At 74.4% G+C, this 54,265-nt stretch carries 59 protein-coding genes and 1 riboswitch (2 of these 60 only partly in view); of the genes, 27 read left to right on the top strand and 32 right to left on the bottom strand.

Features of this window, described 5'->3' with window-relative positions; genetic code table 11:
* Positions 1-1,841 carry the 3' portion of an MMPL family transporter gene (locus tag ABIE39_RS14305; protein WP_354052274.1) on the top strand. It extends 355 nt beyond the left edge of the window, so the window shows 1,841 of its 2,196 coding nt (coding positions 356-2,196); its start codon lies off the left edge, out of view; it ends in the stop codon at positions 1,839-1,841.
* Here the strand turns inward: ABIE39_RS14305 and ABIE39_RS14300 are convergent.
* Together ABIE39_RS14300 and ABIE39_RS14295 are read right to left on the bottom strand one after the other, a co-directional pair.
* On the bottom strand, positions 1,825-2,331 hold the full coding sequence (locus ABIE39_RS14300; RefSeq protein ID WP_175009888.1) for an FBP domain-containing protein: 507 nt from the start codon (positions 2,329-2,331) through the stop codon (positions 1,825-1,827). The two genes, ABIE39_RS14305 and ABIE39_RS14300, sit on opposite strands and share 17 nt — an antisense overlap.
* 488 nt (positions 2,332-2,819) lie before the next feature.
* Complete coding sequence (locus tag ABIE39_RS14295; protein WP_175009889.1) at positions 2,820-3,200, bottom strand: VOC family protein; 381 nt, start codon at positions 3,198-3,200, stop codon at positions 2,820-2,822.
* A gap of 177 nt (positions 3,201-3,377) precedes the next feature.
* Here ABIE39_RS14295 and atpC point away from each other — a divergent pair, with 177 nt between their 5' ends.
* On the top strand, positions 3,378-3,695 hold the full coding sequence (atpC, locus tag ABIE39_RS14290; RefSeq protein WP_255437368.1) for an ATP synthase F1 subunit epsilon: 318 nt from the start codon (positions 3,378-3,380) through the stop codon (positions 3,693-3,695).
* Positions 3,696-3,699: 4 nt separating this feature from the next.
* Here atpC and ABIE39_RS14285 read toward each other — a convergent pair whose 3' ends face one another.
* The gene (locus tag ABIE39_RS14285; RefSeq protein WP_085387028.1) at positions 3,700-4,098 is read right to left on the bottom strand and encodes a VOC family protein; all 399 of its coding nucleotides are present in this window, start codon (positions 4,096-4,098) and stop codon (positions 3,700-3,702) included.
* A gap of 264 nt (positions 4,099-4,362) precedes the next feature.
* Between ABIE39_RS14285 and ABIE39_RS14280 the strand changes: the two genes are divergently transcribed.
* The 3 genes from ABIE39_RS14280 (at position 4,363) to ABIE39_RS14270 (ending at position 7,222) form a co-directional block, all read left to right on the top strand.
* Complete coding sequence (locus ABIE39_RS14280) at positions 4,363-5,376, top strand: peptidoglycan-binding protein (protein WP_354052271.1); 1,014 nt, start codon at positions 4,363-4,365, stop codon at positions 5,374-5,376.
* Positions 5,376-6,026, top strand: a complete 651-nt coding sequence (locus ABIE39_RS14275) for an ABC transporter ATP-binding protein (protein ID WP_061269092.1) — start codon at positions 5,376-5,378, stop codon at positions 6,024-6,026. The genes ABIE39_RS14280 and ABIE39_RS14275 overlap by 1 nt, the downstream gene beginning before the upstream one ends.
* A gap of 119 nt (positions 6,027-6,145) precedes the next feature.
* On the top strand, positions 6,146-7,222 hold the full coding sequence (locus tag ABIE39_RS14270; RefSeq protein WP_354052269.1) for an FtsX-like permease family protein: 1,077 nt from the start codon (positions 6,146-6,148) through the stop codon (positions 7,220-7,222).
* Positions 7,223-7,339: 117 nt separating this feature from the next.
* On the opposite strand, the gene ABIE39_RS14265 is transcribed toward ABIE39_RS14270, so the two are convergent.
* The 3 genes from ABIE39_RS14265 to ABIE39_RS14255 are packed head-to-tail and all read right to left on the bottom strand — an operon-like array spanning position 7,340 to position 8,629.
* The gene (locus tag ABIE39_RS14265) at positions 7,340-7,996 is read right to left on the bottom strand and encodes a hypothetical protein (protein ID WP_354052267.1); all 657 of its coding nucleotides are present in this window, start codon (positions 7,994-7,996) and stop codon (positions 7,340-7,342) included.
* Positions 7,981-8,307, bottom strand: coding sequence for a hypothetical protein (locus ABIE39_RS14260; RefSeq protein ID WP_175009893.1), 327 nt, complete (start codon positions 8,305-8,307; stop codon positions 7,981-7,983). The genes ABIE39_RS14265 and ABIE39_RS14260 overlap by 16 nt, the downstream gene beginning before the upstream one ends.
* 40 nt (positions 8,308-8,347) lie before the next feature.
* Positions 8,348-8,629: a hypothetical protein gene (locus tag ABIE39_RS14255; RefSeq protein WP_175009894.1), complete on the bottom strand. Its 282-nt coding sequence runs from the start codon at positions 8,627-8,629 to the stop codon at positions 8,348-8,350.
* A gap of 380 nt (positions 8,630-9,009) precedes the next feature.
* On the opposite strand from ABIE39_RS14255, the gene ABIE39_RS14250 reads away from it, so the two are divergent.
* Both ABIE39_RS14250 and ABIE39_RS14245 read left to right on the top strand, forming a co-directional pair.
* The gene (locus ABIE39_RS14250; protein ID WP_031316756.1) at positions 9,010-9,258 is read left to right on the top strand and encodes a DUF2630 family protein; all 249 of its coding nucleotides are present in this window, start codon (positions 9,010-9,012) and stop codon (positions 9,256-9,258) included.
* A 50-nt stretch (positions 9,259-9,308) separates the two neighbouring features.
* Positions 9,309-9,560: a hypothetical protein gene (locus ABIE39_RS14245; protein WP_021483231.1), complete on the top strand. Its 252-nt coding sequence runs from the start codon at positions 9,309-9,311 to the stop codon at positions 9,558-9,560.
* A 57-nt stretch (positions 9,561-9,617) separates the two neighbouring features.
* On the opposite strand, the gene metE is transcribed toward ABIE39_RS14245, so the two are convergent.
* The 6 genes from metE to ABIE39_RS14215 all read right to left on the bottom strand — a co-directional run bounded on the left by metE (position 9,618) and on the right by ABIE39_RS14215 (position 17,388).
* Complete coding sequence (gene metE / locus ABIE39_RS14240) at positions 9,618-12,098, bottom strand: 5-methyltetrahydropteroyltriglutamate--homocysteine S-methyltransferase (RefSeq protein WP_354052264.1); 2,481 nt, start codon at positions 12,096-12,098, stop codon at positions 9,618-9,620.
* 32 nt (positions 12,099-12,130) lie between these two features.
* Positions 12,131-13,192, bottom strand: a complete 1,062-nt coding sequence (locus ABIE39_RS14235; RefSeq protein ID WP_175009896.1) for a methylenetetrahydrofolate reductase — start codon at positions 13,190-13,192, stop codon at positions 12,131-12,133.
* Positions 13,193-13,197: 5 nt separating this feature from the next.
* A riboswitch (SAM riboswitch) is annotated at positions 13,198-13,300 on the bottom strand.
* 89 nt (positions 13,301-13,389) lie between these two features.
* Positions 13,390-14,913, bottom strand: a complete 1,524-nt coding sequence (locus ABIE39_RS14230) for a sodium:solute symporter family transporter (protein ID WP_175009897.1) — start codon at positions 14,911-14,913, stop codon at positions 13,390-13,392.
* A complete protein-coding gene (locus ABIE39_RS14225) occupies positions 14,910-15,359 on the bottom strand; it encodes a heavy metal transporter (RefSeq protein ID WP_354052261.1) in 450 nt (149 codons plus the stop codon). Before ABIE39_RS14225 ends, ABIE39_RS14230 begins: the two co-directional genes overlap by 4 nt.
* Positions 15,356-16,219, bottom strand: coding sequence for a LytR/AlgR family response regulator transcription factor (locus ABIE39_RS14220; RefSeq protein ID WP_255437369.1), 864 nt, complete (start codon positions 16,217-16,219; stop codon positions 15,356-15,358). Before ABIE39_RS14220 ends, ABIE39_RS14225 begins: the two co-directional genes overlap by 4 nt.
* A complete protein-coding gene (locus tag ABIE39_RS14215) occupies positions 16,216-17,388 on the bottom strand; it encodes a histidine kinase (RefSeq protein ID WP_175009899.1) in 1,173 nt (390 codons plus the stop codon). The genes ABIE39_RS14220 and ABIE39_RS14215 overlap by 4 nt, the downstream gene beginning before the upstream one ends.
* Before the next feature lie 86 nt (positions 17,389-17,474).
* On the opposite strand from ABIE39_RS14215, the gene ABIE39_RS14210 reads away from it, so the two are divergent.
* Both ABIE39_RS14210 and ABIE39_RS14205 read left to right on the top strand, forming a co-directional pair.
* Positions 17,475-18,440 (top strand): ABC transporter substrate-binding protein, encoded by a 966-nt coding sequence (locus ABIE39_RS14210; RefSeq protein ID WP_255437370.1) that lies wholly within the window; start codon positions 17,475-17,477, stop codon positions 18,438-18,440.
* A gap of 67 nt (positions 18,441-18,507) precedes the next feature.
* Positions 18,508-19,341 carry a siderophore-interacting protein gene (locus ABIE39_RS14205; protein ID WP_222592430.1) on the top strand — a complete coding sequence of 278 codons (834 nt, stop codon included), beginning with the start codon at positions 18,508-18,510 and terminating at the stop codon, positions 19,339-19,341.
* On the opposite strand, the gene ABIE39_RS14200 is transcribed toward ABIE39_RS14205, so the two are convergent.
* Positions 19,331-19,951, bottom strand: a complete 621-nt coding sequence (locus tag ABIE39_RS14200; protein WP_137281297.1) for a hypothetical protein — start codon at positions 19,949-19,951, stop codon at positions 19,331-19,333. The genes ABIE39_RS14205 and ABIE39_RS14200 overlap by 11 nt on opposite strands.
* Positions 19,952-20,045: 94 nt before the next feature.
* Here ABIE39_RS14200 and ABIE39_RS14195 point away from each other — a divergent pair, with 94 nt between their 5' ends.
* Entirely contained in the window at positions 20,046-20,525 is a 480-nt protein-coding gene (locus ABIE39_RS14195) for an META domain-containing protein (RefSeq protein WP_354052258.1), read from the top strand.
* A gap of 22 nt (positions 20,526-20,547) precedes the next feature.
* Here ABIE39_RS14195 and ABIE39_RS14190 read toward each other — a convergent pair whose 3' ends face one another.
* From ABIE39_RS14190 to ABIE39_RS14165, 6 genes are all read right to left on the bottom strand, one after another.
* Positions 20,548-20,826, bottom strand: a complete 279-nt coding sequence (locus ABIE39_RS14190; RefSeq protein ID WP_034653831.1) for a type II toxin-antitoxin system RelE family toxin — start codon at positions 20,824-20,826, stop codon at positions 20,548-20,550.
* Entirely contained in the window at positions 20,823-21,095 is a 273-nt protein-coding gene (locus ABIE39_RS14185) for a type II toxin-antitoxin system Phd/YefM family antitoxin (protein ID WP_034653834.1), read from the bottom strand. Before ABIE39_RS14185 ends, ABIE39_RS14190 begins: the two co-directional genes overlap by 4 nt.
* Before the next feature lie 85 nt (positions 21,096-21,180).
* Positions 21,181-21,699 carry a hypothetical protein gene (locus ABIE39_RS14180; RefSeq protein ID WP_354052256.1) on the bottom strand — a complete coding sequence of 173 codons (519 nt, stop codon included), beginning with the start codon at positions 21,697-21,699 and terminating at the stop codon, positions 21,181-21,183.
* Between the two features lie 5 nt (positions 21,700-21,704).
* Positions 21,705-22,166, bottom strand: a complete 462-nt coding sequence (locus tag ABIE39_RS14175; protein ID WP_354052254.1) for a hypothetical protein — start codon at positions 22,164-22,166, stop codon at positions 21,705-21,707.
* A gap of 18 nt (positions 22,167-22,184) precedes the next feature.
* On the bottom strand, positions 22,185-22,451 hold the full coding sequence (locus tag ABIE39_RS14170) for a YbdD/YjiX family protein (RefSeq protein WP_354052252.1): 267 nt from the start codon (positions 22,449-22,451) through the stop codon (positions 22,185-22,187).
* Entirely contained in the window at positions 22,448-24,745 is a 2,298-nt protein-coding gene (locus ABIE39_RS14165) for a carbon starvation CstA family protein (RefSeq protein ID WP_175009904.1), read from the bottom strand. The genes ABIE39_RS14170 and ABIE39_RS14165 overlap by 4 nt, the downstream gene beginning before the upstream one ends.
* Before the next feature lie 169 nt (positions 24,746-24,914).
* Here ABIE39_RS14165 and ABIE39_RS14160 point away from each other — a divergent pair, with 169 nt between their 5' ends.
* A complete protein-coding gene (locus tag ABIE39_RS14160) occupies positions 24,915-25,496 on the top strand; it encodes a GNAT family N-acetyltransferase (protein WP_255179940.1) in 582 nt (193 codons plus the stop codon).
* Here ABIE39_RS14160 and ABIE39_RS14155 read toward each other — a convergent pair.
* From ABIE39_RS14155 to ABIE39_RS14140, 4 genes are read right to left on the bottom strand one after another with little or no spacing between them, the layout of a single operon-like run.
* Entirely contained in the window at positions 25,456-26,058 is a 603-nt protein-coding gene (locus ABIE39_RS14155) for a TetR/AcrR family transcriptional regulator (protein WP_255437371.1), read from the bottom strand. The two genes, ABIE39_RS14160 and ABIE39_RS14155, sit on opposite strands and share 41 nt — an antisense overlap.
* A gap of 3 nt (positions 26,059-26,061) precedes the next feature.
* The gene (locus ABIE39_RS14150) at positions 26,062-26,649 is read right to left on the bottom strand and encodes a sugar O-acetyltransferase (RefSeq protein ID WP_354052250.1); all 588 of its coding nucleotides are present in this window, start codon (positions 26,647-26,649) and stop codon (positions 26,062-26,064) included.
* Positions 26,646-27,959, bottom strand: coding sequence for an MFS transporter (locus ABIE39_RS14145; protein ID WP_354052248.1), 1,314 nt, complete (start codon positions 27,957-27,959; stop codon positions 26,646-26,648). Before ABIE39_RS14145 ends, ABIE39_RS14150 begins: the two co-directional genes overlap by 4 nt.
* Positions 27,960-27,998: 39 nt before the next feature.
* A complete protein-coding gene (locus ABIE39_RS14140) occupies positions 27,999-28,820 on the bottom strand; it encodes an alpha/beta fold hydrolase (RefSeq protein ID WP_354052246.1) in 822 nt (273 codons plus the stop codon).
* Positions 28,821-28,960: 140 nt separating this feature from the next.
* Here ABIE39_RS14140 and ABIE39_RS14135 point away from each other — a divergent pair, with 140 nt between their 5' ends.
* Positions 28,961-30,232: an NYN domain-containing protein gene (locus ABIE39_RS14135; RefSeq protein ID WP_175009909.1), complete on the top strand. Its 1,272-nt coding sequence runs from the start codon at positions 28,961-28,963 to the stop codon at positions 30,230-30,232.
* 72 nt (positions 30,233-30,304) lie between these two features.
* Here ABIE39_RS14135 and ABIE39_RS14130 read toward each other — a convergent pair whose 3' ends face one another.
* On the bottom strand, positions 30,305-31,147 hold the full coding sequence (locus tag ABIE39_RS14130) for an alpha/beta fold hydrolase (RefSeq protein ID WP_043654451.1): 843 nt from the start codon (positions 31,145-31,147) through the stop codon (positions 30,305-30,307).
* Positions 31,148-31,257: 110 nt separating this feature from the next.
* Between ABIE39_RS14130 and ABIE39_RS14125 the strand changes: the two genes are divergently transcribed.
* Positions 31,258-31,827, top strand: coding sequence for a TetR/AcrR family transcriptional regulator (locus ABIE39_RS14125; RefSeq protein ID WP_354052244.1), 570 nt, complete (start codon positions 31,258-31,260; stop codon positions 31,825-31,827).
* A 238-nt stretch (positions 31,828-32,065) separates the two neighbouring features.
* Positions 32,066-33,382 (top strand): family 16 glycosylhydrolase, encoded by a 1,317-nt coding sequence (locus tag ABIE39_RS14120; protein ID WP_175009911.1) that lies wholly within the window; start codon positions 32,066-32,068, stop codon positions 33,380-33,382.
* A 61-nt stretch (positions 33,383-33,443) separates the two neighbouring features.
* Here the strand turns inward: ABIE39_RS14120 and ABIE39_RS14115 are convergent, their stop codons facing one another.
* Positions 33,444-34,685: a cation:proton antiporter gene (locus ABIE39_RS14115; protein ID WP_354052242.1), complete on the bottom strand. Its 1,242-nt coding sequence runs from the start codon at positions 34,683-34,685 to the stop codon at positions 33,444-33,446.
* A 233-nt stretch (positions 34,686-34,918) separates the two neighbouring features.
* Between ABIE39_RS14115 and ABIE39_RS14110 the strand changes: the two genes are divergently transcribed.
* From ABIE39_RS14110 to ABIE39_RS14095, 4 genes are all read left to right on the top strand, one after another.
* A complete protein-coding gene (locus tag ABIE39_RS14110; RefSeq protein ID WP_175009912.1) occupies positions 34,919-36,295 on the top strand; it encodes an 8-oxoguanine deaminase in 1,377 nt (458 codons plus the stop codon).
* 120 nt (positions 36,296-36,415) lie between these two features.
* Positions 36,416-38,050 carry a nucleobase:cation symporter-2 family protein gene (locus ABIE39_RS14105; protein ID WP_354052240.1) on the top strand — a complete coding sequence of 545 codons (1,635 nt, stop codon included), beginning with the start codon at positions 36,416-36,418 and terminating at the stop codon, positions 38,048-38,050.
* Between the two features lie 143 nt (positions 38,051-38,193).
* Positions 38,194-39,714: an amino acid permease gene (locus tag ABIE39_RS14100; RefSeq protein WP_354052238.1), complete on the top strand. Its 1,521-nt coding sequence runs from the start codon at positions 38,194-38,196 to the stop codon at positions 39,712-39,714.
* Between the two features lie 54 nt (positions 39,715-39,768).
* Positions 39,769-40,413, top strand: a complete 645-nt coding sequence (locus tag ABIE39_RS14095) for a lysophospholipid acyltransferase family protein (protein ID WP_061268954.1) — start codon at positions 39,769-39,771, stop codon at positions 40,411-40,413.
* Between the two features lie 12 nt (positions 40,414-40,425).
* On the opposite strand, the gene ABIE39_RS14090 is transcribed toward ABIE39_RS14095, so the two are convergent.
* Positions 40,426-41,175 carry a ZIP family metal transporter gene (locus tag ABIE39_RS14090; protein ID WP_108047733.1) on the bottom strand — a complete coding sequence of 250 codons (750 nt, stop codon included), beginning with the start codon at positions 41,173-41,175 and terminating at the stop codon, positions 40,426-40,428.
* A 105-nt stretch (positions 41,176-41,280) separates the two neighbouring features.
* On the opposite strand from ABIE39_RS14090, the gene ABIE39_RS14085 reads away from it, so the two are divergent.
* From ABIE39_RS14085 to ABIE39_RS14060, 6 genes are all read left to right on the top strand, one after another.
* Positions 41,281-42,576, top strand: a complete 1,296-nt coding sequence (locus tag ABIE39_RS14085; RefSeq protein WP_209829048.1) for a sensor histidine kinase — start codon at positions 41,281-41,283, stop codon at positions 42,574-42,576.
* Positions 42,577-42,602: 26 nt separating this feature from the next.
* A complete protein-coding gene (locus tag ABIE39_RS14080; RefSeq protein WP_175009915.1) occupies positions 42,603-43,250 on the top strand; it encodes a response regulator in 648 nt (215 codons plus the stop codon).
* A gap of 36 nt (positions 43,251-43,286) precedes the next feature.
* Entirely contained in the window at positions 43,287-43,733 is a 447-nt protein-coding gene (locus ABIE39_RS14075; RefSeq protein ID WP_009864071.1) for a DoxX family protein, read from the top strand.
* 125 nt (positions 43,734-43,858) lie between these two features.
* Positions 43,859-45,046 (top strand): hypothetical protein, encoded by a 1,188-nt coding sequence (locus ABIE39_RS14070; protein ID WP_354052236.1) that lies wholly within the window; start codon positions 43,859-43,861, stop codon positions 45,044-45,046.
* A gap of 64 nt (positions 45,047-45,110) precedes the next feature.
* Positions 45,111-45,512 carry a MerR family transcriptional regulator gene (locus tag ABIE39_RS14065; RefSeq protein WP_175009916.1) on the top strand — a complete coding sequence of 134 codons (402 nt, stop codon included), beginning with the start codon at positions 45,111-45,113 and terminating at the stop codon, positions 45,510-45,512.
* A gap of 59 nt (positions 45,513-45,571) precedes the next feature.
* Entirely contained in the window at positions 45,572-46,516 is a 945-nt protein-coding gene (locus tag ABIE39_RS14060; protein ID WP_216608015.1) for an aldo/keto reductase, read from the top strand.
* Positions 46,517-46,621: 105 nt separating this feature from the next.
* On the opposite strand, the gene ABIE39_RS14055 is transcribed toward ABIE39_RS14060, so the two are convergent.
* Both ABIE39_RS14055 and ABIE39_RS14050 read right to left on the bottom strand, forming a co-directional pair.
* Positions 46,622-47,479, bottom strand: a complete 858-nt coding sequence (locus tag ABIE39_RS14055; protein ID WP_354052233.1) for a hypothetical protein — start codon at positions 47,477-47,479, stop codon at positions 46,622-46,624.
* 69 nt (positions 47,480-47,548) lie between these two features.
* Entirely contained in the window at positions 47,549-48,619 is a 1,071-nt protein-coding gene (locus tag ABIE39_RS14050; RefSeq protein WP_175009918.1) for an App1 family protein phosphatidate phosphatase, read from the bottom strand.
* Between the two features lie 137 nt (positions 48,620-48,756).
* On the opposite strand from ABIE39_RS14050, the gene ABIE39_RS14045 reads away from it, so the two are divergent.
* The 3 genes from ABIE39_RS14045 (at position 48,757) to ABIE39_RS14035 (ending at position 50,741) form a co-directional block, all read left to right on the top strand.
* Positions 48,757-49,215, top strand: a complete 459-nt coding sequence (locus tag ABIE39_RS14045) for a hypothetical protein (RefSeq protein ID WP_354052231.1) — start codon at positions 48,757-48,759, stop codon at positions 49,213-49,215.
* A gap of 80 nt (positions 49,216-49,295) precedes the next feature.
* Complete coding sequence (locus ABIE39_RS14040) at positions 49,296-50,111, top strand: CPBP family glutamic-type intramembrane protease (RefSeq protein WP_175009919.1); 816 nt, start codon at positions 49,296-49,298, stop codon at positions 50,109-50,111.
* A gap of 51 nt (positions 50,112-50,162) precedes the next feature.
* Positions 50,163-50,741 carry a pyridoxamine 5'-phosphate oxidase family protein gene (locus ABIE39_RS14035; protein WP_175009920.1) on the top strand — a complete coding sequence of 193 codons (579 nt, stop codon included), beginning with the start codon at positions 50,163-50,165 and terminating at the stop codon, positions 50,739-50,741.
* Here the strand turns inward: ABIE39_RS14035 and ABIE39_RS14030 are convergent.
* The 4 genes from ABIE39_RS14030 to ABIE39_RS14015 all read right to left on the bottom strand — a co-directional run.
* A complete protein-coding gene (locus ABIE39_RS14030) occupies positions 50,722-52,050 on the bottom strand; it encodes a serpin family protein (protein WP_209829043.1) in 1,329 nt (442 codons plus the stop codon). The two genes, ABIE39_RS14035 and ABIE39_RS14030, sit on opposite strands and share 20 nt — an antisense overlap.
* Before the next feature lie 145 nt (positions 52,051-52,195).
* The gene (locus ABIE39_RS14025) at positions 52,196-53,056 is read right to left on the bottom strand and encodes a ferredoxin reductase (protein WP_354052229.1); all 861 of its coding nucleotides are present in this window, start codon (positions 53,054-53,056) and stop codon (positions 52,196-52,198) included.
* Positions 53,049-53,648 carry a sulfite oxidase-like oxidoreductase gene (locus tag ABIE39_RS14020; protein ID WP_074803744.1) on the bottom strand — a complete coding sequence of 200 codons (600 nt, stop codon included), beginning with the start codon at positions 53,646-53,648 and terminating at the stop codon, positions 53,049-53,051. Before ABIE39_RS14020 ends, ABIE39_RS14025 begins: the two co-directional genes overlap by 8 nt.
* A 39-nt stretch (positions 53,649-53,687) precedes the next feature.
* Positions 53,688-54,265 carry the 3' portion of a TetR/AcrR family transcriptional regulator gene (locus ABIE39_RS14015; RefSeq protein WP_255437375.1) on the bottom strand. Its footprint extends 73 nt past the window's final position, so the window shows 578 of its 651 coding nt (coding positions 74-651); the start codon falls outside the window, past its right edge — the gene reads right to left on this strand; its stop codon occupies positions 53,688-53,690.

Below are 54,265 nucleotides of genomic sequence, written 5' to 3'. Positions count from 1 at the left end.
ACGCGCAGGGCTCGCTCGTCGTCGTCGAGCTCGACCCCGCGCTGTCCGACGACGAGGCCCTCGCCCTCGCGCACCGCGTCGCCGACGCGCTGCACACCGTCGACACCCCTGAGGTGCTCGTGGGCGGCGCGCTGCTCGCGGAGGAGGCGTTCGTCGAGCAGGCGATCACCGACGCCGCGGTCGGCGAGGGGATCGCGATCGCGGTGCTCCTCGTCGTGCTCGTCGTCGTCCTCGGCGGCCTGCGGGCCGGCCTGGTCCCGCTGCTCTCCGCGCTCGCCGCGATCGCGGTCGCGCTGCTCGTGCTCAGCGGGCTGCTCGGCGTCGTGCCCGTCAACGAGTTCGCCGTGAACGTCGTGACGCTCCTCGGCCTCGGCCTCACGGTCGACTACTCGCTGCTCGTGCTCGCGCGCTTCCGCGAGGAGCGCGCCGCGTCCCCGGGCCTCCCGCTCGACGAGCTCGTCGGACGCACCCTCGCGACCGCCGGCCGGGCCGTGCTCGCCTCCGGCCTCGCCGTCGCCATCTCGCTCGCGGGGCTCCTCCTGCTCGGCGACTCCCTGCTCTCCGGCATGGCGGTGGGCGGCGCGATCGTCGTGCTCGTCGCGACCGCCGCCGGGCTCACGCTCGTCCCCGCGCTCGTCGCCACGTGGCACCGCGCGATCCCCGCGCCGGGTGCCCGCACCTGGTCCCACCCGTGGACCGGCCGCGGCGGCGCCGGCACGCTCGGCCGGCTCGCGCGCACCGCGCAGCGCCACGCCGTGCTCGTCACGCTCGGCGCGACGGCGCTCCTGCTCGCGCTCGCCGCACCTCTCGGGTCGCTCACGCTCGGCAGCTCGGAGGTCCGCTCGCTGCCCGCCGACGCCGAGGCGCGCCTCGCCGCCGACGCCACCACCTCCCGCTTCGCCGACCTCGGCGTCGCGCCCGTCACCGTCCTCGTCGAGGGCCCGGTCGACGACCCGGCGGTGACCGACCTCCTCGACCGTGCCGCCGCCCTGCCCGGCGTCGAGGACGCCATGCAGGACACCGGCTACCCGCCCGAGGTCACCGTCGTCGACCTCACGCCCGACGTCGGCCCGGACGGCGACGCGACGGCCCAGGCGGCGCAGGACCTCGTGCACGCCGTGCGCGCCCTCGACACCGACCTGGAGGTGCGGGTCGCCGGACCGGCCGCCGAGGTCGTCGACACCCAGGAGCACCTCGCGCAGCGGCTCCCGCTCGCCGCCGGGGTCGTGGTGCTCGCGACCTTCGTGCTGCTCTTCCTGCTCACCGGCTCGCTCGTCGTGCCGCTCAAGGCCCTCGTGCTCAACCTCCTCACGCTCGCCGCGACGCTGGGCGTCCTCGTCTCCGTGTTCCAGCACGGCGTGGGCGCCTCGCTCCTCGGGTTCGAGCCGTGGGGCGCGCTCGACGTCACCACGCCCCTGCTGGTCGGCATGCTCGTGTTCGGCCTGTCGACCGACTACGAGGTCTTCCTGCTGTCCCGCACCGCGGAGGAGTGGCGCGCCCGCACGCCCGGCGAGGACCCGCGCGTCGCGAACGACCGGGCCGTGCTCCGCGGCATCACCGCGTCCGGCCCGGTCGTCACGACGGCGGCCGTCGCCATCGGCATCGTGTTCCTCGGGTTCGCGGCGGGCGAGCTCGTCGCGATGAAGGAGGTCGGCGTCGGCATGGCCGTCGCCGTGCTCCTCGACGTCACCGTCGTGCGCGGGCTGCTGCTGCCCGCGACGATGACGCTCCTGGGCCGGTGGAACTGGTGGCCCTCCTGGCGTGGGGGAGAGCCCGCGCCCGCCGAGGGAGAGCCCGGGTCGGCCGAGGTGGAGCCGCGGTCGGTCACACGTCCCGCATGACCTCGGCGACGAAGCGCGCGGAGCGCTCGCGGAGGCCGTCGACGCGGAGCTCGACGAACAGCTCGCGCATCGACTCGTCGTCGCCCATCTCGGTGCGGGTGGGGGCCCGGCGGACGTTCTGCGAGCAGAGGAACTGCGTGCAGATGAGGGTGCCGACGGTGTTGCCGCGGCGCCCGGCGGCCCCGGCGCGGCGCGCCACGTAGAGGCTGACGTCGTCCGTCACGACGACGTCCTCGCACCACGCGCACACCGCGCGCTTGCGCCGTCCGCCCGTCTTGGCGTCGGTCGAGCGCAGCAGGACGCCGCGCGGCTCGCCGTCGACCTCCACGACGGCGTAGGCGAGGAGCGGGGCCTTGCGGTCGCGCCACCCGAGGTAGTCGAGGCGGCCCCAGTCGAGCGTGTCGAGGTCGGGGAGGGTCGCCTGCGCGGCCTCGCGCTTGGACGCGTTGACGAACGACGCGCGGATCTGCTTCTCGGTCAGGGGGTTCATGGGTTCGCTGCTTCCGTGTCAGGACGGTCCGCAGCCCGGCGGGCGTGCACGACGACGCGTGCGCGCCCGGGCGCGCGACGGCGCCTCCGGGGGCGGGGAGGACGGCGTGCCCGCAGCCGTCGCGTCATGACCGGCGCGGCCGGCGACGACGGGGTCGTCGGACGGCGGTGCGCCCCGGAGGGAGGCGGGCGTCGGGGACGACGGCCCGCGGCCCGGTGGTCTCAGCGGGTGACGGTGCGGGGGGAGAGGGCGCCCGAGCAGGCCGCCATGGCCACCTCGCAGCCTGCGGTGCCGTGCATCCGCGTCTCCTCGTCCCGTGCGGCGCGCCGTCGGCGCGATCCTGAACCGTGGTCGTGCCCGTCCGGCACGACGGACGGCTGCCCACGGCAACCGTCACCCTCGATGGTGCGCCTCGGCACCCGTCGTCGTCAACGTGATTGCCGCCCGGGTCGCGGCGCACCGCTGGCTCGACCGGCCGACGCCGTCCCTCAGGACGTCGCCCAGACGCCCAGCTCGTTGCCGCTCGGGTCGAGGAAGTGGAACCGACGGCCGCCGGGGAACTCGTACGGGCCCTCGACCACCTCGCCGCCCGCGCTCCGGACGGCGGCGAGCGTCTCGTCGAGGTCTGCCGAGAACAGCAGGACGAACGGACCGCCGCGGGTCACGTCGCCGGACTCGGCCAGGCGCAGACCGCCGGCCTCGTCCGCGCCGGACTCCGCCGCCGTGCGGATCCCGGCGTACCCGGGGCCGTAGGGGACGAACTCCCAGCCGAAGGCCGCGCCGTAGAACGCCTGCGCGGCGGCGAGGTCGGTCACGGGGAGCTCGACGTAGTCGATCGAGTGGTGGATGCCGTGCGCGTGCGTGCTCATGCACCCATCGTGACGTGGGCCACCCACGGCTGACGCGCGGGTGTACCGCAGGCACCACCTCGGCGGGTGGTTCCCGGTGACCTTCGGCCTCGCCCGGGTGACGAAGTGCCGGGCCCGGCGAGCGGGTCGCCCGGCCAGACTCGGAGGTTCCGCCGTCCACCGTCCGGGAGGAACTCCGTGCCCGTCGCCCTGCCGTCCCCGTCCGAGACCGCCGCACCCGCCGGGGAGCGGCTGGTGTCCGTGGAGGTGGTGGTGCCGTCCGGGGTGTTCTGGACGGGGGAGGCGCGCAGCGTGACGGTCCCGGCGGCGTCGGGCACGCTGGGCATCCTGCCGCGGCACCAGCCGGTCGCGGCGTCGCTCACGGCGGGCCGGGTGCGTCTGCGCACCCCGGACCGTCCGACGGCCGAGCTGCGGATCGGGGGCGGGTTCCTCGTCGTCGACCAGGACGAGGTGACGATCCTCGCGGACGACGCGACGTGGGTACGGGCTCGCTAGCCCGCTACGCGGGGTCGGTCGTCGTCCCGAGCTGCACGACGACGACCCGGTGCCCGTCCGGGTCGTGGACGTGCGCGAACCGGTCGCCGGTCTCGGCGTCGGCGTCGGGCCCGACGAACGGCTCGACCCCGGCCGCGGCGAGGCGTGCGAGGGTCGCGTCGAGGTCGTCGACGTAGAGCACGAGGTTGGGCAGGCCGTGCCGCACGAGCGGGGCGCCGCCCTCGGGGAGCGGCACGAGCCACAGACCGGGCTCGTCGACGCGTCCGGGGCCGACGTGGAGCAGGGGGAACCCCTCGGTCTCTCCCTGGAACAACGTGCGGAAGCCGAACCCGTCGGCCCAGAACGCGGCGCTCGCGTCCAGGTCGTGGCACAGCAGGACGGTGCGGCCGATCGTCGTCGTCATGGGCCCGAGCCTAGGACCTGGTCCGACGCCGGACGCGGGCGGTGCTCGGATGCGGCCGCGCCAACCGACGCGAACGTCAGCCGGGCCATCCGTTCGCGCCGAGCGCGACCACCGCCGGAAGCGATCGTCGCATTCCTGAGCGTCCGATACCCTTCACCTGCTGCCGCGGCACCAGGGGGGGTCATGCGACGCCGAGCACGAGCGATCACGGGGTGGATCAGCCTCGCCGTCGTGGCCTGCGGCCTCACCTTCTGGGCCGGCCGCGTGACGCTCACGACTCCCGAGGTCGAGACTGGGCCGACGTCTGAGCCGACGTACCGGGTGATCAACGAGTCGATCGGTCGAACGCTGTCCCTTCCCGTCACGGCGACGTGGGAATCTGTCCCCCTCGCCACTGGCGCGGGCTCCGGGACGGTCACCTCGATCGACGTGGCGTCCGGCGACGTCGTTCAGCCGGGGGACGCTCTGTACAGCGTCGATCTCCGCCCCGTCACCGTGCTCCACGGTGATGTGCCCGCTTTCCGTCAGATGAGCGTGGGTGTGAAGGGCGCGGACGTCCGCCAGCTTCAGGAGTTCCTTCGGGACTCCGGCTACCTGCGCGTACGGAGCGTCGGTGGCAGCTTCGGAGACGCGACGGCGAGAGCCGTGGCGGCATGGCAGCGGGACCTGGGCATCGAGGACGACGGGATCGTGCGTTCGGGGGATGTGCTCTTCGCGCGGGAGATACCGAGCCGCGTGACTCTCGCGGAGGAGATGCTCCCCGGGGCGCAGGTGGCTCCAGGGCAGGTGGTGGCTCGTGCGCTGGCGGCCGAACCCGTCTTCACCATGAAGCTCACGTCCGATCAGGTGTCGATGATCCCTGTCGATGCCACCGTGGCGATCCGGAGCAGTGACGGAGAATGGCGTGCCACGATCGGGTCGCAGACGATCTCGGACGACGGCTCTGTGGTGGCGCAGCTCGTGCCCGCCGAGGGTGACTCGATCTGCGGGAGCGGGTGCTCCGGAGTCCCGTACGGTCCCGATCCCGCAATCTTCGACAGCGAGGTCGCGATCGTCGCTCCAGCAGAAGGTCCGGCCGTGCCGCTCTCAGCGATCCAGACCCACGCAGACGGGACGGCCTTCGTGGTCCGGGCCGACGGTGAGCAGGTAGCCGTGACGATACGGACGGAGGGCGACGGACGCGCTGTGGTGGATGGCGTCGCGATCGGGGACGAGATCCTCCTGTTCGGTGTCGACGAGTCCGGGAATCAGGCGCCGGAGAGTGAGAAGGACACCTGATGGACGGCCCTGTGCTCGCGGTCGAGCACCTCACGTTCGCCTATCGGAAGAGGTCCGAGCCGATCATCGAGGATCTCTCGGCCGGTTTCCCGGCCGGGTCCGTGACGACGGTGACCGGACCCTCAGGCTCGGGGAAGTCGACCCTCCTGTACATCCTCGCCCTCATGCTCCGGATACGAGAAGGACGAGTCGTCTGGGACGGGCGCTCGGTGGCGCAGCTCGCTGACGACCAGCGCTCGCGGATACGCGCATCGAAGGTCGGGTTCGTCTTTCAGGATGCGATGCTCGATCCTGCACGGAGCATCCTCGACAACGTGTGCGAGGCGGCACTCTTTGCCGGGATGCCGATGTCTGCGGCTCGGTCCCACGCTCGCGAGCTTCTCGAGAGGTTCGGCGTCGAGCATCGTTCTGCGCATCGACCGGGGGAGATCTCCGGTGGTCAGGCGCAGCGAGTGGCACTCTGCCGCGCTCTGCTCACCTCTCCGAGCGTCGTGTTCGGTGATGAACCGACCGGAAACCTCGACGCCCGTTCCGCAGCGGTGGTGTGGGACGCGCTCGTCGCGCATGCCCGGAGCGGAGCGACCGTGATCGTCGCCACCCACGACGAGGCCTTGGCGGAGCGGGCCGATCACCGGCTCGTCCTGGGCTAGGCGGACACGTGGCGACCGGATCCTCGCTCGACCCCGCACCGAGCGACGTCAGAACCCCCGTACGGCTGCCGACCCCGCTGCCGGGTGCGCCCGCTCCCCGAGCGATCCTTCGGGACGGCTTGCGCACGGTCATCGCCCAGCCACTGCCGTCGGCGGTCGCGGCACTCGTCGTAGCCATCTCCTGCTTCGTCGTTCTCGCCACCACCGGGCAGTCCGTCGCGGCCGAGCAGGCGGTGCTCTCCCGCTTCGACGGTGCGGGAGCAAAGCTCGTCACTGCCTTCGACGCGTCAGGCGAGGCGCGCGTCCACGCGTCGAGCGTCCCTGCGTTGAGTACTCGTCCGGAGGTGGACTGGGTGATCGGACTGGGCCCTGTACGTGATGTCCGGAACGCTGACGCTCCTGCCCATGGAGGTGCTGGCGTCGCCTTGAGGACGCTCGTCGGCACCCTTCCGACGGGCATCCCGATCGTCGCAGGGAGGGCTCCGCGGGCCGGCGAGGTGCTTGTCGGGGTCGAGGCGGCGCGCTCCCTGGGGCTCGCGGACGGCGTCGGCAACGTCACCGATGGCGTGCAAGCCTGGCCCGTCGTCGGGGTGTTCGAGTCACGGGGTCCACTCGACACCCTGGACTCCGCAGCGCTGGTGACGCCAGAGGCTGGCGAGACGAGGGCCGGAGACCTGCGCTACGTCTACGCCATGGCGTCGTCCGTCAGCCACGTCAAGGATCTGGAGCGAGTGATCCCGGCGCTGATCCATGCCGAGGACGCTGCGGCGGTCACGATCGAGAGCCCCACCGGCGCCATCGCCCTTCGGCGGGTGGTCGAGGGCGAGATGGGTGATTCCGCCCGACGGATCATGGTGGTGGTGCTGGCCGTGGGGCTGGTGACCATTTCGGCCACGATGTTCGGTGCCGTGTCTTCTCGCCGAAGAGATTTCGGACGGCGACGCGCGCTGGGCGCGACACGGTCGGCGATCGTCGTACTCGTCATCGTCCAGTCGTTCACAGCAGCAGCCCTTGGTGTGCTCGTCGGTATCGGGGCAGCGAGGCTCTTTGCGCGACTGACGGCATCCGACCTGCCGGACGTGTCTTTCACGCTCGGGCTTGCTGGTCTGGCCATGACCACTGCGCTGGTGGGTGCGATTCCGCCCGCGATCGTCGCGTCGCGTCGCGATCCGGTCCGCGTCCTGCGGGTCCCGTAGCCGACCCCACGAAGCCGCGTGCGGCGCTCCGACGGGGAGAAGCGGCTGGTCAGGCCGCCCTCGCCCGTGCTGGACACCGCACGCGGCTTCCGGAACCGACGGGAAGCGACGTTCCACCTACTGGGGCGGGAACCAGGGTTCGGGGCAGTCCCTCCTCAGGGCGTTGTACTCCTCCTCACCGATCCCGCTGGCGAGGATCACGTCGTAAGGCGACCACCCGGCCGTCGACTCCGGATCATTCGCGGTCTCGACGTAGAGATCTCTGGTCGGAGGATCGCTCACCTCTTCGCCCTTGCTCTTCAGGCACGCCGCGACATCGAGCTGACGGTCGTAGAGGGTTCCGAGGAACTCCGGTGAGAGGGTGGTGGTGGGCGTTACCGGGTAGCCCATCTGGGTGTAGCACTCGTGCAGGTTCTCCCGGAACCGGTCGTACTCCGCACCCGTGAAGGGCTCCTTGATACCACCGTCGGGGGTGACGGTCTTGTCCCAGCCCGCTCCATCCAGACACGACTGCAGTGCCGCCTGAAACTCCTCCTGCTGACGAGCCTGTTCGGCCATCCACCCAGGGGGCTCCCACGGCGACGCATCGACCGATTGCCCCTGGCCGTCGACGCCACCGGAGCAGGCGCTGAGGACGAGCATCATCGCGGCAGTCAGGCCGGTCTGTACCCAGCGGTTCTGCGGCGTGCGGCGAGTTGCTGTCGCATCGCCCTCCAGAGTCCTTGTCGTCGCTCGTTCGTCAGCCGACGTCTCCACGATCAGCCGGTGACGCACGAGGACACGTTGCTCGAGACCAGGCGGGTCGCCAGGATACGGGCGGTCCCGTCCTGCACGTGGGTGTAGGTCGTGGAGGTGATGTTGTTCTTGTATCCCTTGTACCAGAGGTAGTAGCCGCTGCCCAGGACCAGTTTGTGATCCGTCTCGCCGGTCGTGCGCCCCTGGATGCGGACCTGGTCGCCGAGCCGGCAGTTCAGCTCCTTGTCCATGTACTGGTAGGTGACGGCGCTAGCCTGCCCGACGCCGACGAGCACGGTAGCGCCGACGACCGCGGCCGCGAGGGCCGCTCTCCATGAATTCTTTTGCATCGCGAATACTCTGCCAATCTCAGCGGGACGGCCTTGACGGTCAACGAAGGGAGCAGTTGGCATTGGTGCGCGGACCGTCGACCTCCCGCGCCTTCACGTGCCAGCTGAAGGTTCCCGTGGCGGTCGAGTACGTCGTCGACGTGACCCAGTTCTTCCAGCCCTTGTGCCAGATCGCGCTGTTGACCTCATGGGTCGTGTCGCCGAGCGTCCGGCTCTGAACCATCACGCGATAGTTCGTGTTGCAGTAATCGCCGACCCCGCCCTTCGACGCGGCGTTCGCACCCGCCGGCACGAGCGCGAGCGCACATGCCATCCCGATCACCAACACGACACGTATTGCTCTGGAATTCACTCCGGCCCCCTGGAAGAAGTGGAACTTTTTCGCGGAGCATAGCGCATCCCGAATCGGGCGACCAGCACCCAGGTCCGGCCGTGGTCGATCAGCATTCGTCTCGACATCGAAGACGTTTTCGGCATGCGGGCCTCAGGATGGTATGGCACTGAATTGCGGTGAGGCATAAGTGCTGAATCGTTGAACTAATCCTCCGTGCTCGGGGGCGCGACTCCTTCCTCGAGAAGTCAGGCGCGTGCTGAGTCGTGTCAGGGCGGGCCGTGGGGGATCGCCATCCATCGTGGGTCTGAATCCGCTTCGTCGGTGTACCGCACGGGCGCGCCCGCGCCGTCGGGCATACCGTGGACGGCATGACGACCGACGGCGGCATCCGCAGCACGATCAGCGAGCTCGTGGCGCAGGAGCACCGGCTCCGGGAGCAGCTCGCCCGGGGCGAGATCTCGGGCCCGCAGGAGCAGGAGCGGCTCCGCGCGATCGAGGTCGAGCTCGACCAGTGCTGGGACCTGCTGCGCCAGCGCGGCGCCGCGCGCGAGTTCGGTGGCGACCCCGATGCGGCGACGGTGCGAGACCCCGGTACGGTGGAGAACTACCTGGACTGATCGCCGACGGCGACGTCCGGCTCCCGTTCCGACCTCAGAAGGAGAACCCCATGACCACGTCCAGCGAGCAGGCGGCGCACAGCCCCCTCCCCACCGGGACCGAAGGGCGCGACATCCCCGGTCACGCGGGCGCGGTCGCACGGTTCGTCGTGGCGTTCGCGCTGTTCGTCGGCGGGCTCGTGCTCATGGGGTCGGGCATGTCCGGCGTCGACGGCGGCGTGTGGCTCTTCGTGGGCGGCCTCGCCGCGGCGACGCTCGCGTTCGCCCTCCCGATGGCGGGCACGGGCACGACCGAGCGCTGACACCCTCGACACGGAGGCCGGGTCCCGACGGAACCCGGCCTCCGGCGTCTCCGGGGGTCAGCCGAGCGTGGCCCGGACGGCCTTCGCCGCGGTGACGAGGTGCTCGAGCGACGGCACGGTCTCCTCGTAGCGGCGGGTCTTCAGGCCGCAGTCGGGGTTGACCCAGACGACGCGCGGGTCGATCGACTTCACGGCGAGCTCCAGCAGCTCGGTGACCTCCTCCGTCGAGGGCACGCGCGGGCTGTGGATGTCGTAGACGCCCGGCCCGATGCCGCGCGAGTACCCGGCGTCGCGCAGCTCCGGCACGATCTCCATGCGCGAGCGCGCCGCCTCGACCGACGTCACGTCGGCGTCGAGGCCGTCGATCGCGCCGATGACCTCGCCGAACTCCGAGTAGCACAGGTGCGTGTGGATCTGCGTCGCCGCCGCCACGCCCGAGGTCGCGAGCCGGAACGACCCGACGGACCAGTCGAGGTACGCCGGCTGGTCCGCGCGGCGCAGCGGCAGGAGCTCGCGCAGCGCGGGCTCGTCGACCTGGACGATCCCGACGCCGGCGGCCTCGAGGTCCGCGATCTCGTCGCGCAGCGCGAGGCCCACCTGGTTCGCGGTGTCGCCGAGCGGCTGGTCGTCGCGCACGAACGACCACGCGAGGATCGTCACGGGCCCGGTGAGCATGCCCTTGACGGGCTTCTCGGTGAGCGACGCCGTGTACGCGGACCACTCGACCGTGATCGGCGCGGGCCGCGTGACGTCACCCCACAGGATCGGCGGGCGGACGCAGCGCGACCCGTACGACTGGACCCAGCCGTTCGCCGTGACGGCGAACCCGTCGAGGTGCTCCGCGAAGTACTGCACCATGTCGTTGCGCTCGGGCTCGCCGTGCACGAGCACGTCGAGGCCCAGCTCCTCCTGGATCGCGACGACGCGCGCGATCTCCTCGCGCATCGCGGTCGTGTAGTCCGCGTCCGACAGCTCGCCCTTCGTCCACAGCGCGCGGGCGCGGCGGATCTCCGGCGTCTGCGGGAACGAGCCGATCGTCGTCGTGGGCAGCGGCGGCAGGTTCAGGCGCTCCTGCTGCGCGGCCGCACGCTCGGCGTAGTCGCCGCGCGCGAAGTCCGCGTCGGTCAGCGCGGCCGCGCGCTCCCGCACCGCGGGCACGACGACGCCGCTCGCCTCCGCGCGCGACGCCACCGCCGCACGGGACGCCTCGATCTCCTCCGCGACGGCGTCGCGACCCTCCGTGAGGGCCCGGGCGAGCGTCGCGACCTCGCCGACCTTCTGGTCCGCGAACGCGAGCCAGTCGCGCAGGCGCGGGTCGAGCGTCGTGCCCGACGCGGTGCCGGGCTCGGCGAACGTCTCGTCCTCCACGTCGTGCGGCACGTGCAGCAGCGACGTCGACGTGCCGACGGCGACCGCGCCCAGGTGCGCTCCGGTCGGGTACTGCTCGATCAGATCGAGCTTCGCGGCGAGGTCCGCCCGCCACACGTTGTGCCCGTCGATCACGCCGAGGACGAGGGTCTTCGTCCCGAGCCCCTGGGGCAGGCCGTCGGGAAGGTCGGCTGCGACGCCGTCGAGCGCGATCGCCTCGATGTCCGTGTCCGACAGGACGGCCAGGAAGTCGTGATACCGGCCGTCGGGTCCAGGCGAGGTCTCCAGCCGACCGTACGGCGCCGCGACGAGGATGGCGGGCCGCACGTCCTCTGCCGAGCCGGGGATCTCTCCCGACCCGGAGGTCTCCGTGGGGAGCGGGCCCGGGTTCGGCACCGGGCGGAGGTCGGTCGCGAGCGCGCGGTATGCCCTCTCGACCGCTTCGGTGAGCTCCTCGGCGTTCGCCGGGTCGGTGACGAGGATCGGCTCGTCGAGCTGCACCCACGGCGCGCCGGTCGCGGCGAGCGCACGCAGCAGGTCGGCGTAGGCGGCGACGACGTCGTCCAGACGATCGAGCGGCGAGTACCCGGCGGGCGCGTCGTCCGCGGCCTTGGACAGCGCGAGGAACGTCACCGGCCCGACGACGACGGGCCGCGTCACCACACCGGCCTCCTTCGCCTCGACGAACTCGCGCACGACGCGGTCGTCGACGAACCGGATCGGGGTGTCCGGGCCGATCTCGGGCACGAGGTAGTGGTAGTTCGTGTCGAACCACTTGGTCATCTCGAGCGGGGCGTCGTCCCCCTGGCCGCGCGCCACGGTGAAGTAGCCCGCGAGGTCGAGGCGGCCCGCGTCGTCGACCAGCGACGCGAACCGCGACGGCACGGCACCGAGGGACGCGGCGACGTCGAGCACCTGGTCGTAGTAGGAGAACGTGCCGGGGACGGACGCGTCGTCGGCGCCGAGGCCGAGCTCGACGAGGCGGCGCACGGTCGCGAGGCGCAGCCCGCGGGCCGTGGCCTCGAGCTCCTCGGCCGACGTCTTGCCGGCCCAGAACGCCTCGACGGCCTTCTTCAGCTCGCGGCGGCGCCCGATGCGCGGGTAGCCGAGCACGGTCCCGGCGGGGAATCCGACCGGGTTCTGGGTAGGGGAGGGTACGGAAGTGGCCATGATCGAAACCTCTTGCTGGTCCGGAGGACCGGTCAGACGGGCGCGCCGTGCGTGGCGGCGCTCGTCGGGGGCAGGGAGGTGCCGGTGACCCACGGCCCGCTGGCCAGGTCCGGGACGAGCGGGGCGGCGGCGGCGCTGGCGCCGCCCCCGGTCCCGCCCGACCCGCCGCCGAGGTGGACACCCTCGAGCAGGTCAAGAGCGGCGCGGTGCTTGTTGAACGTGTACACGTGCAGACCGGGCGTGCCCGCGTCGAGGACGCGCTGCGCGAGGTCGACCGAGTACGCGATCCCGTAGGCGTGCTGCGCCTCCGGGTCGGGCAGGGCGTCGAGCGCGTCCAGCAGGTGCTGGGGCGCGCGCACGCCCGTGAGCTCCTCGACGCGACGGAGCCGCGCGGGCTCCGTCGTGGGCAGCAGCCCGGCGAGGATGGGGATCGTCACGCCGGCCGCACGGGCCTCGGCGACGAAGTCGGTGTACGACGACGCGTCGTAGAAGAGCTGCGTGATCGCGAAGCTCGCGCCGGCCTGCTGCTTCTGCCACAGGCGGCGCACCTCCTGGGTGCGGGTCGTGCCGGCGGCGGGATTGCCGTCGCAGAACGTCGCGACGGCGATCGTCAGCGGCCGGGCCGCGCCGCGCAGCGCGACGGCCGGGTCGGACGCGCAGCGCGACGCCTCGACCTCGCGCAGCAGGGCGACGAGCTCGGTCGACGACCGGACGCCGTCGGGCGCGGGCTGCCAGTCCGGCTGGTCGCGCGGCGGGTCGCCCCGCAGCGCGAGGAAGCTCCGCACGCCCTCGTCGAGGAAGTCGGTGATGACCGACTCCACGTCCTCGCGCGACGCCCCGACGCACGTGAGGTGCGCGATCGGCAGCACGGGCGTGCCCTGGAGCAGACGTCCGACGACCTGGCGCGCGGTCGCGCGGTCGGTGCCCGCGGCGCCGTACGTCACGGACACGAAGTCGGGGTGCGTCGCGACGAGACGGCGTGCCGTCTCCCAGAACTTCGGGGCCGCGTCCGGTCGGCGCGGGGGCATGAGCTCGAACGACACCGTCGGCCGCGGACGGCCCGGACGGTGCGCGAAGGATGCCTCTGAGGTCATGCGTCACTCCATCGACCCTGGCGTTAGCACCTTTGTCCTCGGGAGGCTTCCGTCGGCGGGTTGCTGCGGTGTCGTCGAGCCAGGACTCTCGACCGCTCTGGATGGTTGCCACGATCCTACGACCCATCCGACATGCGGTCGAGAGCGCCCGCCAGGTGAGATGCGGAGGGTCGTCGGCGCTCCCGGTGCGACGAGTCTCAGGCCCTCCGGCGTTCGGGCACGTGCAGACGGCGGAGGAACCGGTCGGTGCGCAGCGGCGGGCCGCGCCGGTCGAGGAGCGACACGACGACGACGGTCGCCGTCGCGAGCGGGATGGTCCACGCGGCGGGCTGGGCGAGCAGGGCGCGCACGACGCCGGGGACGCCGTCGGCCGTGTCGCCGGACGGGCTCCCGTACCCCGCGGCGACGAGCGCGGACGACGCGAGCAGCGCCGTCGCGCACAGGACGGCGCCCACGACCATGCCCGCCACCGCGCCGCGCGCGGTGAGGCCGCGCCACCACACGCCGAGCAGGATCACGGGGGACAGGGCCGACGCCGCGAAGACGAACACCGTCCCGACGCTCGTCACGAGGCCCTGCGGGATGGTGACGAGCGCGAACGCGAGCGGGATGAGCGTGCACGCGACCGCCGACCAGCGGAAGGACCGCACGGTGCCGCCGAACAGGTCCTGGCTCACGACGCCCGCCAGCGCGACCACGAGCCCCGACGACGTCCCGAGGAACGCGGCGAACGCCCCGGCGACGACGAGCGCGGCGAGGAGCTCGCCGCCGAGCCCGGGCACGAGGCGGGTCGGCAGCGCGAGGACGACGGTGTCCGCCACCCCGGGCGCCGCGAGGTCGGGCGCGACGACCCGCGCCACGAGCCCGAGCGTGCTCGACACCATGTAGAACACGCTGATCATGACGAGCACGACGACGGTCGTGCGGCGGGCCGAGCCGCCGTCGGGCGAGGTGTAGAAGCGCACGAGGACGTGCGGCAGGCCGGTCGTGCCGAGCAGGAGGGCGAGCAGGAGCGAGACGGTGGCGTACGCGTCGAGGCCGCCCGGCCCGGCCTCGTGGGGGAACACGGCGGCGGGGTCGAACGTGACGACGGCGCCGCCGGGCTCGAACGCCCCGCCGAGCGCCATGAGCACGACGACGAGCGGCACCGCGAGGGCGGTGAGCTTGACCCAGAACTGGAACGCCTGGACGAACGTGATGGAGCGCATCCCGCCCGCGGCGACGACGGCGCTCACCACGACCGCGATCCCCACCGAGCCGACCCACGGCGGCACCGGGGCCACGCTCGTGATGACGAGCGCCGCCCCGTGGAGCTGCGGGACCACGTAGAGCCACCCGATGACGAGCACGAGCACGCTCGTCACGCGGCGCGCGACCACGGAGTCGAGCCGGGCGTGCACGAAGTCGGGGATCGTGTACGCGCCGCTGCGCCGCAGGGGGCCCGCGACGAACAGCAGGACGAGCAGGTAGCCCGCCGCGTACCCGACGGGGAACCAGAACGCCTCCGCGCCGGACAGCAGCACGAGGCCCGAGAGCCCGAGGAACGTGCCCGCGGACAGGTACTCGCCGCTGATCGCCGACGCGTTCCAGACCGGCCGCACGGTGCGCGACGCGACGAAGAAGTCGCTCGTGGTGCGCGAGATCCGCAGGCCGTAGAACCCGATGAGCCCGGTCGCGAGCAGGAGCAGCGCGATCGCGACGAGGGGCAGCGCGCTGGTCACGGCGCACCGCCGTCGTCGGGGCCGGGCTCGTCGGGCGTCACTCCCTCGGCGAGCGCGCGGTACCGGCGCTCGTTGCGCGCCGCCGCGACCGCGAAGACGACCGCGAACGCGACGATCACGGGGTAGAAGCCGTACGCGTGCACGAGCCACGGCAGCGGCACGCCGAGCACCACGACGTCGTCCAGCGCGGGCACGCCGCTCATCGTCACCGTGAGCAGCGTGACGACGGCGAGGAACGACGCCACGCACGCCAGCCCGAGCCGGAGCTGGGCCCGGACGAGCCCGCGCGTGTACGCGGTCGCGGCGTCGTCGGGCTCGCCGGCCCGCGCCGTGCCCGACGCCGCGCCGCCCCGCGGGGCGGTGCCCTCGCCGGGGCTCGGGCCCGCGGGGACGTCCGTGGACCGGACGCGCACGCGCGCGTCGCGGCGCGGGTCGGTGCCCGTCACGGCGCACCCCGGTGCGGCCCGAGGAGCGCCTCGCGGACCGCGGGCACCATGCGGCGGCTCACCGGGACCTCGTGCCCGGCGACGACGAGCGCGGGCTGCGCCCCGCCGAACCGCGCCGCGGTCACGGCCGCGCGGTCCACGAGGTACGACCGGTGCACGCGCAGGAACCCCGCGGGCGCCCACCGCTCCTCGAGGTCGGAGAGCGGCTCGCGCACGAGGAACTGCTCGGTGTCCGTCACGAGCCGGGAGTAGTCGCCCTGCGCCTGCACCCACCGCACCGCGCTGCGCCGGACGAGCCGCGTCGTCGTGCCGACCGTCACGACGAGCGTCTCGTCGGCCGGTGCGGCGCCTCCCGCCGGGCCACCGGCCGCGGGCGAGGGAGCGGCGGCGCTGGCGGGCGCCGCCGCGTCGGTCGCGGGGGCGCGCCCCGCCGCGGTGCGCTCCGCGACCCGCTCGACGACGCGGTCGACGGCCCGCGCGAGCCGCTCGCGCCGCACGGGCTTGAGGACGTAGTCGACGGCCTCGACGTCGAACGCCTCCAGCGCGCGCGCCTCGTCGGCGGTGACGAACACGACCGCCGGGCGGTCGGCGAACCGGGAGAGCGCGCGGGCGAGGTCGAGGCCGGTCAGCCCCGGCATGTGGATGTCGAGGAACGCCGCGTCCACCGTGCGCGACGAGAGCTCGCGCAGCGCCTCCGAGCCGCTCGCGACCCCGCGCACGGTGCGCACGCGCGGGTCGCGGCGGAGCAGGCCCACGAGCTCGTCGAGCACGGGCCGCTCGTCGTCGGCGACGAGCACGTCCAGCCCGACGGCGTCCCTCGCCCCGTCCGGGACGCCGCCGGCCGGGTCCGGGGCGGTCACGGCACGCTCACCTCCGTCTCGTGCAGCGGCTGCGACCGCGGGACGCGCAGGCGCACGAGCGTGCCCGAGCCGGGCGCGGTCTCGATGTCGAGCGCGTGGTCGTCGCCGTAGAGCTGGCGCACGCGGGTGTCGACGTTGCGCAGGCCCACGTGCGTCGTGTCGCGCGACGTGAGGAGCTCGCGCACGACGGCCGGGTCCATGCCGACGCCGTCGTCCTCGACCGTGATCTCCGTCTGGGTGCCCTCGTCGCGCGCGGTGATGACGATCGTCCCGCCGTGCTCGCGCGGCTCCAGGCCGTGGCGCACCGCGTTCTCGACAAGGGGCTGCACGGAGAGGAAGGGGATGACGGCCGTCAACGACTCCGGCGCGATCTGCAGGGTGACGGCGAGGCGCTCGCCGAACCGGGCGCGCTCGAGCTCGACGTAGGAGTGGATCGAGCGCAGCTCGTCGGCGAGGGTCGTGAAGTCGCCGCGCCCGCGGAACGAGTAGCGCGTGAAGTCGGCGAAGTCGAGCACGAGGTCGCGCGCCCGCTCGGGGTCGGTGCTGATGAACGACGCGATGGCGCCGAGCGCGTTGTAGACGAAGTGCGGGCTGATCTGGGCGCGCAGCGCGCGGAGCTCGGCCTGGGCGAGCGCCGTGCGCGACGCCTCCAGCTCGGCGAGCTCGAGCTGCGCCGCGCACCACTGCGCCACCTCGCCCGTCGCGCGCACGAGCGGCGGCCGCACGGTGTCGGCGAACGCGACGACGACCCCGGCGACGCGCCCGCCTGCGACGACGGGCGCCCCGACGGCGTCCTCGACGTCGCCGCTCTCGACGTGCCGCCGCCCCGTCGCGAGGACGCGCCCGGCGACGCGCCGCGCGTCGGGCTCGAGCGTCGAGCTCCCGTCGAGGGCGACCGCGCCGTCCGCCGTGACGAGGGCGAGCGCGTCCGCGCCGAGGAGCTGGCGCAGGGAGCGGGCCGCGCGGCCGACGTCGTCGCCGTCGAGGCCGTCGCGCAGGTGCGTCGCGGCGCGCGACGCGAGGTGGAGGGTGCGGAACGTCGCCCGGTCGGAGTCGCTCCCGAGCTCGCGCGATCCGCGCGCGAGCCGCCAGGCGAGCACGAGCCCGAGGGTGAGCAGGACGCCCACGACGAGACCGGCGGCGGCGCCGGCGAACACGGGCCCGGACATGCAGTGATCGTATCCAGCGCGGCGTCACCCACCCCGGTCAGCCGGGTAAGGTAAGGCAGTCCTATCCCACGACGAAGGAACCTCCTGTGCCGATCTCCCGGACCACGTCGAGCCCGCGCGTGCGCCGCAGCGTCACCACCACCGCCCTCGTGCTCGCCGCTACCCTCCTCACGGCGTGCTCGTCCGACCCCGAGCCCGCGGCGACCGGTGCGCCGGCGCCGGCCGACACCGCGGCGGGGTACGCCGTCGAGCACGCGCGGGGGACCGTCGAGCTCGACGCGGCGCCGCAGCGCGTCGTGACGCTCGAGCCCGTCGAGACGGACACCGCCGTCGCGCTCGGCGTCGTCCCCGTGGGTGCCGCCGTGCTGAGCGTCGAGGCGGGCGTGCCCGCGTACCTCGGCGAGGAGGCGCAGGCGATCGAGGTCGTCGGGACCGTCCCCGAGCCGAACCTCGAGGCCATCGCGGCGCTCGAGCCGGACCTCATCCTCGGCACGGAGTCGCGCCACTCCGACCTGTACGACCAGCTCGCGAGCGTCGCGCCGACCGTCTTCATGGCGACCCAGACCGACCCGTGGCAGGAGAACGTGCTGCTCGTCGGCCGCGCGCTCGGCCGCGAGGCGGACGCCCAGGCCCTGCTCGACGCCTACGACGCGCGGTGCGCCCAGCTCCAGGAGGACCACGACGTCTCCGGGACGGCGCAGCTCCTGCGCCCGCGCGACGGCATCGTGTCCGCGTACGGGCCGCGGTCGTTCGCGGGCAGCACGCTCGAGTGCGTCGGGTTCACGACGCCGGCGCAGGAGTGGGGCGAGGACATCTCCGTGGACCTGTCCCCGGAGCGCGTGACCGAGGCCGCCGCCGACCTCGTGCTCGTCTCGGCCGCCGACCCCGACGACGCGTCCGCGATCCCCGCGGAGATCCCGCTCAACGCCGCGTCGTTCCCCGACGTGCGCGTCGTGGACCAGTCGTACTGGATCAGCGGCGTGGGGCCGCTCGGCGGGCAGGCCGTGCTCGACGACGTCGAGCGCTTCCTGCAGGACCGTGCCGGCTCCTGACGGGGCGGCCGCGCCCCCGGCGACGGCCGGGGGCCCGGCCGGGTGCCGGTTCCACCGGTCGCCCAACGTGCTCTTCCCGACGACGGTCGCCCGCGTGCACGAGGTCGGCCCGCGCCTCGTGCGCGTGACGCTCGCCGGGCGGGACCTGGCCGGGTGCGCCGACGTCGGGCTCGACCAGCGCGTGAAGATCCTGCTCCCGGGGCCGGGAGCGGACCGCCTCGCGCGCCGGGCGCGCCTCGCGGACGAGAGCACGTGGCGCCGCGAGTGGTCCGCGCTCGACGACGACGTGCGCCCCGTCATGCGCTCGTACACGCCCGTGGCCGTGCGTCCGGAGGCCGCCGAGGTCGACCTCGACCTGTACCTGCACGAGCCCGCGGGCCCGGCGAGCGCCTGGGCGCGGCGGGCGGCGGGCGGGGACCGCGTCCTGCTGTCCGCGCCGCACGCGCGGTTCGGCGTGACCGACCACGGCACGCAGTGGGATCCGGGCCCCGCCGTCGGGCACGTGCTCCTCGTCGCCGACGAGACCTCCGCGCCCGCGGTGCGCGGGATCCTCGCGAGCCTCGGCCCCGACGTCCGGGCGCACGTGCTCGTCGAGGCCGACGACCCCGCGGACGCCCCGCTCGGGGACGTGCCCGCCACCGTGCGCGTCGAGCACGTGCCCCGCGCGCGACGCCGCGGCGCCGAGCGGGCGGTGCTGGGCGCCGTCCGCGACTGGGTCGCGGAGCGCGGCCGGTCCGCGGCCTCTGCGGGCGACGGGTTCTACGCGTGGTGCGCGACGGAGAGCGCCACGGTCGCGCGCGTGCGGGCCGAGCTCGTGGCGGCGGGCGTGGCGCGGTCGCGCGTGCACGCGCAGGGCTACTGGCACGACCGCGCTCGGCCGGACGCGGCGGTCAGACGATGAGCGCGACCATGACGACGAACGCGACCAGGAAGAACAGCAGCACCCCGAGCCCGACGAACAGGCCCAGCGCGACCGGGTGCGCCTGACGCCACGGCACGAGCCGGGGGTCCATCGCCCGCAGCTGCACGGGCGTGATCGGCTGGTGGATCGGGTTGAGCGGGACGCCGCGGTGCGCGAGGTCGAGCGCGAGGGCCGAGAGCTGGTCGCGGTCCCACATCTGCCCGACGAGCAGGGCCAGGCGCTTCGTCGGCCCCACGACGATGAGGTGGTGCGTCGGCGTCGTGCCCCCGAACCCCATGCTGTCGACCGTGACGACGCGCTCGATCTCGGCGACCGTGAACCGCCGCGGCCGGCCCCACCCCTGGACCGTCACGGACCCGTCGCCGAACGTGACGCGGGAGCGGTCGGTGAAGTGGCGCGCGAGCACGTACGTCAGCGGGATCATCGCGAGCACGACGCACGCGTACCCGACCGCGAGGGCGACGTTGCGCGTGCTGATCCCCAGGGAGACCGCCGTCAGCCCGAGGATCGGCACGAGGATCGCGACGTAGGTGAGGTTGGCGCGCAGCACACGGCGCTTGGCGTCGTCGTCCAGGGTCAGCTCCGTCACGGGCGGCATCGTCCCACGGCACCCCACCCCCGCGCCGGGCGGCCCGCCCGGACGGTCGCTGCAAGGTTCGACCGCCGGGCGACACGATCGAGACATGACCCGACGACGTCCCCCGTGCAGGACGACGGCCCTCCCGGTGCTCGCCGTGGCGCTCCTCGCCTCGTGCGCCGGGCCGGGCGCCGACGCGCCCGCCCGCCCCGGGGAGGCGTCCGGGCCCGTGCACACGACGGCCGCCGAGCCCGTCCCTCTGCCCGACGGCGCAGTGCCCGCCACCGCGGGGGCCCTGGTCGGCCGCTGGCAGCCCGGGACCGACTACGCGACGGACCCGCACGTCGTGCTCGCGGAGGAAGGCACGTGGACCGGGACCGACGGGTGCAACGTCGCGGACGGCACCTGGCGCGTCGGCGCCGAGGGGCGCCTGGTCGTCACCTCGGGCGGGCACACCGAGATCGGCTGCGAGGGCGAGCCGGTGCCGTACCTCCTGGCCCTCTCCTCCCGCGCCGGGCTCGACGGTGACGTGCTCGTGCTCGTCGACCACGACGGCGTCGAGCTCGCGCGGCTGGAACGGGGCTGACTCTCGTGCCGCCCGTCCTGGGCTACCGGTAGGCGTCGGCGCGGTAGGCCATCCGCATCACGGTGACCAGTCGCTGGTCGTCGTCGATGCGGACCAGGACGCGGAACCCGATCCCGACGTACCCGGCGCGCTGGCCGGCGAGCTCGGCCCCGAGCGCTTTCGTCACCCGGTAGGGGTTCGACGCAAGTGGTTCGTCGCAGAAGCGGATCACGGCGTCGGCCAGGCGTGGTGGGAGCTGGTAGAGCATGCGCGCGGCCGGTGGGCTCAGGCGCACCTCCCACCCACCGTCGACGTCGGTCACCGTCGCGAGGCCAGCTGCTCGCGCACCTCAGCGAGGCTCAGGGTGCGGCCCTGCGCCACCGCCTCCTCGGCCTCGGCCATCTCGGCCGCGTGGTCAGGGTCGGACAGCCATGCCAGCGTCTCCATGAGCGTCGCCAGGTCTTCCGGCGCGATCAGCACCGCCGCTGCCTTCCCGTGACGGGTGATCGTCACCGGTTGGTGGGTGCTCTCCACCTCGTCGACCAGGGCGGACAGGTTGGTCTTCGCTTCGCTCATGGGATAGGTCTGCACCCCATGATTCTAGTCTCTATTCAGACTCGAATTCTAGTCTGAAGATGAGGCGCCTTCTCGGTGTCCATCTGGTCGGTACGGGTGCTCAGGAGCCGCGGAAGAGGCGCTTGCGCGACCGCGGGTCGCCGGGGGTGCCGGCCGGCAGGTCGTAGGCGCTCGTCCACACCGGGACGTCGTCGGGCGGGAGCGCCCCGGCGCGGACCGCGGCCTCGTGCAGGTGCCGCGCGACGGCGCCGAAGCTCTCGCGGCACGAGAGCTGGCCCTCGACCAGGGAGAGCGTGACGACGGTGCGGTGCGCGGCGGCGTCGGGCTGGACCGTCGCGACGGCCCGCCCGTGGGAGAAGAACGCCGCCGCACGCGGGGTGACGAGGCGGAGCACGTCGAGGTCGTCGAGGAAGAACGCGCGGGCCGCGCCGCCGACCTCCCACAGCGACGCGCCCTCGCGGTGCGCGACGTCGGACGCCCGCCGCTTCCAGCGCAGCGCGCCGAACGCGGCGGCGACCCATTCGGCCGCTGTCCCGGGGTCGGTCGCGAGCACGAGGGTGCACGCCGAGAACGTCCCCCGCGGCGGGTCGGACGTGATGCGGACGGGAGGGCGGGCCACGCCCGTCACCGTAGCCCGTGGGGGTCGGGCCCCTCGCCGAGGCCGGTGAGCGCCCGCAGCAGCACGTCGTGACCGGACCGGGCGGCCCCGGGCAGCCAGGCGGCGAAGACGGCGCCGAACGCGAGGGGGAGGAGCGCGACGAGCCACGCGACCTCGTTCTGGTAGACGGCGCCGAGCGCCGCGATCCCGCCCGCCGCGGCGAACCAGATCGCGACCAGGACGAGGTCCAGCCCGCTCGGGGCGACCGCTCCCCGGATGCGGACGCCGTCGGGCTCCTCGGTGAGACGGGCGCGCAGCACGCTGTGCCCGCTCGCGTGCGTGCCGGGGGCCCAGCGGCGCGCGACGAGCACGTCGTCGCGCACGCGGACCCGGACCTCCTGCCCGCGCCGGGGGAGCTCCGCGGCGCGCTGCCGGACGTCGGTGGTCGAGACCCGCGGCAGGAGCAGGTCGACGGGGACGCGGAGCACGGCGCCGAGCCTAGGCCGTCAGCAGCAGCGCGACCCCGGGTTGGCGTCCTGCTCGGCGTGCCGCATGCGCCAGAACTCGCGCTCGGTCATGACGACGCCGCCCGGGTGCACCGCGCGCTGGTGCGCGGCGTAGGTCGCGTACGCGTCGTCGCCCATCACCTGCCGCACGTACCAGCGGACGCGGGCCGCGCCGTCGTGCACGCGGGCCCCGGCGGTGCGGAGCCCCGCCACGACGGTCGCGCGGACCGTCGTGGCGGGACCCTGCGTCCCCTGCCGCACCGTCACCGGTGCCCCGTCGCGGCAGGGCGCTTCTCGGGCGGCAGCGCCGCCCACTCCTTCTGGATCGCCTTCTCGGCCTTCGTCGCGAACAGGTCGGCCGGGGCGAACCGGCGGGACGCGACGGGCGGGTCCTCGTGGTTGGCGCCGCCGCCGTCGCGCAGCGCCTTCGCGGTCACGAGGACCGACGCGACGATGACGACGATCGCGAGGACGACGAACACGATCGAGAGCGTGCCCTGGACGAACGTGTTGCGGACGACCGCCTCCATGGCCTCGACCGAGCCGGCCGTGCCGAACGACGTCTCGCCGGCGGCGAGCGCGTCCTTGAACGCGTTGTGGTTGGCCCAGTACCCGACCGCGGGGACGGGGGAGAAGATCTTCTCGATCGACGCCCAGATGGTGATGACCGCGGTGAACGCGAGCGGCGCCGCGACGATCCACAGCCAGCGCTGGTAGCTGCGCCCGCGCTTGGCGACGATCGCCAGCACGACGGCGAGCGCGATGGCCGCGAGGAGCTGGTTCGCGATGCCGAACAGCGGGAAGAACGTGTTGATCCCGCCGAGCGGGTCGGTGACGCCGAGGTAGAGGATGCTGCCCCACCCGGCGACCATGATCGCGGTGCACAACCACACGCCCGGCCGCCACGTCACGTCGCGGAACCTCGGCGACACGTTGCCGAGCGTGTCCTGGAGCATGAAGCGCGCGACGCGCGTGCCGGCGTCGACGGCGGTGAGGATGAACAGCGCCTCGAACATGATGGCGAAGTGGTACCAGAAGCCCATCATCGCGGTGCCGCCCACGAGCTGCTGCATGATGTGCGCGAGGCCGAGAGCGAGCGTCGGGGCGCCGCCCGTGCGGGACACGATCGACGGCTCGCCGACGGCCTCCGCGGTGGACGTGAGCATGTCCGGCGTGAGGTGGACGCCCATGAGGCCGAGCCCGTTGACGAACGCGACCGCGCCCTCGACCGTGCCGCCCGTGGCGGCGGCGGACGAGTTCATCGCGAAGTAGATGCCGCGGTCGATGGAGATCGCGGCGACGAGCGCCATGATCGCGACGAACGACTCCATGAGCATGCCGCCGTAGCCGATGAAGCGCGTCTGGCGCTCCTTCTCGACGAGCTTCGGCGTCGTGCCCGACGCGATGAGCGCGTGGAAGCCGGACAACGCACCGCACGCGATCGTGACGAAGAGGAAGGGGAACAACGCCCCGGACACGACCGGGCCCGTCTCGCCGCTCGCGAACTCGCTGATCGCGGGCACCGTGATCTCGGGCCGCACGACGATCACCGCGACCGCGAGGACGACGATGACGCCGACCTTCATGAACGTCGAGAGGTAGTCGCGGGGCGCGAGCAGGAGCCACACGGGCAGGACGGCGGCGACGAAGCCGTACACGATGACGCCGACCGCGATGGTCGTGCGGTCGAGGTGGAAGAGCTCGGCGCCCCAGGCGGTGTCCGCGATCCAGCCGCCGCCGACGATCGCGGCGAGCAGCAGGACGAAGCCGATGACCGAGACCTCGGTGATCTTCCCGGGCCGGACGTACCGCAGGTACACGCCCATGAACAGCGCGATGGGGATCGTCATCGACACGGAGAACACGCCCCACGGGCTCTCGCCGAGCGCGTTGACGACCACGAGCGCGAGGATCGCGACGATGATGATCATGATGAGCAGCGACGCGACGATCGCGGCGGTGCCGCCCACGCGGCCGAGCTCCTGGCGCGCCATCTGGCCGATGGTCCGCCCGCCGCGGCGCATGGAGAAGAACAGGACGAGGTAGTCCTGCACCGCACCGGCGAGCACGACGCCGACGATGATCCAGATCGTGCCGGGCAGGTAGCCCATCTGGGCGGCGAGCACCGGGCCGACGAGCGGGCCCGCCCCGGCGATCGCGGCGAAGTGGTGGCCGAACAGCACGTGCCGGTCGGTCGGGACGTAGTCCTTGCCGTCCTCGCGCGCCTCGGCGGGCGTGGCGCGGCGGTCGTCGGGGCGCGTGATGTAGCGCTCGATGACCTTGGAGTAGAAGCGGTACCCGATGAGGTACGTGCACACGGCGGCGAACACGAACCAGATCGCGTTCACGGTCTCGCCGCGGACGACCGCGAGCATGACCCACGCGATGCCGCCGAGCAGCGAGATCGCGGCCCAGAGGGCGATCTTCTGCGGCGTCCAGCGGGTGCGCGCCTGTGCTCCGGGAAGCTCCTCGGGCACCGCGGTGGGGGGCAGGGACGGGTCCGGCACGATCTCCGGGTCGTCGTCCGCGGCGTTCCGCGCCGCGCGGGTGTCTGTCGTCATCGAGCCTCTCCAGGGTCGCGTCGTTGCGGTCCGACCACGGAAGGCTAGGAACCGCGGCGGACCGTGATCCACGTCACGACGGCAGGCGGTCGAGGTGTGCGACGAACGGTGGTCGGTGTGCGACGAGCGGCGCAGGAAGAAGGTTGCGCGCGGCTCGTAGCCTGGGGCGGTGCAGACGCTGACGACGCCCCGACTGACCCTCCGCCCCTGGCAGCCCGACGACGCCGACGCCGTCCTCGACATCTACTCCCGCTGGGACGTGATGCGGTACGTCGGGACGACGCCGCGCGTCCTGGAGCACCGGGACGAGGCGCTCGCGCGGGTCGCCGCGTGGGCCGAGGTCGACGACGGCACGCACGGCGTCTGGGCGGTCGTCCCGCGCGAGGACGACGGCGCCGGTCTGCCCGACGGCGTGCCGGTGGGGACGATCCTGCTCAAGTCGATCCCGGCGTCGGGCACGGGGGACCCGTTGCAGCCCTCCGGCGACACGGAGATCGGGTGGCACTTCCACCCCGACGCGTGGGGCCGCGGGTACGCGTCGGAGGCGGCCTCGGCCGTCCTCGCGCACGCGTTCGCGCGGGGTCTCGACCGGGTCGTCGCGGTGACGCACCCCGACAACGCGGCGTCCCAGGCGGTCTGCCGGCGGATCGGCATGACCCCCCGCGGCAGGACGGACGCGTACTACGGCGTGACGTGCGAGCTGTTCGACGTCACCGCGACGGAGGGGGCGCGGGCGGCCCGACCTGCGTGAGGCGGCGGACCGCGCCGAGGACGTCGACGTCGTCGTGCGGCTCGGTGTCGAGGGCGCGGTGGATCGTCATGCCCTCGATGAACGCGTCGAGCACGCGGCACGTCGCGGGGTCGAAGTGGCGGCCCAGCGCGGCGCGGCTGCGGCGCATCCAGTCGTTGGTGAGCGTCCGGTAGGCCGGGTCCCGCGCCGCCAGCGTGTAGAGCTCGTGCGACAGGACGAGGTCGCGCTGCGTCGCGAAGACGTCGTGCGTGATGAGGGTCGTGACGGCCTGGACGGCCTCCTCGGGCGTGCGCGCGTCACCCATGCGGCGCTCGAACTGAGCGGCGGCCTCGTGCGTGAAGCGGTCGAACGCCTCGCGCAGCAGGTCGTCCCTCCCGGCGAAGTGGTACGTCATGGAGCCCAGCGGGACGTCGGCCGCCGCCGCGACGCGCCGGTGCGAGGTCCCTTCGACCCCGTGCTCCGCGATCACGTCGAGGCACGCGTCGATGATGCGGTCGCGGCGCTCCGGGTCGTGGCGGCGCGCGCGGCCCGTCGGGCCGGGAGGCACGGGGGTCTCGGTCACGGCTCAGATGTTCTCGCGGATCACGCGCGCCGGGTTGCCGACGGCCACGACGTTCGCGGGCAGGTCGCGCGTGACGACGGAGCCCGCACCCACGACGGTGTTGTCGCCGATCGTCACGCCCGGGCACACGATGACGCCGCCGCCGAGCCACACGTTGTCGCCGAGCGTGATGGGCTCGGCGGCCTCGAGCTTGTCGCGCCGCGGCTGGGGGTCGACGGGGTGCGTGGGGGTGAGGAGCTGGACGTTGGGGCCGATGAGGCAGTCGTCGCCGACGGTGATCGCCGCGACGTCGAGCGCGGTGAGCCCGGAGTTGACGAAGGTCCGGTCGCCGAGGTGCACGTTGCTGCCGAAGTCGACCGCGAGCGGGGGCTTCACCGACGCGCCCTCGCCGAGCGAGCCGAGCAGGTCGGTGAGGATCTCGCGGGCGCCGTCGTCGTCGCCGTCGAGCACCGCCCGGTGGTAGGCGTCGACGAGGCGCAGGCCGCGGTGGACGCCGCGCGCGATCTCCGGGTCGTCGGCGACGTACAGGTCGCCCGCGGCCATGCGCTCGTAGCTGGTGCGGTCGTCGCCGGCGAAGTAGTCGGTGGTCATGCGCGGGTCTCCTGGGTCTCGGGGGTGCGGTCGTGCGGGACGGGGTGGTGGGACGGAGTGGTGGTGCGGCGTGGGGCGAGGACGCCGGCGAGCAGCACGACGACGACGCCCGCGAGCGGGAGCACGAGCAGGCCGGTCCGCAGGCTCGTGGCGTCGGCGACGAGCCCGACGATCGGCGGCGACAGGAGGAAGCCGAGCCGCATGAGCCACGAGACGAGCGTGAGGCCGGTGCCGGCGCGCAGCCCGGGGAGCTCGTCCGCCTGCTGCATCGCGGCCGGGACGAGGGTCGCGACGCCGAACCCGGCGGCGGCGAACCCGGCGATGGTGCCGGGCACGGAGGGGATCGCGAGCGCGAGGCCCGTACCGAGCGCGACGAGCGCACCCCCGGTCCGCGCGACGGCGCGCTGGCCGAAGCGGTCCACGAGGCGGTCCCCGACGAGGCGCCCGACGAACTGGGCGCCGACGAGCGCGACGAAGCCGGCGGCAGCGATCGTCGCGGGGGCGCCGAGCGACCCGGACAGGTAGACCGCGGCCCACGTGCTGCCCGCGTCCTCGACGAGGGTGCCCGCGACGGCGACGAGCACGAGCGCGGCGAGGACGGCGGCCGTGCGGCCCCGGGACGCGCGCGCGAGGGCCGCTCCGGCCCCTGCGGGCTCCGCGCTCGCCGGGGCGCCGGCCGCCGCACCCGCCTCGGCCTCGGCCGGGACGGCGTCGGGCGCCTCGCCGTCGAGCCCGGGCAGGCACCAGCGCAGCGCGACGAGCGCGACCACCGCGAAGAGGGCGCCCGTGATCGCGAGGTGGACGCCGAGGGGCAGGCCGAGCGCGATGGCGGCGGCCGCCATGCCCCCGCCGACGACGGCGCCGACCGACCACAGCGCGTGGAAGCCGTTGATGATCGAACGGCCGTAGCGGCGCTGGACGCGCAGCCCGTGCGCGTTCTGCGCGACGTCCGTGAACGCGTCCATCGCTCCCGCCGCGAACAGCGCGACGACGAGCAGCGGCAGGGCGGGCGCCAGGCCCGCGAGCAGCAGCCCGGCCGCGGTGAGCACGGTGCCCGCGACCGCGACGCGCGCCGAGCCGAACCGGCGGACGAGCGCCGCGGCCGCGAGCCCGGCGGTGATGGCTCCCGCGGGGAACGCTGCGACGGCGAGCCCGTACGTCGCGTTGCCCAGGTCGAGCCCGGCCTTGATCTCGGGGTAGCGCGGCACGAGGTTCGCGAACAGCGCGCCGTTCGTGAGGAACAGCGCGGCGACGGCGACCCGCGCGCGCCGGACGTCCGGCGCCGGGCGCGCGAGGGTGGGGGAGGGCATGCGGACGATCGTACACACGGTGTGTACGGTCGTACATATCTACCGGCCGACGGCGTCTCGGACGAAGCGCGCCAGCACGTCCGCCATCGCCACGGGCTCCCAGGAGTGGAACGCGCCGGCGACCTCGCGGACCTCGCCGTGCGGCACCGCGTCCACGATCTTCCGTGCGGAGAGCGGCATCTCGGGGAACGTCGACGTCCCGTACGTCGCGAGCACCGGGACGCCCACGCTCGCGAGCGTCCCGTCCTCGAGCGCGGCCGACGCGCGGACGAGGGACTCGCCGTCGGCGCGCTGGCTGCGCGAGCCCCGCGCGAGCTCCGCGAAGTCGGGGGAGCGGCGCATGCCCTCGAGCCACTCCGGCGGCATGTCCTTCATGTACTGCTCGGTCGCGCCGACGTAGTCCTCGGCGTCGAGCCGCCGCTCGAACTCGTCGATCCACTCCTTCGTCGCCGCCGCGTCGTCGCCCAGCGGCGCCTCCCACAGCACCAGGCCGGTCACGGGCAGTCCGACGCGCGCCGCCGCGAGCGCGATCGTGCAGCCGGACGAGTGCCCGCACAGCACCGCCCCGCGGCCCGTGCCGCGGTCGGCGACGGCGATCACCGCCGCGAGGGCGGCCAGCTCGCGCTCGAGGTCGAGCACGCCGTCGGCCGGGCTGTCGCCGCGTCCGAGGCGGTCGTGGACGACCGTCGTCATGCCCTGCCGGGACACGCGGTCCGCGGTCTCGGTGGTGACCGGGTCGATCGCGCGGAACGGTCCCGCACCCGCGACGAACACGAGACCCGGGCCCTCGCCGCGCAGGTCGTAGGTGACGGCGTCCCCCCGCGCGGTGGTCACGCGGCTCGTCGTGAGGCGGTCGGTCATGGCTGCTCCCTCGGCTCGGCGGCGGCCGACGTCCGGCCGCCACCGAGGAGGACCGGCGCGGGACCCGGGACTCATCGACCGGGGCGACACCGCCCGGGTGCGGCGGCGCGGCGTCGTGGTCTGCGCCTAGGCTGGCGAGCATGGACACCGAGGAACGCCTGGCCGTCTTCATCGACTACGAGAACCTCGCGCTCGGCGCGCGCGAGCACCTGGGCGGCATGACGTTCGACTTCGGCCCGATCGCCGACGCGCTCGCCGTGCGCGGGCGCGTCGTCGTGCGGCGGGCGTACGCGGACTGGTCGTACTTCGACGAGGACCGTCGCTCGCTCACGCGGCACCAGGTCGAGCTCATCGAGATGCCCCAGCGCATGGGGGCGTCCCGCAAGAACGCCGCCGACATCAAGATGGTCGTCGACGCGATCGAGATGGCGTTCGAGCGCGACTACATCTCGACGTTCGTCATGTGCACGGGGGACAGCGACTTCTCCCCGCTCGTCCACAAGCTGCGCGAGCTGAACAAGCGCGTGATCGGCGTGGGCGTCGAGAAGTCGACGTCACGCCTCCTGCCGCCCGCGTGCGACGAGTTCCTCTTCTACGACCGGCTCGAGGGCGTCGACGTGCCCGACGAGCCGGAGCCCCGCTCGGTCCGCGGCGCGCGCGCCGGGGCGACGTCGGGCGGCGCGAAGGCGAAGCGCACCGGCGGCCGCACGTCCGGGCGCCGCAAGGCGACCGAGATCGCCGAGCCGGAGGTCGAGACGCCCGCGGCGGCGGCGCTCGCGGAGCTGGGCGAGGCCGTCGGGCGCTCGTCGCGGCGGGGCGAGCCCGTCGTGACGGAGAACGCCGAGGTCGACGGCGAGACGACGCCCGTCGAGCAGCCGGCCGACGAGCCCGCGCTCGTCGCGACGACCGCCGAGGCCGACGACGAGGCGCCGTCGGGCGAGGACCTCCCGATGGAGGTGCGCGTCGCGCAGACGTTGGCCGACCTCGAGGCGTCCACGAGCGGCCCGGTCACGGCGTCGGTGCTCAAGCGCACGCTGCTGCGCAAGGACCCGACGTTCAGCGAGGCGGACTACGGGTTCCGCAACTTCGGCGAGTTCCTGCGGTTCCTCGCCGACCGGAGCTTCATCGAGCTCGCGCCCGGCCCCGCGACGGGCGACCCGGAGGTGTCGCTGCCCGCGCAGGGCGACACGGACCAGGCGTTCGCGCTGGTGCGCGACGTGGTCCGCGAGGAGGGCGGCTCGACGGTCCTGTCCGGGCTGAAGAACGCGATCCGCAAGAAGCGCCCCGACTTCAGCGAGAAGGCGCTCGGGTACCGCGGGTTCCTGCAGTTCTGCAAGGCGGCGCAGGCCGCCGGCGCCGTCGACCTCGCGTGGGACGACGACGCCGACGACTACCGCGTGACGGTCGCCTGAGGCTCCCGTCCGGCCGGGGTGCCGGGCGCCGGGGATCACCCCGGCGCCCGGACCTGCTGTCCGGCGCTGCGGTCAGCGGCCGACGAAGGCGAGCAGCGCCTCGTTGACCTCGGCCGCGTGCGTGACGAGCAGGCCGTGGGGGGCGCCCTCGACCTCGACGTACTCGGCGTCCGGCACGAGCTGGCGGAAACGGCGCCCGGTCGCGTCGATCGGCAGGATGTTGTCCTTCGTGCCGTGCAGGATCAGGGTCGGCTTGCCGGCGGCGCGGACGGCCTCGACGTCGGCCCGGAAGTCCTCGATCCAGGTCGGCACGACCGCGTACGCGGCGACGGGCGCGGAGCCGATCGCGGTGATCCAGCTCGCGTGCACGGCGTCCTCGCTGATGCGGGTCCCGAGGTTCTCGTCGAGGTTGTAGAAGTCCTTGTAGAACTGCGTGTACCAGGCGTAGCGGTCGGAGCGCGCGGCCTCGACGATGCCGTCGAACACGGACTGCGGGACGCCCTCCGGGTTGTCGTCGCGCTGGACGAGGAAGGGCTCGAGCGAGGCGAGGAACGCGAGCTTGGCGACGCGCTCGTGGCCGTGGTTCTTCACGTAGCGGGCGAGCTCGCCGGTGCCCATGGAGAAGCCGACGAGGATCACGTCGCGCAGGTCGAGCGTCTCCAGGACGGTGTCGAGGTCGGCCGCGAACGTGTCGTAGTCGTAGCCGCTGCCGACCTTGCTCGACGCGCCGAACCCGCGGCGGTCGTACGTGATGACGCGGTGGCCGGCGTCGAGCAGCTCGCGCTTCTGCAGCTCCCAGCTGTGGCCGTCGAGGGGGTAGCCGTGGATGAGGACGACCGGCTGCCCGGCGCCCTGGTCCTCGTAGTAGAGCTCGATGTCGGTGGAGTTCTCCTGCCCGACGGTGATGTACCCCATGGTCGTGCCCCTTTCGCGAGGACGGGAGAACGGTCGTTCTCCCGTTGGTCGCTACACTAGAGAACGATGGTTCTCCGCGCAAGCGGTACGACGTGAACAGGAGATGAGCGATGCTCGACGACGCGAGCGCCCGCGCGGCCGTGGTGGCCGCGGCCGACCGGCTGTTCTACGCCCAGGGCGTGCAGGCCGTCGGTATGGACGCCGTCCGTGCGGAGGCCGGGGTGTCGCTCAAGCGCATCTACTCGCTCTTCCCGTCCAAGGACGACCTCGTCGTGGCCGTGCTGCGCCAGCGCACCCGCCGGTGGGACGACGGGATCGCCCAGGCTGCCGCCGGAGCCGCCACGCCCCGGGAGCGGCTGCTCGCCGTGTTCGACTTCCTCGACGCGTGGTTCCGCGAGGACGGCTTCCGCGGCTGCGCGTTCATCAACTCGTTCGGCGAGCTCGGTGCGACGTCGCCCGGGGTCGCCGCCGCGGTGCGCGAGCACAAGGAGTCGTTCCAGCAGTACGCGCGCGACGTCGTGCGCGAGGCGGGCCTGCCCGACGACGTCGCGCTCCAGGTCGTGCTGCTCGCCGAGGGGGCGCAGACGACGGCGGCCATCACGCAGGACCTCGACCTCGCGCGCCAGGCGCGCCGTGCGGCCGAGGCGATCCTCGACGCGGCGGTCCCCGCGACCGCCTGACGCCCCGGGCGCTGCCACCGGCGGCGGGCGCCGGGCCCCGTGCGCGAGGTCGGGGGGAGAGAAGATGGGAGCGGTCCCACGACACGCCGAGAGAGCGCTTGCTCGGCGTGTTCTCGCCACCGTAGGGTCGCGGACGGAGGGCCGAGGAACGGCCCCCGCCCGGTGCAGAGTCGCGCCGAGAGCATGTCCCGCACCGTGGCGAGACGCAGGCGGCACCGCCGCCGGACCTGGAGGAACGATGGACCTCGCACGTCACCGCTCCCTGACCCCGCCCCGCACCCCGGCCGGGCGCCGACCACGCGCCCGGCGGCGCCTCGCGGGCGCGCTCGTCGCCGCGCTCACGGCCGCCGCGGCGGCGCTCGCCGTCACCGTGCCCGCGACGTCGGCCGCCGCCGCGCCCGGCGACCTCCTGTGGTCCGACGAGTTCGACGGCGCGGCGGGCTCCGCGCCGAACCCCGCCGTCTGGAACCACGAGACCGGCGCGCACGGGTGGGGCAACGCCGAGCTCCAGAACTACACGGCCTCGCGCGCCAACTCCGCGCTCGACGGCCAGGGCAACCTCGTCATCACCGCGCGCCGGGAGGGCGACGGGTCGTACACGTCGGCGCGCATGACGACCCAGGGGAAGTACCAGCCGCAGTACGGGCGCATCGAGGCGCGGATCCAGATCCCGCGCGGCCAGGGGATCTGGCCGGCGTTCTGGATGCTCGGCGGGAGCTTCCCCGGCACGCCGTGGCCGTCGTCGGGCGAGATCGACATCATGGAGAACGTCGGCTTCGAGCCGCACCGCGTGCACGGCACGGTGCACGGCCCGGGGTACTCCGGCGGCTCCGGCATCACGGGCATGTACCAGCACCCGCAGGGCTGGTCGTTCGCGGACACGTTCCACACGTTCGCGGTCGACTGGAAGCCGGGGGAGATCACGTGGTTCGTCGACGGCCAGCAGTTCCACCGCGTCACGCGCGCGAGCGTCGGCGCGAACGCCTGGGTGTTCGACCAGCCGTTCTTCCTCATCCTCAACGTCGCGGTCGGCGGGCAGTGGCCCGGCTACCCCGACGGCACGACCCAGCTCCCGCAGCAGATGAAGGTCGACTACGTGCGCGTCTACGACAACGGCTCGGGCTCGTCGAACCCGGGGAACCCCGGGAACCCCGGGACCGGCCTGCCGACGGGCACCGGCCCGGTGCGCGCCGCGAACGGCATGTGCGTCGACGTCCCGTGGGCGGACCCGACCGACGGCAACCAGGTGCAGATCGTCACGTGCAGCGGCAACGCCGCACAGACCTGGACGCGCGGCTCCGACGGGACCGTCCGTGCGCTCGGCAAGTGCCTCGACGTGCGCGACGGCTCGACGACGCGCGGCGCCGCCGTGCAGGTCTGGACGTGCAACGGGACGGGCGCGCAGAAGTGGGCGTACGACGCGGGGAGCAAGGCGCTGCGCAACCCGCAGTCCGGGCTCTGCCTCGACGCCACGGGCGGCGCGCCCCTGCACGACGGCCAGCGGCTCCAGACCTGGACGTGCAACGGCACCGCGGCCCAGCAGTGGACGCTGTGACAGCCGGCTGATCCGGCGACCGCGGCGACCGGCCACGCGGGCATGGGCACCTCCGGGTGCGTCACCCGCGCGCGGTCGCCGCGTCGTCGGGCGGGTCGACGCGCGGGCCCGGCTCGCCCTGCTCGCCCGGTCCGGGCGGGCGGGCGCCCGGCTCGCGCGGCCCGAGCCGGCTCGCGACCATCGGCAGCACGATCACCGACAGCACGCCCGCGCCGACGAGCGCCGCCCCGACCTGGGACGTCATGGCGCCCTGCTCGACGGCGATCTCGGTGAGCGCGACGAGCAGCGGCAGCGCGGTCGCCGCGTAGAGCGCCGTCTGGACCCGCTCGACCGACGGCAGCTCGCGCCGGAACCACAGGAGCACCGGCCCGCCCCGCACGACCACCATGAGCGCGAAGAACGTCAGCGGCAGCAGCGGGGACGCGACGATGGAGTCGATGTCCAGGCCCATGCCGGAGCTCACGAAGAACACCGGCACGAACACGCCCCACGCGACCGCGTCGAGCTTCTTCTCGAGCGCCTCGACGTCGCCGGGCGCCCAGCGCCGCAGCACCATGCCGCCGACGAACGCGCCGAGCACCGCGTCGAACCCGAGGCCCGCGGCGAGCGCGAGCAGCACGACGAGCAGCAGCACCGTGAGGCGCAGCGTGCTCTGGCCGGTCCCGTGCTCCGCCGCGCTGAAGAGGCGGTCGCCGCCGAGGGCCTTGAGGCGCCCCAGCCGGCCCGGCAGCGCGGACAGCGCGACCGCGACGACCGCGAACAGCGCGAGCAGGATCGCCGCGACCCCGCTCTCGCGCGTCCCGAGCAGCACGGCCATGGCGACGATCGGGCCGAGCTCGCCCACCGCCCCGACCACGAGCACGGCGCGGCCGAGCCGCGAGCCGAGCTGACCGCCGTCGCGCAGGATCGGGAGCACCACGCCGAGCGCCGTCGTCGTGAGCGCGATCGCCCCGGCCGCGACGGCGTGCGGCGAGTCGTGACGCACGACCACGAGGACGAGCACCGCCCCGACCACGAGCGACGTCAGCCACGCGGCTCCGGCCCGCCGCCCGACGCGCTCGCGCAGGAGACTCGGCTCGAGCTCGTACCCGGCCAGCAGGAAGAGGAAGCCCATGCCGAGGTCCGAGAGGAGCGTGACGTCGTCGGGCGCCGCGAGATCGAGAGCGGCGGGCCCGACGAGGATGCCGCCCAGCAGCAGCACGACGACCTGCGGGACGCGCGACCGCACGGGCATGAGGCCCGTGAGCAGCGGTGCCAGCAGGGCGACGACGAACACCGGCACGAGCGGGGCGTAGACGTTCACGGTCGGCTCCCGGGTTCGGCGGCGGCGGCGAGCACCAGGATGGCGCAGCGGCTGAGGTCGCGCGCGGGAAGCCCCGACGGGCGGGGCACGCCCTTGACGACGGTCGCGGCCCGGCCTAGCGTCGGCCGGGCCGCGTGACGCGCGGCACCTGGATCGGCAGACAGGACCACTGAGCCGGCGCACCGTGGCGCCGGAGCCGCGCCCCGGTGAGCGACGAGCCACCAGGAGGCACCATGACCAGCACCGACGCAGCGACCAGGACGTGGGTCCGCGACCCGCTCGGCGTGTTCACCGCCGACGACTCCCTGGGCGCCCCGGACGCGCGCGGCGGCCTCGTCGTCGAGGGCGGGGTGATCGTCGAGCTCGTCGCGGCCGGCGCGCAGCCGTCCGCTCCCGTCGACGAGACGTTCGACGCGTCGCAGCACGTGCTCACGCCGGGTCTGATCAACACGCACCACCACTTCTACCAGACGCTCACGCGGGCCTGGGGGCCGGTCGCCGACGCCCCGCTCTTCCCCTGGCTGCAGCGCCTCTACCCGGTCTGGGCGCGGCTCACCCCGCGCGACCACGAGCTCGCGACGACCGTCGCGCTCGCCGAGCTGCTGCTCTCCGGCTGCACGACGGCGGCCGACCACCACTACGTCTTCCCGGCCGGTCTCGACGACGCGATCGACCTCCAGGTCGCGGCGGTCCGACGGCTCGGGATGCGCGCCACGCTCACGCGCGGGTCCATGACGCTCGGTGAGGACGACGGCGGCCTGCCGCCGCAGTCGGTCGTGCAGGACCTCGACACGATCCTCGCGGACTCGCGGCGGCTCGTGGAGACCTACCACGAGCGCGGCGCCGGGGCGCAGGTGCAGATCGCGCTCGCGCCCTGCTCGCCGTTCTCCGTGACCACCGACGCGATGCGCGAGAGCGCGGCGCTCGCGGAGGAGCTCGACGTCCGCCTGCACACGCACCTCGCCGAGACCGTCGACGAGGAGGACTTCTGCCGCGAGCGCTTCGGGATGCGCACGGTCGACTACCTCGAGTCCGTCGGCTGGCTCACGGACCGCGCCTGGCTCGGTCACGGCATCCACCTCGACGACGACGAGGTGCGCCGCCTCGGGGCGGCGGGGACCGGCGTCGCGCACTGCCCGACGTCGAACATGCGCCTCGCGTCCGGCATCGCCCGGGCCGTGGAGCTGGAGGACGCGGGCGCGCCCGTCGGGCTCGGGGTCGACGGCTCCGCGTCGAACGACGCCTCGACGATGATCCTGGAGGCGCGCCAGGCGCTCTATCTGCAACGTCTCAGGTACGGCGCGGACATCCCCGTGACGCGCGCGCTCGGCTGGGGCACGCGCGGGTCGGCGCGCGTGCTGGGCAGGGACGACGTCGGCGTCCTCGCGGTCGGCAAGCAGGCCGACCTGGCGCTGTGGCGGCTCGACGAGCTGCGCTTCTCCGGCGCCCACGACCCGGTCGCCGCGCTCCTGCTGTGCGGCGCCGACCGCGCGGACCGGGTCATGGTGGGCGGCGCGTGGCGCGTCGTCGACGGCACGATCCCCGGGCTCGACCTCGGTGCCCTGGCGGCGGAGCACTCGGCGGCGGCGCGCCGCCTCGTCGCGGGCTGAGCCGGCCCCGCCGGCCGCGGACGAGTTGTCGTCGGGGACTTGACACAGGTCACACTTGGCGTTCGAATAGTGGAAGTAGTTTTCCGCCAAGCGGAACGATAGCTGACGAGGAGGTCCGCTATGAACGCGCGAGCCACGAGGGCCACGGACGGCGCCGAACGGCGTCCGGTACGCCCTGAGGACGAGCGGCTGCCCATCGGGTCGACGTTCGGGTACGGGTTCCAGCACGTGCTCACGATGTACGGCGGCATCATCGCCCCACCGCTCATCGTGGGGAGCGCCGCGGGCCTGACCGGTGCCGAGATCGGGACGCTCGTCGCGGCGTCCCTCTTCATCGGCGGGCTCGCGACGATCCTGCAGACGGTGGGCATCCCCTTCTTCGGGTCCCAGCTGCCGCTGGTCCAGGGCGTGTCCTTCGCGGGCGTCTCCACGATGGTCGCGATCGTCAACGGCGGGGGAGGGATCCCGGGCGTCCTGGGCGCGGTGCTCGTCGCCTCCGTGATCGGCCTGCTCATCACGCCGTTCTTCGCGCAGATCATCCGGTTCTTCCCACCCGTCGTCACGGGCGTCGTCATCACGACGATCGGGCTCACGCTCATGCCCGTCGCGGCCAACTGGGCGATGGGCGGCAACGCGAGCGCGCCCGACTACGGCTCGGTGAGCAACATCGGCCTCGCCGCGCTGACGTTCGCGATCGTCATCCTCCTGTCCAAGGTCGGCAGCGGCACGATCTCGCGCCTGTCGATCCTCATCGCGATCGTCGTCGGGACGCTCATCGCCCTCGCGCTGGGCAAGGCCGACTTCTCCGGCGTGGGCGACGGCCCCGTCGCCGCGTTCCCGTCGTTCCTCGGCTTCGGGGCGCCGACGTTCGAGATCGCCGCGATCATCTCCATGCTCATCGTCATCCTCGTGACCCTCACCGAGACGACGGCCGACATCATCGCCGTCGGCGAGATCGTCGGCACCAAGGTGAACCGCAAGCGCATCGCCGACGGCCTCCGTGCCGACATGGCGTCGTCCATCGTGTCGCCGTTCTTCGGGTCCTTCACGCAGTCGGCGTTCGCGCAGAACGTCGGTCTCGTGGCCATCACGGGCGTGAAGTCGCGGTTCGTCGTGGGGGCGGGCGGAGCGATCCTCGTGATCCTCGGCCTGCTGCCCGTCCTCGGCCGCGTCGTCGCCGCGGTGCCGACGCCGGTCCTCGGCGGTGCGGGCGTCGTCCTGTTCGGCTCGGTCGCGGCGTCGGGCATCCGCACGCTCGCCAAGGTCGACTACTCGCGCCCGATGAACCTCATCATCGTCGCGGCGTCGATCTCGTTCGGGATGATCCCCATCGCCAAGCCCGACTTCTACGACCAGTTCCCCACGTGGTTCGGGATCATCTTCCACTCGGGCATCAGCTCGGCCGCGGTCATGGCGATCCTGCTCAACCTGCTCTTCAACCACCTGAAGTTCGGCACGCCGCCCGACCCGTCCGTGTTCGCGGCCGGGGCGGAGCACGGCGCGAACGCCGTGGACGACGAGGACCTGGAGGACCTCCAGGACGACGGCGTCCTCAACGGCTCGACGCGCCGCCCGGTCGCCGTCGAGGCCGCCGCGCCGTCCCCCGAGGCCCCGGCGCCGGACGGCGACGGCCGGCAGGACGGGACCGCCGCCGGAACGGGCGACCGCGCCGACGACCCTGCCGCGCCGGGCGACGGCACCGCCGCGCCGCGCCAGCACGCCGTCGCCCCGCTCCCGCGGACCGCGACCCCGTAGCGCGGCACAGCGTCGTGCCCGACGCCGCCCCGCACCCCGCGCGTCCCCTCGCGCCGGGTGCGGGGCGCCGTCGCGCCCGGGCCGTGTAGCGTCGTGGGTCGGCGTCGAGCACGGCGTCCCGACCCCGACCGCAGGACCGCACCATGAGCACCCCCACGCCCGAACGCCCGGCACCGTCCGCGAGCGGGGCACCGGCCGAGACCCGGCCGTCGACGACCGACCCCACCGGCGACCCGACCGCCGACAGCGGCGCCGACCCGGGCGCCGACCCCGGCGCCGACCACCTGGGCAGCGGGCTGCGCACACGGCACCTCACGATGATGGGCCTCGGCTCCGCGATCGGCGCCGGGCTGTTCCTCGGCTCCGGCGTCGGGATCGCCACCGCCGGCCCGGCCGTGCTCGTGTCGTACGCGATCGCGGGCGTCGTCGTCATCCTCGTGATGCGGATGCTCGCCGAGATGGCGAGCGCGCGCCCTGCGAGCGGGTCGTTCTCCGTCTACGCGGAGGAGGCGCTCGGGCCGTGGGCCGGGTTCCTGCTCGGCTGGCTGTACTGGTTCATGCTCGTCATGGTGCTCGGCGCCGAGATCACCGGGGCCGCGCGCATCGTCACCGGCTGGTACCCCGACGTGCCGCAGTGGGGCGTCGCGCTCGCCGTGGTCGTCGTGTTCGCGGTGATCAACCTCTGGGGCGTGCGGCAGTTCGGCGAGCTCGAGTTCTGGTTCGCGTTCGTCAAGGTCGCGGCGATCGTCGGGTTCCTCGTGGTGGGCGTGCTGCTCGTGCTCGGGCTGCTGCCCGGGACGGAGCCGGTCGGCACGTCGAACCTGCTGGGCCAGGGCGGCTTCGCCCCCGAGGGGTGGGGCGGCATCGCGGCGGGCCTGCTCGTCGTCGTCTTCGCGTTCGGCGGCATCGAGATCGTCACGATCGCCGCGGCCGAGGCACGCGAGCCGCGCACGGCCGTCGCGCGCGCGACGCGCAGCATCGTGTGGCGGATCCTCGTGTTCTACCTGGGCTCGGTCGCGATCATGGTGCTCGTGCTCCCGTGGGACTCGCCGCTGCTCGCCGAGAGCCCGTTCGTCGCGGTGCTCGGTCTCGCGGGGCTCCCGGGCGCGGCCCGCGTCATGGAGGTCGTCGTCGTGGTCGCGCTGCTCTCGGCGTTCAACGCGAACGTCTACGGCACGTCGCGCATGGCGTACTCGCTGGCCGGGCGGGGCGACGGTCCGCGCGCGCTGCGGCGCGTGTCGCGCCGCGACGTCCCCTGGGTGTCGGTGCTCGTCTCCGTGTTCTTCGCGCTCGTCGCGGTCGGGCTGAACTGGCTCCTGCCGGAGGCGCTGCTGGGCATCCTGCTCAACGCCGTGGGCGCCGCGCTGCTCGTCGTGTGGGTGCTCGTCGCCGTCTCGCAGCTGCGGCTCCGCCGACGGATCGAGGCGCAGGCGCGCGCATCGGGCGAGCCGATGACGCTCCGCATGTGGGGCTTCCCGTGGCTCACGTGGGCCGTGCTCGTGGGTCTCGCGGCGCTCGCCGTCCTCATGCTGACCGACGCCGCCGCGCGCGCCCAGCTCGTGTCCACCGTGGGGCTCGTGGCCGTGATCCTCGCCGTGTACCTCGTCACACGGCGGGGCCGGGCACGGCGCGGTGCGGCGGTGGGGGCGCGCGCCGACGGGTGAGCGCTCGTCCACGGCGTGCACGGACGTGCGCCCCGGACGGTGCACAATGAACGGATGACCTATCGCGTCCTGAGGCTCATCCTGTCGCTGCTCGCCTACGTGCTGCTGCGACCCCAGGTGACAGGACGCAACAACATCCCGCGCCACGGCGCGGTGATCCTCGCGAGCAACCACCTGTCGTTCATCGACTCGCTGCTCATCCCGATCGTCGCGCCGCGGCACGTGACGTTCCTCGCCAAGGCCGAGTACTTCACGGGCCGCGGGATCAAGGGCCGCCTGTCGCGGTGGTTCTTCACGACGATCGGCATGATCCCCGTCCAGCGGGACGACCCGCGCGCGGGACAGCGCTCGCTCGAGGACGCGCTCGAGGTGCTCCAGCGCGGCGGCGCGTTCGGGATCTACCCCGAGGGCACGCGCTCGCGCGACGGCAAGCTGCACCCGGGCCGCACGGGCGTCGCGTGGCTCGCGCTCGCGGGGCACGCGCCCGTCGTCCCCGTCGCCGTGCGCGGCACGGACAAGGTCCAGCCGGTCGGCAAGCGGATCCCGCGCCTGCACCGCGTCGAGGTGCACTTCGGCAAGCCCATCGACCCGCAGCGCCAGATCACGGCCGGGACCAAGCCGGCGCAGGCGCGGCGCGAGCTCACGGACGAGGTCATGGCGTCGATCCACCGCATGAGCGGCCAGGACCTCGCGGCCTGACGGCCGCCCGGGTCACCCGCCGATCGAGCTCAGCCCGAACGCCGTCGCGAACCCCAGCACGGTGACGAGCCCGGTGACCGGGCCGCCGAACTCCGTCGCCTCGGGGATCATCGTGTCGACGAGCATGGTGAGCAGCGCCCCCGCGGCGAACGCCTGCGTGACCGCCACGACGGCGGGCGACGCGCCGTCGAGCGCGAGGTAGCCGATCCCGGCCGCGAGCGCCGAGACGAGCGTCGTCGACCCCCACAGCACCCACAGCCGCGACGGCTTCGTGCCGGCCTTGAGCAGCCCCGCCGTCGCCGACATCGCCTCCGGCAGGTTGGACACGAAGACGGCGGCGAGCATCGCGACGCTCACCCCGCCGCCCCCGATGAGCGTCGCGCCGAGGACGACGGACTCGGGGATGCCGTCGAGCACGGTGCCGAGCGCGATCGCCGCGCCCCCGGTCCCGCCGGCGGCCTGGACGGCCTCCTTCTGCACGCCGGTGGAGCGCTTGCGGCCCTCGCCGCCCATCCGGTCGATGATCCGGTCGCCGACGAAGAACGTCAGCGCCCCGCCGGCGAGGCCCGCGAGCAGGACGAGCCCGCTCGCGCGGGTCGACGCGTCCTCCACGAGGTCGTAGGCGACCGCGCTGATGAGCACGCCCGAGCCGAAGGCCATGACGAGCCCGACGAGCCGCTGGCCGGGCGGGCGCCAGAAGACGAGCGCGGCCCCGAGGAGCAGCGACGACGCCCCGACGAGGCCCCACCAGAACCCGATCACGCTCCCATTGGACCAGCGGGGGTGCCGGTGCGCGCGGCGGTCGGGCGCCGCGGTTCCCCCGTCGAGGGGATGTGCTGGGCGTGCGGCGCGGTGAGACTGGGGGCCATGACGACCGACGCGCGCCTGCCGCGAGGGTGGGGACGGGTGCTCGCCCCGCTGCGCAGCACGGCCACCGTGCGCGCCGGGGTGCTCCTCGTGGTCGGTGGCGTCGTCGCCGGGGCGTATGCGGCACTCGTCGCGGGGTTCGCGCAGATGTTCGCGTCCCTCCAGACGCCGCGGGTCGCGACCGTCGTCCTGGCGCTGGTGACGGCGGTCCTCGCGAGCACGCCCCCGTTCCTCGCGCCCGTGCGCACGCTCGAGATCGCGGCGGCGCGGACGTTCCTCGACGTCGACGTGCCGCTCCCCGCGACCGGCGCCGCCCCGCCGGGGGCGGCGACGCGCTGGCGTGCCGCGGCCTGGTACGCGCTGCACCTGGCCCTCGGTGCGGCGGTGGTGGTCGTGGTGCTGTTCGGGGTCCCGGTCGCGACGCAGCTCGTGCTGTCCGCGACGGGTGTCGAGCCGGTGCTGCTCGCGGACTGGCGACCGTGGGAGGCGCTGCCCGCGTGGACGTGGCTGCTCACCGCGGTGCTCGTGCTGCTCGCCGTCCCGTACGTCGTGGCGCTCGCGCGCGCCGTGCTGCGCCAGGCGGCCCTGCCGCTGCTCGGCCCGGACCAGACGGAGCAGATCGCGGAGCTCGAGGCGGCGGCGGACCGTGCGGCCGAGCGGGGCCGGCTCGCGCGCGAGCTGCACGACTCGGTGGGCCATGCGCTGACCGTCACGACGCTCCAGGCCGCGGCGGCCGCGCGCCTGCTCGACACCGACCCGCCCGCGGCCCGCCGCGCGCTCGCCGCGATCGAGGAGACGGGTCGCAGCGCGATGGCGGACCTCGACCACGTGCTCGGCCTCCTGCGCGCGGAGGTGCCGGGCGCGCCGCCCCGCGCCCCGGCCCGCACGCTCGCCGACCTCGACGCGCTGCTCGACGACGCGCGCGGCACGGGCGCCGACGTGCGGCTCGCGCGGGACGGTGCGGCGCCGCCCGACGTCCCGCGCGCCGTGTCGCAGGAGGCGTACCGCGTCGTGCAGGAGGCGCTGACCAACGCGCTGCGGCACGCGCCCGGCGAGCCCGTCGCCGTCGCGGTGGCCCCCGGGCCCGGCGGCGCGCTGGTCGTGGAGGTGCGCAACCCGCTCGGGGCGGGCACACGGCGTCGGGCACCCGACGGCGACGCGCGCGAGCACCGCGGCCTCGCGGGCATGCGCGAGCGGGCCCACCTGCTGCGCGGGGAGGTCGCGGCCGGTCCCGCGCCCGACGGCGGCGCCTGGGTCGTGCGCGCGACGTTCCCGCGCGCGGGGTCGTCGCGGTGAGCCCGGGCCCTGACAGGATCGGTCCCATGACGGAGACGGTCCGCGTGGTGCTCGTCGACGACGAGCCGCTCGTGCGCGCGGGCCTGCGCGTCATCCTCGACGCGGAGCCCGACCTGGCGGTCGTCGGCGAGGCGGGGGACGGCGCGGAGGCGCCGGGCGTCGTCGCGCGGGCGCGGCCCGACGTCGTGCTCATGGACGTGCGGATGCCGCGCGTCGACGGGATCTCGGCGACGCGGGCGCTGCTCGCGCGGGGCGGCGCCCCGCGCGTCCTCGTGCTCACGACCTTCGAGAACGACGACCACGTGCTCGACGCGCTCCGGGCCGGGGCGCACGGGTTCCTGCTCAAGCGCGCGCGTCCGGAGGAGGTCGCGCAGGCGGTGCGCGTCGTCGCGCGCGGCGAGTCGCTGCTCTTCCCCGACGCCGTGCGGCGCCTCGCGACCGCGCACCCGCCCACGGGCGACGCGCTGCGCGGCGCGCGCCTGACCGAGCGGGAGGGGGAGGTGCTGCGGCTCGTCGCGCAGGGGCTGTCGAACGCGGAGATCGCGGCCCGGCTCTACCTCGGCGTCGAGACCGTGCGCACGCACGTGGGCAACGTCCTCGCCAAGCTCGGCGTCCGGGACCGCACGCAGGCCGTGGTGCGAGCCTACGAGTCGGGGTTCGTGCGGGCGGGCTGACGCGCGCGCCGACCGCCCCGGTGCGACGATCGCGCCATGGACCTCTCCGTGCTCACCCGCCCCGCCCCGCCCGTGCCGCCCGTCGCGACGGTCGCGCGCGTCGCGCTGGGTCTCGCCCTGGTCGGGGCCGGGATCAGCCACCTCACGGTCGCGCGCGAGGAGTTCCAGGCGCAGGTCCCGTCCTGGTTCCCCGTGGACGACGACGTGACGGTGCTCGCGTCGGGCGCCGTCGAGATCGCGCTCGGTGGGTCGCTCGTCGTGCTGTCCCGGTGGCGCGTCGCCGTCGGGCTCGTCGCCGCCGCGTTCTTCGTCGTGATCTTCCCGGGCAACGTCGGGCAGTGGCTCGAGCACCAGGACGGGTTCGGCCTCGACACCGACGCCAAGCGGTTCGGGCGCCTGTTCTTCCAGCCCGTGCTCGTGGCGTGGGCGCTGTGGTCCACGGGCGCCCTCCGGGCGCTGCGTCGCGCGCGCCCGCGCGACTGACCTCCGCCCGCCGCGCCCTCGCTCGGCGCGGCCCGGTCATCCGGGCGTGACGGTCACCCGCGCGGGGGAGCGGGGTCGCCGCGCCGGGGGATCCGCGGCCGGGCGGGGTCCGGGAGCGTCGAGGCATGAGCACCTCGACACCGCACCCGCCCCTGTCCGACCCCACCCCTGCACCCACGCCGTCGGCCGGCGACCACCGACCGTCCACCCGCGGCGGACCACCCGCCCGTCCCGAGCGCCCGTCCCGAGGCCGCTGGGTCGCCCCCGCCGCGGCCGCGTGGTGGACCCTCGGCGGCGTCGCCACGCTCGTCGTCACGCTGACCGGCGGCACGCTCGCGGTCGGCGCCGCGAACGACCTGTCGTTCGGTGCCCTGAGCGGCGTCCCGGGCGCGACCCTCACGCCGTGGGTCGCCGTCCTCGCGCTCGTCGGCGCGGCCACCGCGCTGCGCGCGTGGCTCGGAGCCCGGCGCGGTCCCGTCGCCCGGGCCGACCGCGCGCTGACCGTCGCGGCGACCGCCGTCGTCGCGGCCGGGGTCCTCGCCCTCACCGACGCGTCGATCCTGGCGCGGCTCGGGTACCTGCCGGTCACGCTCGTCATGGCGCCGTTCGACCCCGTGATCCGCGCGGCGTTCGAGGACTTCCTCGGCGCCGGACCGCTCACGCAGCTCGCGCTCCTCGGCGGCGGCGCCCTGCTCGTCGCCTCGACGTGGCGGTTCGTGCGCCGCGGGTCCGGGGCGTGCGCGTCCTGCGGGCGCCGTCACGACGGGCACGACCCGGCGTGGACCACGCCCGCCGCCGCGGCGCGCTGGGGGCGGGCCGCCGCGCTCGTCGCCGCCGCGATCCCCACCTTCTACGCGGTGACGCGCATCGCCTGGGTGCTCGGCATCCCGCTCGGCTTCTCGCCCGACGACGTCGCGCAGCTCGCCGGCGACGACGGCTGGGTCGCGGCGCTCGGGCTGGGCGGCTTCGCGCTCGTCGGCGCCGTGCTCACGCTCGGCCTGTTCCAGCGCTGGGGCGAGGTCTTCCCGCGCTGGACGGTCGGGCTCGCGGGCCGCCGCGTGCCCGTCGCGCTCGCGGTCGTCCCCGCGACGGTCGTCGCGGTCGCGGTGCTCCCCGCGGGGCTCTCGCTCATCGTCCTCGGGTTCGGCGAGAGCCGGCTGGCCCTCACCGCGGACTCGTGGGGCGCCGTCGGGCCGACGCTCCTGTGGCCGGTGTGGTCGCTCGCCCTCGGCGCCGCGACCTACGCCTACTGGCTCCGTCGCCGTGGCACGTGCCGGGTGTGCGGGCGCGGGGGAGCCCGGGCCCGGCATTGACCTGGGGTGCACACCAGGACCCAGAATCAGGGTCGGGTACCAGATGCGCAGAGAGAGGCTCCTCATGTCCGACACGCTCACGCCGCAGGCGGCCGCCGCCCGAGCCGGCGTCAGCCTCGACACGCTCCGCTACTACGAGCGGGAGGGGCTCATCGGGCCGATCGCCCGGACGGCCGGCGGGCACCGGGCCTACGACGGCGACGACCTGTTCTGGATCGGGCTGGTGACGTGCCTGCGGGACGCCGGGCTGGGGATCGCCGAGCTGCGCGAGTTCACCTCGCTCCTGCGCCGCGAGGGGAGCCCCGCCGACCGCGTCGCCTTCCTCCAGGGCCATCGGCGGGAGCTGCGCGAGCGCAGGGCGCGGATCGATCTCGCGCTCGGCGTGCTGGACGACAAGATCGCGTACTACGAGGAGCAGTCGCGGGAGGCCTCGGGTCCGGGTCCGCGCCCACGGGTCGACGGGTAGCCGGGTCCGCCGAGGAGCCCTCTTGACCTGGAGCGCGCTCCAGCATCGAGCATCGGGGCATGACCGCACAGATGAACGCTCCCCAGATCGTCCTCGGGACCATGGACCACGGCACGCGCGTGGAGCAGTCCACCGCGTTCCGGCTGCTCGACCGCTTCGTCGAGGCGGGCGGCCACTGGCTCGACACCGCGAACTGCTACGCCTTCTGGACCGACCCGAGCGGGCTGGGCGGCGCCAGCGAGCGCGTGCTCGGCGCCTGGCTGCGGGCGAACCCGGGGGTGCGCTCCGCCGTCGGGCTCGCCACCAAGGTCCGTCAGGACCCGCTGGTCGCGCACGCGTGGCCCGAGAGCGCGGAGGGCCTCTCCGCGTCCGCCGTCCGGGCGGGCCTCGACGGGAGCCTCGACCGCCTCGGCGTCGACCACGTCGACCTGCTGTGGGCGCACGCGGAGGACCGGACGGTCGACCTCGGCGAGACGGTCGCCGCCTTCGGGGAGGCCGTGGCCGAGGGGCGCGCGAGCCGTATCGGCGCGGCCAACCACGCGTCGTGGCGGGTGCAGCAGGCACGCGACCTCGCGCGTCGGCAGGGCGTGGCCGAGTGGTCGGCGCTGCAGCTCCGGCACTCCCTCGTGCAGCCCCGCCCGGGCACGACCGTCCCGGAGGCGGGCCACAAGCTCCTGACCCCGGACGACCTCGACCACGCCCGCACGGAAGGGCTCGACCTGTGGTGCTACACGCCCCTGATGATGGGCGGGTACACCCGTGCGGACCGCCCGTTCTCCGCGGGCTACGCCCACCCGGGGACCGAGCGGGTGCTCCGCGTGCTCGACGAGGTCGCCCGGGAGACCGGGGCGACGCCGAACCAGGTCGTCCTGGCCTGGCTGATGAGCCAGGGGATCTCGCCCATCGTCGGGGCGAGCAGGATCGAGCAGGTCGACGAGGCGATGGCCGCGCGCGACGTCACGCTGTCGCCGAGCCAGCTGGACCGCTTCGCCGACGCCCGCTGACCCCCGAGTGCCGCCTGCTTCCCGCCGAGCACGACCTTGTTGTCGGCATCGTCCTGATGACGACAGCAAGGTCGTGCTCGGCGGGGCTGCTGCGGCTCGGCGGGGCTACTGCGGCTCGACCGGGCCGTCCTGGCCGGCCACGAGGTCGCCGCAGCTCGTCTCCTGCGCCGTCGTGACGACCGGGTCGTCCGCGGCGGCGTCCTGCGCGACCGTCTCCTCCTCGCCGTTCGTCGCGACCTTCGCACCCGTGCCGAGGTCGACGAAGGTGCGCGACACCGTGAAGGAGGAGCCGTCGTCGGACACGGCGTCCAGGCCCGCGAGGCGGAGCGTGCCGTCGACCTCGGTGCAGCCGACGCCCGTGCCGAAGCCCGTGAAGCCCTTGTCGAACGTGTAGGGCTCGGCCTGCGCGTTCTGCGTCGGCGTCAGGGCGCAGTCGGCGGCCGAGAGCAGCAGGACCTCACGGCCGGTGTCGACGAGCGCGATCGGCGCGGTCCCGTCGCCCGCCGCGACGAGCTGGACGATCGCGCTCGCGGGCTGCGGGCTCGCCGACTCGACGGGCGCGGAGAACGTGGCGCCCGACGCCGTCGTGATGCCGAACGTGCGGTCCGCGCCGCCGGTGAGCCACGCGGTGTCGGGGCGGCCGTCGCCGTCGACGTCGACGATCTCGTGCGTGCCCGCCCCTGCGGGGACGCCGTCGCCGGTGGCGGGGCACCCCTCGGCGGCGGGCGTCGAGGCGCCGTCGGTGGGTGACGCCGCGTCGGTGGGGGACGGGCTCGCGGGAGCGCTGGTCGACGGCGCGGGCGTCTCGGCGGCGGGGCCGTCGTCGGTCGGGCGGTTGACCAGCCACACGACGAGCGCGATCACCAGCACCGCCACGACCGTGACGAAGATCCACGGCCACGTGCGGCGCGTCGGCGCGGGCTCGGGGTCGGGCGTGGGGAAGGGGTCTCCGGGCGTGGTCATGTCCTCAGGCAACCACTGCCGCCGGGGCGTGGCATCCGGAGCCGCGGGGGACCCGTGGCACCCAGGGTCTCAGCGACGCAGCACCCGGGCGAGCGAGCGGGTGAGCGCGTCGCCGTCGGGGCCGTGCGCCGTCGGGACGCCCCCGACGTCGCCCGGCAGGCTGCCGGGCGCGGGCAGCGGCGAGCCGTGTGCGAGGACCTGCTGCGCGGGCGTCAGCTCGCGGATCGCGACGGCCGCGACGTGGCCCGGGTGGCGGCGTGCGGCGCGCGCGTAGATGTCGGGGTCGTGCTGGCCGTCGTCGCCGATCAGCAGCCAGTCGACGTCGGGCAGCTCGCGGAACAGCCGGTCCAGCGACGTGTCCTTATGCTCCGGGCCGCTGCGGAACCAGCCCGTGTTGGTGGGCCCCCAGTCGGTGAGCAGCAGCGGGCCGGGCGGGAAGCCGTGGCGCTGGAGGAAGCGTCGCAGGTTGGCGGCGGTGTTCCACGCGCCCGTCGACACGTAGACGAACGGGGTGCCGGGCCGCGATGTCGCGATGCCGCGGTACAGCGCCGCCATGCCCGGCACCGGCACGCGGGCGCTCGAGTGCCGCACGAACGTGTTCCACGCCGCGATGAACGGGCGCGGGACGGCCGTCACCATCGCGGTGTCGTCGATGTCCGAGACGACGCCGAGCCGGCGCCCGTCGGCCACGACGAACACCCGGCCGGTCGCCGTCGCGCCCGCCGAGGTGCGGAACGAGACGTCGTGCCAGCCCGGCGCGAGGTCGACGTCGATCACCCGGTCGAGGTAGCCGCCGCGGTCGGACACCAGGTCGACCGTCGTGCTGCCCACCCGCACGCGGACCTCCTCGCGCGGGGCCGGCGCGGTGAAGAAGTACCGCCAGCCGCGCCTGTCGGCGGACTCGCGCTCGTGCAGCGCGGGGTCGAACGCGGGGCTCGCGAGGAGCACCCGGCCCAGCACGCGCACCCGGCGCGGGCTCCCGTAGCCGGCGAAGGGCTCGACGCGCGGGCGCCACCCGCGGGCCTTCTGGAAGCGGGAGACGACGGCGCGCCACCGGTCCTCGAGCCGCGCGGCCCGGTGGGGGCGCTGGCTCGGGGTGGGCTCGCTCGTGACGGTCGGTACGGGTGCGGTCTGCGGCATGGCTCGGGGCGCTGTCCTCGGTCGGGGGTGGCGGGTCAACCCTGTCACAGCCTGCCCACGAGCGCGGGGTGTCGCGCGGGGGCGTCGGTCGCCGACGAGCGCGTGCGGGCCCGGCGGGCCGTGCCTAGCGTGGCCGCGTGAGCGACGAGACCTCCCGGAATCCTGCCGACCTGCCCGGCCGCCCCGTGCCCGAGGGCGTGAGCGACGCGACCGTCGACGCGCTCGGGGCCCTGAGCGAGGCGCTCGAGACGACGGAACGCGCGCGCGGGCACCTGTACACGTTCCACCAGCTCACCGGGGAGGCGGACCTCGCGCTCGGCGAGGCGGTCGAGAAGCTGCGCGCCGCGGGGCACGCGGAGGTCGCGGACCGGATCGAGGCGGACCTCGTGGGACGCAACGTCGTCCCCGGCCGCTGGACGTTCCAGCTCGTCGAGGAGTACGACGACGGCTACTGGTCGGCGTTCCGCGAGCACGAGCGCACCGTGCGCGACGAGCTCGCAGGCGGCGCCCGGCACCTGTTCGAGGCCCGGATGAAGCAGGACCGGCGCACGGCGGGGCGTCCCGGACACGAGGCCGGGCCCGACGACGTGCGGTGACGTCTGGTCGGTGTGTCGAGAGGCAACCGACCCCGTCCATCGTGCCCAGCCACCGCCGGGCCGGGCCGTATCGTTGCGGGGTGACGGACGCCCGGATCGCCCGCCAGTTCGTGGCGCTCACCTTCCTGATCGCCTACGGGCTCTCCGGTGGGCTGATCGTGGCGGCCCGCTCCGGCTACGAGGTGCACAACGTCGTCACCACGGTTCCCGAGCTCCTGGCGAACGTGCCGTTCGCGCTCTACATCCTCTCGCCCGCGATCGCCTCCTACGTCGTCCTGCGAGCGAACCGCAGGGTCTCGGGTCTCCGGGAATGGCTGCGCCTCGTCTTCGTCATCCGGGGCCGTCCTGCGGGGTGGCTGCTCGCCCTCGTCGCGCTCGCCGCGTACTTCGCGCTCCACCTGCTGGTCTCCGGCCCCTCCGCGCACGCGGTCCCGTGGTTCATGTTCTTCCTGTCGTTGCCGGGCAACCTCGTCATCGGCGGCATGGAGGAGGCCGGCTGGATGACCGCGCTGCAGCCCGGGCTCGATCGGCGGTGGGGGTTCGTCACCTCGTCGCTGGTGGTCGGGATCATCTGGCTGCTCTGGCACGTGCCGCTCTTCTTCATCCCTGGCACGAACCACGAGTCCGGCCTGATCGACTTCTGGATGTTCGCGGTTCAGATCATGGCGTTCCGCTTCCTCTACGGCGCGATCTTCAGGATGGCCGGCCCGAACGGGGTGCTCCTGTGCATCCTCAGCCACACGGTGTTCAACGCCGCCAGCTTCACTCTCGGCATCCCGCCGACGACCTGGGCAGGCACCCTCGCTGCCAACGCGGGGGTGGTGATCCTTGCCCTCGCTGCGGTGATGATCGCGCCCAGGTCTCGGGTGACTCGTCGATGGCGCCGCGACCGATGAGTCCGGGCGCGCTCGCCGGTCCCAGGGGCAGGACCGACGAGAGGAACCTCCATGACCACGGCCGAGCAGCCTGCCGCCCGACCCGCCGCTCCCGACGCACCGGAGGGGACGCTCGTCCCGGGGTTCAGCTCTCCCGGCGCGCGTCCCGTCCCGTGGGAGACGGTGCGCGACGCGCTCGAACGGGCCGAAATCTCGTGGATCTCGACCGTGCGCCCCGACGGGCGCCCGCACGTCACGCCGCTCATGACGGTCGTCGCCGACGGCTGCCTCCACGTGACCACCGGGCCGGACGAGCGCAAGGCCCGCAACCTGGCCGAGAACGCGCACGTCGTGCTCACGACCGGGAAGAACGACTACGAGGACGCGCTCGACGTCGTCGTCGAGGGCACCGCCGCGCGCGTCACCGAGGACGCGGCGCTCCGCCGCCTCGCCGAGCGGTGGCGCTGCAAGTACGGCGACGACTGGACGTTCGACGTCCAGGACGGCGCGTTCGTGCATGACGGCGACCCGGCGCTCGTCTTCTCCGTGCGGCCCGAGGTCGTGTTCGCGTACGAGCGCACGGCCGAGCACGCGGCGATGCGGTGGCGGTTCGGTCCGGGCCCGCGCGCCCTCAGTGCCGTGGGTCTCTGATCGCGGCAGTGAAGAGCGGCCAGCCGGTGTCGTCGGAGGACACCGAGAAGACGTAGGGCCGGTCCACGCGGAAGGTGATGCTCTCGGCCGCGATCTCCGCCGCAGTTTCGACCTCGACGATCTCGGTGACGGCCGCCGCGACGGTGCCCTCGGCGTCGACCTGGAGGAGCGCCTGCTGCCAGGCCTGCGAGACGTAGAGGTCCTGGTCGCTGATGCCGCCGAGGTCGGGCGGCTCGACCGGGTCGAGGAGTCCGCCGAGCCCGGCCGCGGAGAGGGCGGGCCGGAGGTCCAGCGGGTCCTCGGCGGGGACGTCGAGCGTCGGCAGGGTCAGCGCGACCGTCTGCCGGGGTGCCGTGTCCAGCGCCTCCCGCAGCGCGGCGAGCCGACCCGGCGCGACGGACGCCGGGTCGGCTCCCTCGGGCGGCAGCACGACGTCGGCGTGGAACCCCTCGACGTACGGCAGCCGGACCGCGCGCCACCCGTCGTCCTCGGCGTACGCCCACGACTCCGTGAGCCGCAGCGACTCCACGTCCGCCACCTCGCCGCCCGCGAGGGTGAAGGGCGAGGGCGCCGTGTCGCCCTCGTCGAACGGCGCCTCCCACCGGGCGGCGAACAGGACCGCGTTCTGGAGCACGAGGCGCAGGTCGGCGTCGGGCTCGACGGCGCTCTCCTCGACCAGCCCGCCGGTGTGGAACCGGACCCACTCGCTGAGCGGCGCGATGCCCGACGACGTCCCGAGGTCCGTGTGCAGCACCCCGGCGCCGTACCCGGTCGCGAGCGTCTCGAGGTAGGGCTCGTGGACCTCGGCCTCGTCGTCGAGCACGACCTGGTTCGCGACGTGCACGAGCGGCTTCTCCGGGAGCTCCTCCGCCCGGACCTGCGCCGGGTCGCCGTCGTAGGCGGCGAGCGACGCGAGGAGGGCGTTGACCGCGTCCGTCCGGTCCTGGCCGGACGCGCCGAGCGCGTCGTCGAGGGCCAGCGCCGTGTCTCCCCGCGCGCCCTCGGCCAGCATCGAGAGCGCGACGACGGCGCTCGCCGGCGAGACCACGACGTTGCCCTCGCGGGGTGCCGCGGCGAGCATCGTCAGGCCGAGCCGCTCGGTCGCGTCGACGACGCCGGGCGTCGCGCCGGCGTCGGCCACGCTCACGACGTCCCGCGCGGCGTCCGCGGTGGCGAGGGGCAGGTCCGGACTGGAGGTCACGCCGGTGGCGCACGCCGTGAGCGCGGCCAGCGCAGCCGTCGTCGTCAGGGTGGCCAGCCCGCGCCGACGCAGACTCGGCTCCTGGTGCGGTGCTGCGGTCGTCGTCATCGATCCCCCCGGCGGTCGGGGGCGGCGCGCTCGCCGCCCTCTCTCCGACTGTGTCGGCGGGAGCGTGATCCTTGCTCCGCGGAGCGCGCGGGCGCGGACCCGCGGGCGGGCCGCCGGCGCCTCCGGTCTGACTCCTGCGCCGCGGTCAGTCGACCGCGGGCCCGAAGCGCTCGGTCTTGATCCGCGCAGGGTCGTGGCCGAGCGCCACGAGCTGTCGCGCGACGGCCTCGACGAAGCCCGTCGGCCCGCACACGAAGCACGCGGGCTCGATCTCGGGCGGCCAGCCCCACGCGGCGAGCTCGCGCCGCTCGACGCGGCCGGGCCCGCGCATCGAGCCGAGCGGGGTCGAGCGGGTGTGGACCACGTGGACGTCGAGACCGTCGTGCGCGGCGGCGAGGTGGTCGAGGTCGTCGACGTAGAGCTCGTCCTCCGGCCGCCGCACCGAGTACACGAGCCGGAAGGGCGTGCGGTCGCCGGCCTCGCGCCGGGTACGGAGCATCGCCATGAGCGGCACGAGGCCCGACCCGCCGGCCGCGAGCAGCACGGGCGTCCCCGCGTCGCGCTCGGGCGACCAGACGAACCACCCGCCGACCGGGCCGCGCAGCTCGATCGCGGCGCCCACCGCGAACACGTCGGTGAGGTACGTCGAGACCTCGCCGCCGGGGACCCGCTGGACGGTGACCTCGACGCGCGCGGGGGAGCCGCCGTCGGGCAGGGCGCCGTCCTGCGGGACGGCGGGCGGGCCGCCCGGGGAGGCACCGTCGTCGGGCAGGGGCGCGCGCGTCGCGGCGCTGCCGATCGAGTAGCTGCGCTCGGCGGTGTAGCCGTCGGGCGCGGTGAGGCGCAGGTCGACGTGCTGGCCGGCGAGGTGGCCGGGCCACGCGGGGACCTCGAGGACGAGCGTCCGCGCGGACGGGCTCTCCGCCCACGCGCCGACGAGCGTCGCGACCTGCCAGCGCGACGGCGTCGCGTACCGCGCGCCGAGGCGGACGGGCGCCTCAGTCACCCTGGTACCTCTGCTCGCGCCACGGGTCGCCGAGGTCGTGGTAGCCGAGCCGCTCCCAGAAGCCCTGCCGGTCCATGGGCATGAGGGTGATGCTGTTGACCCACTTCGCCGACTTCCAGAAGTACAGGTGCGGCACGAGGAGCCGCGCGGGGCCGCCGTGCACGGGGTGGAGCGGGGCGCCGTCGAAGGTGTGCACGACCCACGCCTTGCCACCGAGCAGCTCGGCGACCGGGAGGTTCGTCGTGTAGCCGCCGTAGCAGCCGATCATCGCGAAGTCGGCGGTGGACTCGACCTCGCCGAGGAGCGTGTCGAGCGAGACGCCGCGCCAGGACGTGCCGAACTTCGACCAGCGGGTGACGCAGTGGATGTCGACGGTCGGCTCGTCCTGGGGGAGCGCCATGAGCTCGGCCCACGACCAGGAGCGGGTCGCGCCGGTCTCGGTGGTGACGTCGAAGCGCCAGGTCGCGGTGTCGACGCGCGGTGTGGGCCCTGCCGAGAGCACGGGGAACCCGGTCTCGACGTACTGGCCCGGCGGGAGCGCCACCCCCTGCGGGCGGGGCCGGCCCTGGAAGCCGGGGGTGAGGGTGCTCATGGCTCACGGTAGGCGCGGCCCGCCAGGCCGCGCCAGGGGTCAGGCGTCCGCGTCACCCCGGGGCGGTGCGGCGACGAGGCGCACGACGGCGTCGCGCAGCCACGCGCGGTACCGCTCGCGCGACCAGCCCGCACCGGCCGCGAAGTGCGTCCAGCCCTCCGGCGCGAGGAGGTAGGACAGGGTCTCGGCGGACTCGTCCCGCGGTGCGCGCAGCCGGAACCCGTGGTCCGCGAGCACGTCGACGCTCGCGCGCAGGTCCGCGCGACGGCGGTCGAGGAGCGCCGCGAGCTCGGCGGCGACGGCCTCGTCGGAGCGGGCCGCCGACGTGAACGCCGACCACAGGGCCGCGACGCGTTCGTTCGCCGCCGCCACGAGCGCGACGAGCCCGTCGAGGAAGGCCTCGGGGTCGGTGGTCCCGGCGACGGCGCGGCCCTCGGGCCGGGCGGCGAGCGACTCCTGGCCCTCGGACCCTGCGAACGTCACCTCGAAGGCCGCGAGGAGCAGGGCGCGCTTGGGCCCGTGCACCTTGACGGTCTCGAGCGACACGCCCGCCCGTTCGGCGACGCGCGCGAGGGTCGTGCGCTCGTAGCCACGCTCGGTGAGCTCCTCGGCCGCTG

It is taken from the genome of Cellulosimicrobium sp. 4261 (assembly GCF_040546915.1).
Lineage (GTDB): Bacteria > Actinomycetota > Actinomycetes > Actinomycetales > Cellulomonadaceae > Cellulosimicrobium > Cellulosimicrobium cinnabarinum.
This window is presented reverse-complemented; position numbering and strand designations above follow the sequence as displayed.

What these genes read in the sequence shown, in the direction of transcription:
- ABIE39_RS14300 (WP_175009888.1), bottom strand. Translation starts at nt 2,331, where the DNA reads ATGAACCCCCTGACCGAGAAGCAGATCCGCGCGTCGTTCGTCAACGCG.
- ABIE39_RS14295 (WP_175009889.1), bottom strand. Translation starts at nt 3,200, where the DNA reads ATGAGCACGCACGCGCACGGCATCCACCACTCGATCGACTACGTCGAG.
- ABIE39_RS14285 (WP_085387028.1), bottom strand. Translation starts at nt 4,098, where the DNA reads ATGACGACGACGATCGGCCGCACCGTCCTGCTGTGCCACGACCTGGAC.
- ABIE39_RS14275 (WP_061269092.1), top strand. Translation starts at nt 5,376, where the DNA reads ATGGACGGCCCTGTGCTCGCGGTCGAGCACCTCACGTTCGCCTATCGG.
- ABIE39_RS14260 (WP_175009893.1), bottom strand. Translation starts at nt 8,307, where the DNA reads ATGCAAAAGAATTCATGGAGAGCGGCCCTCGCGGCCGCGGTCGTCGGC.
- ABIE39_RS14250 (WP_031316756.1), top strand. Translation starts at nt 9,010, where the DNA reads ATGACGACCGACGGCGGCATCCGCAGCACGATCAGCGAGCTCGTGGCG.
- ABIE39_RS14245 (WP_021483231.1), top strand. Translation starts at nt 9,309, where the DNA reads ATGACCACGTCCAGCGAGCAGGCGGCGCACAGCCCCCTCCCCACCGGG.
- metE (WP_354052264.1), bottom strand. Translation starts at nt 12,098, where the DNA reads ATGGCCACTTCCGTACCCTCCCCTACCCAGAACCCGGTCGGATTCCCC.
- ABIE39_RS14235 (WP_175009896.1), bottom strand. Translation starts at nt 13,192, where the DNA reads ATGACCTCAGAGGCATCCTTCGCGCACCGTCCGGGCCGTCCGCGGCCG.
- ABIE39_RS14215 (WP_175009899.1), bottom strand. Translation starts at nt 17,388, where the DNA reads ATGTCCGGGCCCGTGTTCGCCGGCGCCGCCGCCGGTCTCGTCGTGGGC.
- ABIE39_RS14195 (WP_354052258.1), top strand. Translation starts at nt 20,046, where the DNA reads ATGACCCGACGACGTCCCCCGTGCAGGACGACGGCCCTCCCGGTGCTC.
- ABIE39_RS14165 (WP_175009904.1), bottom strand. Translation starts at nt 24,745, where the DNA reads ATGACGACAGACACCCGCGCGGCGCGGAACGCCGCGGACGACGACCCG.
- ABIE39_RS14150 (WP_354052250.1), bottom strand. Translation starts at nt 26,649, where the DNA reads ATGACCACCGACTACTTCGCCGGCGACGACCGCACCAGCTACGAGCGC.
- ABIE39_RS14145 (WP_354052248.1), bottom strand. Translation starts at nt 27,959, where the DNA reads ATGCCCTCCCCCACCCTCGCGCGCCCGGCGCCGGACGTCCGGCGCGCG.
- ABIE39_RS14140 (WP_354052246.1), bottom strand. Translation starts at nt 28,820, where the DNA reads ATGACCGACCGCCTCACGACGAGCCGCGTGACCACCGCGCGGGGGGAC.
- ABIE39_RS14135 (WP_175009909.1), top strand. Translation starts at nt 28,961, where the DNA reads ATGGACACCGAGGAACGCCTGGCCGTCTTCATCGACTACGAGAACCTC.
- ABIE39_RS14130 (WP_043654451.1), bottom strand. Translation starts at nt 31,147, where the DNA reads ATGGGGTACATCACCGTCGGGCAGGAGAACTCCACCGACATCGAGCTC.
- ABIE39_RS14125 (WP_354052244.1), top strand. Translation starts at nt 31,258, where the DNA reads ATGCTCGACGACGCGAGCGCCCGCGCGGCCGTGGTGGCCGCGGCCGAC.
- ABIE39_RS14120 (WP_175009911.1), top strand. Translation starts at nt 32,066, where the DNA reads ATGGACCTCGCACGTCACCGCTCCCTGACCCCGCCCCGCACCCCGGCC.
- ABIE39_RS14110 (WP_175009912.1), top strand. Translation starts at nt 34,919, where the DNA reads ATGACCAGCACCGACGCAGCGACCAGGACGTGGGTCCGCGACCCGCTC.
- ABIE39_RS14105 (WP_354052240.1), top strand. Translation starts at nt 36,416, where the DNA reads ATGAACGCGCGAGCCACGAGGGCCACGGACGGCGCCGAACGGCGTCCG.
- ABIE39_RS14100 (WP_354052238.1), top strand. Translation starts at nt 38,194, where the DNA reads ATGAGCACCCCCACGCCCGAACGCCCGGCACCGTCCGCGAGCGGGGCA.
- ABIE39_RS14095 (WP_061268954.1), top strand. Translation starts at nt 39,769, where the DNA reads ATGACCTATCGCGTCCTGAGGCTCATCCTGTCGCTGCTCGCCTACGTG.
- ABIE39_RS14085 (WP_209829048.1), top strand. Translation starts at nt 41,281, where the DNA reads ATGACGACCGACGCGCGCCTGCCGCGAGGGTGGGGACGGGTGCTCGCC.
- ABIE39_RS14080 (WP_175009915.1), top strand. Translation starts at nt 42,603, where the DNA reads ATGACGGAGACGGTCCGCGTGGTGCTCGTCGACGACGAGCCGCTCGTG.
- ABIE39_RS14075 (WP_009864071.1), top strand. Translation starts at nt 43,287, where the DNA reads ATGGACCTCTCCGTGCTCACCCGCCCCGCCCCGCCCGTGCCGCCCGTC.
- ABIE39_RS14070 (WP_354052236.1), top strand. Translation starts at nt 43,859, where the DNA reads ATGAGCACCTCGACACCGCACCCGCCCCTGTCCGACCCCACCCCTGCA.
- ABIE39_RS14065 (WP_175009916.1), top strand. Translation starts at nt 45,111, where the DNA reads ATGTCCGACACGCTCACGCCGCAGGCGGCCGCCGCCCGAGCCGGCGTC.
- ABIE39_RS14060 (WP_216608015.1), top strand. Translation starts at nt 45,572, where the DNA reads ATGACCGCACAGATGAACGCTCCCCAGATCGTCCTCGGGACCATGGAC.
- ABIE39_RS14055 (WP_354052233.1), bottom strand. Translation starts at nt 47,479, where the DNA reads ATGACCACGCCCGGAGACCCCTTCCCCACGCCCGACCCCGAGCCCGCG.
- ABIE39_RS14050 (WP_175009918.1), bottom strand. Translation starts at nt 48,619, where the DNA reads ATGCCGCAGACCGCACCCGTACCGACCGTCACGAGCGAGCCCACCCCG.
- ABIE39_RS14035 (WP_175009920.1), top strand. Translation starts at nt 50,163, where the DNA reads ATGACCACGGCCGAGCAGCCTGCCGCCCGACCCGCCGCTCCCGACGCA.
- ABIE39_RS14030 (WP_209829043.1), bottom strand. Translation starts at nt 52,050, where the DNA reads ATGACGACGACCGCAGCACCGCACCAGGAGCCGAGTCTGCGTCGGCGC.
- ABIE39_RS14020 (WP_074803744.1), bottom strand. Translation starts at nt 53,648, where the DNA reads ATGAGCACCCTCACCCCCGGCTTCCAGGGCCGGCCCCGCCCGCAGGGG.